Annotated in this window: 55 protein-coding genes, 1 tRNA gene and 1 pseudogene (2 of these 57 running past the window's edge); 27 read left to right on the top strand and 30 right to left on the bottom strand. The window is 64.6% G+C overall.

The annotated features are described in order from the left end of the window. From AC1DIO_RS13230 to flaF, 7 genes are all read left to right on the top strand, one after another. Window positions 1-317: the 3' portion of a rod-binding protein gene (locus tag AC1DIO_RS13230; protein ID WP_113513544.1), read on the top strand. 52 nt of this gene lie to the left of the window's left edge; only the last 317 of its 369 coding nucleotides appear in the window; its start codon lies off the left edge, out of view; it ends in the stop codon at window positions 315-317. Then, window positions 304-792, top strand: coding sequence for a hypothetical protein (locus AC1DIO_RS13235; RefSeq protein WP_441506242.1), 489 nt, complete (start codon window positions 304-306; stop codon window positions 790-792). The genes AC1DIO_RS13230 and AC1DIO_RS13235 overlap by 14 nt, the downstream gene beginning before the upstream one ends. Before the next feature lie 192 nt (window positions 793-984). Beyond that, complete coding sequence (locus AC1DIO_RS13240; RefSeq protein ID WP_441506243.1) at window positions 985-1446, top strand: hypothetical protein; 462 nt, start codon at window positions 985-987, stop codon at window positions 1444-1446. A 242-nt stretch (window positions 1447-1688) separates the two neighbouring features. Next, a complete protein-coding gene (locus AC1DIO_RS13245) occupies window positions 1689-3029 on the top strand; it encodes a flagellin N-terminal helical domain-containing protein (protein ID WP_441506244.1) in 1341 nt (446 codons plus the stop codon). Window positions 3030-3235: 206 nt separating this feature from the next. Beyond that, window positions 3236-4567, top strand: coding sequence for a flagellin N-terminal helical domain-containing protein (locus AC1DIO_RS13250; protein ID WP_441506245.1), 1332 nt, complete (start codon window positions 3236-3238; stop codon window positions 4565-4567). 52 nt (window positions 4568-4619) lie between these two features. After that, complete coding sequence (flbT, locus tag AC1DIO_RS13255) at window positions 4620-5012, top strand: flagellar biosynthesis repressor FlbT (RefSeq protein ID WP_441506246.1); 393 nt, start codon at window positions 4620-4622, stop codon at window positions 5010-5012. Further along, complete coding sequence (flaF, locus tag AC1DIO_RS13260) at window positions 4996-5367, top strand: flagellar biosynthesis regulator FlaF (protein ID WP_441506247.1); 372 nt, start codon at window positions 4996-4998, stop codon at window positions 5365-5367. Before flbT ends, flaF begins: the two co-directional genes overlap by 17 nt. Window positions 5368-5462: 95 nt before the next feature. Here the strand turns inward: flaF and AC1DIO_RS13265 are convergent, their stop codons facing one another. From AC1DIO_RS13265 to AC1DIO_RS13300, 8 genes are all read right to left on the bottom strand, one after another. Next, window positions 5463-6980: a flagellar biosynthesis protein FlgL gene (locus AC1DIO_RS13265; protein ID WP_441506248.1), complete on the bottom strand. Its 1518-nt coding sequence runs from the start codon at window positions 6978-6980 to the stop codon at window positions 5463-5465. A gap of 11 nt (window positions 6981-6991) precedes the next feature. Next, on the bottom strand, window positions 6992-8866 hold the full coding sequence (flgK, locus tag AC1DIO_RS13270) for a flagellar hook-associated protein FlgK (protein WP_441506249.1): 1875 nt from the start codon (window positions 8864-8866) through the stop codon (window positions 6992-6994). Between the two features lie 71 nt (window positions 8867-8937). Continuing rightward, entirely contained in the window at window positions 8938-10353 is a 1416-nt protein-coding gene (locus AC1DIO_RS13275; RefSeq protein WP_441506250.1) for a flagellar hook protein FlgE, read from the bottom strand. Between the two features lie 201 nt (window positions 10354-10554). Beyond that, entirely contained in the window at window positions 10555-11556 is a 1002-nt protein-coding gene (locus AC1DIO_RS13280; RefSeq protein WP_441506251.1) for a YcjF family protein, read from the bottom strand. Between the two features lie 17 nt (window positions 11557-11573). Next, the gene (locus AC1DIO_RS13285) at window positions 11574-13022 is read right to left on the bottom strand and encodes a YcjX family GTP-binding protein (protein WP_441506252.1); all 1449 of its coding nucleotides are present in this window, start codon (window positions 13020-13022) and stop codon (window positions 11574-11576) included. A 25-nt stretch (window positions 13023-13047) separates the two neighbouring features. Continuing rightward, window positions 13048-13575 carry a SixA phosphatase family protein gene (locus AC1DIO_RS13290; protein WP_441491519.1) on the bottom strand — a complete coding sequence of 176 codons (528 nt, stop codon included), beginning with the start codon at window positions 13573-13575 and terminating at the stop codon, window positions 13048-13050. Window positions 13576-13627: 52 nt separating this feature from the next. Continuing rightward, the gene (locus AC1DIO_RS13295; RefSeq protein WP_069879946.1) at window positions 13628-13864 is read right to left on the bottom strand and encodes a helix-turn-helix domain-containing protein; all 237 of its coding nucleotides are present in this window, start codon (window positions 13862-13864) and stop codon (window positions 13628-13630) included. A gap of 9 nt (window positions 13865-13873) precedes the next feature. After that, entirely contained in the window at window positions 13874-14440 is a 567-nt protein-coding gene (locus tag AC1DIO_RS13300) for a DUF2975 domain-containing protein (protein WP_441506253.1), read from the bottom strand. A gap of 91 nt (window positions 14441-14531) precedes the next feature. Between AC1DIO_RS13300 and AC1DIO_RS13305 the strand changes: the two genes are divergently transcribed. Next, window positions 14532-15125, top strand: coding sequence for a hypothetical protein (locus tag AC1DIO_RS13305; protein ID WP_441506254.1), 594 nt, complete (start codon window positions 14532-14534; stop codon window positions 15123-15125). A 12-nt stretch (window positions 15126-15137) separates the two neighbouring features. Here the strand turns inward: AC1DIO_RS13305 and AC1DIO_RS13310 are convergent, their stop codons facing one another. Beyond that, window positions 15138-15983 carry an AAA family ATPase gene (locus AC1DIO_RS13310; protein WP_441506255.1) on the bottom strand — a complete coding sequence of 282 codons (846 nt, stop codon included), beginning with the start codon at window positions 15981-15983 and terminating at the stop codon, window positions 15138-15140. A 147-nt stretch (window positions 15984-16130) separates the two neighbouring features. Here AC1DIO_RS13310 and AC1DIO_RS13315 point away from each other — a divergent pair, with 147 nt between their 5' ends. After that, a complete protein-coding gene (locus AC1DIO_RS13315) occupies window positions 16131-17918 on the top strand; it encodes a cation:proton antiporter domain-containing protein (RefSeq protein ID WP_476853494.1) in 1788 nt (595 codons plus the stop codon). Here AC1DIO_RS13315 and AC1DIO_RS13320 read toward each other — a convergent pair. Together AC1DIO_RS13320 and AC1DIO_RS13325 are read right to left on the bottom strand one after the other, a co-directional pair. Next, on the bottom strand, window positions 17857-18936 hold the full coding sequence (locus AC1DIO_RS13320) for a glycosyltransferase family 4 protein (protein WP_441506257.1): 1080 nt from the start codon (window positions 18934-18936) through the stop codon (window positions 17857-17859). The two genes, AC1DIO_RS13315 and AC1DIO_RS13320, sit on opposite strands and share 62 nt — an antisense overlap. Next, window positions 18936-19748, bottom strand: coding sequence for a UDP-2,3-diacylglucosamine diphosphatase (locus AC1DIO_RS13325; protein ID WP_441506258.1), 813 nt, complete (start codon window positions 19746-19748; stop codon window positions 18936-18938). The genes AC1DIO_RS13320 and AC1DIO_RS13325 overlap by 1 nt, the downstream gene beginning before the upstream one ends. Before the next feature lie 124 nt (window positions 19749-19872). Between AC1DIO_RS13325 and AC1DIO_RS13330 the strand changes: the two genes are divergently transcribed. The 3 genes from AC1DIO_RS13330 to AC1DIO_RS13340 all read left to right on the top strand — a co-directional run bounded on the left by AC1DIO_RS13330 (window position 19873) and on the right by AC1DIO_RS13340 (window position 22586). Next, window positions 19873-20652: an SDR family oxidoreductase gene (locus tag AC1DIO_RS13330; protein ID WP_441491527.1), complete on the top strand. Its 780-nt coding sequence runs from the start codon at window positions 19873-19875 to the stop codon at window positions 20650-20652. A 227-nt stretch (window positions 20653-20879) separates the two neighbouring features. Further along, window positions 20880-21803, top strand: coding sequence for a DMT family transporter (locus AC1DIO_RS13335; RefSeq protein WP_476853495.1), 924 nt, complete (start codon window positions 20880-20882; stop codon window positions 21801-21803). A gap of 162 nt (window positions 21804-21965) precedes the next feature. Next, entirely contained in the window at window positions 21966-22586 is a 621-nt protein-coding gene (locus AC1DIO_RS13340; protein WP_043237595.1) for a helix-turn-helix domain-containing protein, read from the top strand. 137 nt (window positions 22587-22723) lie between these two features. On the opposite strand, the gene AC1DIO_RS13345 is transcribed toward AC1DIO_RS13340, so the two are convergent. The 9 genes from AC1DIO_RS13345 to lysM all read right to left on the bottom strand — a co-directional run bounded on the left by AC1DIO_RS13345 (window position 22724) and on the right by lysM (window position 31385). Next, window positions 22724-23653, bottom strand: a complete 930-nt coding sequence (locus AC1DIO_RS13345) for a c-type cytochrome (protein WP_441491529.1) — start codon at window positions 23651-23653, stop codon at window positions 22724-22726. A gap of 149 nt (window positions 23654-23802) precedes the next feature. Continuing rightward, window positions 23803-24237 (bottom strand): c-type cytochrome, encoded by a 435-nt coding sequence (locus AC1DIO_RS13350; RefSeq protein WP_476853496.1) that lies wholly within the window; start codon window positions 24235-24237, stop codon window positions 23803-23805. Between the two features lie 283 nt (window positions 24238-24520). After that, the gene (locus tag AC1DIO_RS13355) at window positions 24521-24958 is read right to left on the bottom strand and encodes a c-type cytochrome (RefSeq protein WP_441491531.1); all 438 of its coding nucleotides are present in this window, start codon (window positions 24956-24958) and stop codon (window positions 24521-24523) included. A 130-nt stretch (window positions 24959-25088) separates the two neighbouring features. After that, complete coding sequence (locus AC1DIO_RS13360) at window positions 25089-27398, bottom strand: xanthine dehydrogenase family protein molybdopterin-binding subunit (protein ID WP_441506261.1); 2310 nt, start codon at window positions 27396-27398, stop codon at window positions 25089-25091. Window positions 27399-27524: 126 nt separating this feature from the next. Beyond that, window positions 27525-27845: a rhodanese-like domain-containing protein gene (locus tag AC1DIO_RS13365; RefSeq protein WP_476853497.1), complete on the bottom strand. Its 321-nt coding sequence runs from the start codon at window positions 27843-27845 to the stop codon at window positions 27525-27527. Window positions 27846-27855: 10 nt separating this feature from the next. Continuing rightward, window positions 27856-29175 carry a TRAP transporter large permease gene (locus AC1DIO_RS13370; protein WP_441506263.1) on the bottom strand — a complete coding sequence of 440 codons (1320 nt, stop codon included), beginning with the start codon at window positions 29173-29175 and terminating at the stop codon, window positions 27856-27858. Further along, window positions 29172-29648: a TRAP transporter small permease gene (locus tag AC1DIO_RS13375; RefSeq protein ID WP_441506264.1), complete on the bottom strand. Its 477-nt coding sequence runs from the start codon at window positions 29646-29648 to the stop codon at window positions 29172-29174. Before AC1DIO_RS13375 ends, AC1DIO_RS13370 begins: the two co-directional genes overlap by 4 nt. Window positions 29649-29684: 36 nt before the next feature. Continuing rightward, window positions 29685-30737, bottom strand: coding sequence for a TRAP transporter substrate-binding protein (locus tag AC1DIO_RS13380; RefSeq protein ID WP_476853498.1), 1053 nt, complete (start codon window positions 30735-30737; stop codon window positions 29685-29687). A gap of 207 nt (window positions 30738-30944) precedes the next feature. Beyond that, complete coding sequence (gene lysM / locus AC1DIO_RS13385) at window positions 30945-31385, bottom strand: peptidoglycan-binding protein LysM (protein ID WP_043237577.1); 441 nt, start codon at window positions 31383-31385, stop codon at window positions 30945-30947. Between the two features lie 195 nt (window positions 31386-31580). On the opposite strand from lysM, the gene AC1DIO_RS13390 reads away from it, so the two are divergent. Further along, entirely contained in the window at window positions 31581-32009 is a 429-nt protein-coding gene (locus AC1DIO_RS13390; protein WP_441506266.1) for a GlcG/HbpS family heme-binding protein, read from the top strand. 126 nt (window positions 32010-32135) lie between these two features. After that, entirely contained in the window at window positions 32136-33206 is a 1071-nt protein-coding gene (locus tag AC1DIO_RS13395; RefSeq protein ID WP_441506267.1) for an NAD(P)/FAD-dependent oxidoreductase, read from the top strand. A gap of 195 nt (window positions 33207-33401) precedes the next feature. Here the strand turns inward: AC1DIO_RS13395 and AC1DIO_RS13400 are convergent, their stop codons facing one another. Both AC1DIO_RS13400 and AC1DIO_RS13405 read right to left on the bottom strand, forming a co-directional pair. Next, window positions 33402-35858, bottom strand: coding sequence for a hypothetical protein (locus AC1DIO_RS13400; protein ID WP_476853499.1), 2457 nt, complete (start codon window positions 35856-35858; stop codon window positions 33402-33404). A gap of 168 nt (window positions 35859-36026) precedes the next feature. Further along, complete coding sequence (locus tag AC1DIO_RS13405) at window positions 36027-37262, bottom strand: urate hydroxylase PuuD (RefSeq protein WP_476769351.1); 1236 nt, start codon at window positions 37260-37262, stop codon at window positions 36027-36029. Window positions 37263-37433: 171 nt separating this feature from the next. On the opposite strand from AC1DIO_RS13405, the gene uraH reads away from it, so the two are divergent. Together uraH and puuE are read left to right on the top strand one after the other, a co-directional pair. Next, complete coding sequence (uraH, locus tag AC1DIO_RS13410; RefSeq protein ID WP_441491541.1) at window positions 37434-37790, top strand: hydroxyisourate hydrolase; 357 nt, start codon at window positions 37434-37436, stop codon at window positions 37788-37790. 128 nt (window positions 37791-37918) lie between these two features. Continuing rightward, entirely contained in the window at window positions 37919-39343 is a 1425-nt protein-coding gene (gene puuE, locus AC1DIO_RS13415; RefSeq protein ID WP_441506270.1) for an allantoinase PuuE, read from the top strand. 6 nt (window positions 39344-39349) lie between these two features. Here the strand turns inward: puuE and AC1DIO_RS13420 are convergent, their stop codons facing one another. Continuing rightward, window positions 39350-40111, bottom strand: coding sequence for an SDR family NAD(P)-dependent oxidoreductase (locus AC1DIO_RS13420; RefSeq protein WP_441506271.1), 762 nt, complete (start codon window positions 40109-40111; stop codon window positions 39350-39352). A gap of 162 nt (window positions 40112-40273) precedes the next feature. Here AC1DIO_RS13420 and AC1DIO_RS13425 point away from each other — a divergent pair, with 162 nt between their 5' ends. Further along, window positions 40274-40411, top strand: coding sequence for a hypothetical protein (locus AC1DIO_RS13425; protein WP_162768072.1), 138 nt, complete (start codon window positions 40274-40276; stop codon window positions 40409-40411). A gap of 18 nt (window positions 40412-40429) precedes the next feature. Here AC1DIO_RS13425 and AC1DIO_RS13430 read toward each other — a convergent pair whose 3' ends face one another. Together AC1DIO_RS13430 and AC1DIO_RS13435 are read right to left on the bottom strand one after the other, a co-directional pair. Continuing rightward, window positions 40430-41869, bottom strand: coding sequence for an SNF2-related protein (locus tag AC1DIO_RS13430; protein ID WP_441506272.1), 1440 nt, complete (start codon window positions 41867-41869; stop codon window positions 40430-40432). Beyond that, window positions 41866-42837, bottom strand: coding sequence for a LysR family transcriptional regulator (locus tag AC1DIO_RS13435; protein WP_441506273.1), 972 nt, complete (start codon window positions 42835-42837; stop codon window positions 41866-41868). The genes AC1DIO_RS13430 and AC1DIO_RS13435 overlap by 4 nt, the downstream gene beginning before the upstream one ends. Before the next feature lie 169 nt (window positions 42838-43006). Here AC1DIO_RS13435 and AC1DIO_RS13440 point away from each other — a divergent pair, with 169 nt between their 5' ends. The 6 genes from AC1DIO_RS13440 (at window position 43007) to AC1DIO_RS13465 (ending at window position 49934) form a co-directional block, all read left to right on the top strand. Further along, complete coding sequence (locus AC1DIO_RS13440; RefSeq protein WP_441506274.1) at window positions 43007-44536, top strand: ABC transporter substrate-binding protein; 1530 nt, start codon at window positions 43007-43009, stop codon at window positions 44534-44536. A 179-nt stretch (window positions 44537-44715) separates the two neighbouring features. Further along, window positions 44716-45633: an ABC transporter permease gene (locus tag AC1DIO_RS13445; RefSeq protein WP_441506275.1), complete on the top strand. Its 918-nt coding sequence runs from the start codon at window positions 44716-44718 to the stop codon at window positions 45631-45633. A 2-nt stretch (window positions 45634-45635) separates the two neighbouring features. Continuing rightward, on the top strand, window positions 45636-46532 hold the full coding sequence (locus AC1DIO_RS13450; protein WP_441506276.1) for an ABC transporter permease: 897 nt from the start codon (window positions 45636-45638) through the stop codon (window positions 46530-46532). Continuing rightward, a complete protein-coding gene (locus AC1DIO_RS13455) occupies window positions 46532-47518 on the top strand; it encodes an ABC transporter ATP-binding protein (RefSeq protein WP_441506277.1) in 987 nt (328 codons plus the stop codon). The genes AC1DIO_RS13450 and AC1DIO_RS13455 overlap by 1 nt, the downstream gene beginning before the upstream one ends. Next, a complete protein-coding gene (locus tag AC1DIO_RS13460; RefSeq protein ID WP_476853500.1) occupies window positions 47515-48528 on the top strand; it encodes an ABC transporter ATP-binding protein in 1014 nt (337 codons plus the stop codon). Before AC1DIO_RS13455 ends, AC1DIO_RS13460 begins: the two co-directional genes overlap by 4 nt. A gap of 17 nt (window positions 48529-48545) precedes the next feature. Beyond that, window positions 48546-49934, top strand: a complete 1389-nt coding sequence (locus AC1DIO_RS13465) for a M20 family metallopeptidase (protein WP_441506279.1) — start codon at window positions 48546-48548, stop codon at window positions 49932-49934. A 3-nt stretch (window positions 49935-49937) separates the two neighbouring features. On the opposite strand, the gene AC1DIO_RS13470 is transcribed toward AC1DIO_RS13465, so the two are convergent. Next, window positions 49938-50192, bottom strand: a complete 255-nt coding sequence (locus AC1DIO_RS13470; protein WP_441491552.1) for a hypothetical protein — start codon at window positions 50190-50192, stop codon at window positions 49938-49940. 147 nt (window positions 50193-50339) lie between these two features. After that, window positions 50340-50852 (bottom strand): MgtC/SapB family protein, encoded by a 513-nt coding sequence (locus AC1DIO_RS13475; protein ID WP_441506280.1) that lies wholly within the window; start codon window positions 50850-50852, stop codon window positions 50340-50342. Between the two features lie 237 nt (window positions 50853-51089). Between AC1DIO_RS13475 and AC1DIO_RS13480 the strand changes: the two genes are divergently transcribed. Continuing rightward, window positions 51090-51767: an HPP family protein gene (locus AC1DIO_RS13480; RefSeq protein WP_441506281.1), complete on the top strand. Its 678-nt coding sequence runs from the start codon at window positions 51090-51092 to the stop codon at window positions 51765-51767. A 180-nt stretch (window positions 51768-51947) separates the two neighbouring features. Further along, a pseudogene (locus tag AC1DIO_RS13485) lies at window positions 51948-52855 on the top strand (1-aminocyclopropane-1-carboxylate deaminase/D-cysteine desulfhydrase). A 218-nt stretch (window positions 52856-53073) separates the two neighbouring features. On the opposite strand, the gene AC1DIO_RS13490 reads toward AC1DIO_RS13485, so the two are convergent. The 3 genes from AC1DIO_RS13490 to phhA form a co-directional block, all read right to left on the bottom strand. Continuing rightward, window positions 53074-53149 (bottom strand) — tRNA-Lys (locus AC1DIO_RS13490). A 143-nt stretch (window positions 53150-53292) separates the two neighbouring features. Further along, window positions 53293-54567, bottom strand: coding sequence for a solute carrier family 23 protein (locus AC1DIO_RS13495; protein ID WP_476853501.1), 1275 nt, complete (start codon window positions 54565-54567; stop codon window positions 53293-53295). Between the two features lie 135 nt (window positions 54568-54702). Further along, a complete protein-coding gene (gene phhA / locus AC1DIO_RS13500) occupies window positions 54703-55578 on the bottom strand; it encodes a phenylalanine 4-monooxygenase (RefSeq protein WP_441506283.1) in 876 nt (291 codons plus the stop codon). A 122-nt stretch (window positions 55579-55700) separates the two neighbouring features. Here phhA and AC1DIO_RS13505 point away from each other — a divergent pair, with 122 nt between their 5' ends. Both AC1DIO_RS13505 and AC1DIO_RS13510 read left to right on the top strand, forming a co-directional pair. Next, on the top strand, window positions 55701-56183 hold the full coding sequence (locus AC1DIO_RS13505; protein WP_441506284.1) for an Lrp/AsnC family transcriptional regulator: 483 nt from the start codon (window positions 55701-55703) through the stop codon (window positions 56181-56183). A 96-nt stretch (window positions 56184-56279) separates the two neighbouring features. Further along, window positions 56280-56631: the 5' end (the start) of a class I SAM-dependent methyltransferase gene (locus tag AC1DIO_RS13510; RefSeq protein WP_441506285.1), read on the top strand. 473 nt of this gene lie beyond the right edge of the window; the window shows 352 of its 825 coding nt (coding positions 1-352); it begins with the start codon at window positions 56280-56282; the stop codon falls past the right edge of the window.

Here is a 56631-nt window from a genome sequence, read left to right on the forward strand (position 1 = left end):
GAAGCCTCGTCAACGGCCTGGCAAACGCTCTCGATCCCGCCAAGGCGAAGGCCAAGAAGCAGGCCGACGAGTTCGAGACCGTCTTCCTCGAACAGGTCACGGACAAGCTGATGGCCTCCAGCGAGACCGAGGGGCCGCTCGGCGAGAACGGCACCGGCGGTGGCGTCTATCGCTCGATGCTGACCCAGGAATATGCCCGCAATCTGCAGCGCGCCGGTGGCATCGGCCTGTCCGATCCGATCATGCGCAGCCTGCTGCAGGTTCAGGAACAGGCCACCGCGGCGACAACGACCGGAGCTGCCCGTGTCGCTGGCTAGGCGTGTACTGGACGAGCGGCCGCGCATCGCAAGCGCTCTCGAGGCGCAGGCTCTGATCGAAGCCGTGCTGGAGACGCTCGGAGCCCTGTCCCATGTCGTCGGCGAGGAAACCGAACTGGTCCGCGCCGGCAAATTGTCGGACGCGATGGAACGCGAACCGCGCAAGACCGAGCTTGCCGGCATCTATATGCGCGGCGTTGAGCAGGTGAAGCTGAACGCTGTCGCACTGGCACGTTTCGTCCCCGATCAGGTCAAGCGCCTGAAGGCCGCCCATGTCGCATTCCAGGACCTGATCGAGATCAACCAGATCGTGCTTGCCACCGCGCGAGCCGTCTCGGAATCGATCGTCCGCGATCTCGCCTTCGAGGCAAACCGTCCGATGCGGGCCGCCGGCTACGGACCGACGGCAACTGTGGGAGCCGGCGCCTTTGTCCGCCCGAACTCCGGGCCGCTCGTGATCTCCCGCAGTCTCTGAGCCACGGGGAGCCAGCGTGCCAGGGGGGAGGCGGCGGCTGCCACGGCAATCGTCAAAATTTACCTAATCTCCTTACGGAAGATTCAATCTTCGCGGTCATTGTCGATATGATGCGAAGGGTGCGGCTTGGCCGCGCCTTTCGTACGACGGCCGCGAGGGGTGGCTGTTATCCGACTCCAGAAGGAGTGAGCGATGGATTTCGGGGCCTCGACGAGGGCGACAGCGGTCGGCGCCTATCACGTGACCGCCAGAAGCGATGCCGCCGCGACCAAGGGGAGCATCCCGGTCGAACTGCCGGCGGCGCAAACCGTCCAGTCGGCAACAGCGGGTGAAGCGGTCCAGCTCGATCTGCAGGCCCGCTCTGAACAAGCGCGGCGCGACGACGCCATGGCAAAGCAGAACGCCACCACGGACAGGCAGGCGGCGCGCCAGCGCGAACAGGATCTGCGCGATCTCATCGAGCGTCGCATCGTGATCGAGCCGCGCACCCGCGAAGTTGTCATCCAGAAGAAGAACAGGGTGACCGGCGAGACCGTTTCGCAACTGCCTGACGAGACGCTGCTCCGGCTGCGCATCTATTCACGTGAACTCGCCGAGAAAGCCCGGCTCGCCGACGAAACCAGCGCGCAGCATTATGTCGAGCGCACCGCCTGACAAGGGCTGCCTTCCCGAATTTGTATCCCAGCCGCCCGCTCCCGCGGGCGGTTTGCGTTTGGGCCGATGGAACCCAGCCACCGTCTTATCGCGCGCTTAACCATGCAGTGGCTTTGCCCAATCTGACGGCAATTCGACCGGTGAAATTTACCACTCGTTACGGGTTGGCGACCGAGTGTCCTCGGGTCGCGGCCAGAAGGCCATGACGCCAGAATGGCACCATACCAGAAGGTATAACGACTATGGCTATTACGCTCTCTTCGGCTGTCCGCAATTCGGTCGCCACTCTCCAGCAGACCGCTGCCGCCGCCCAGGCCACCCAGTATAAGCTGGCCACCGGCAAGAAGGTGAACACCGCGGTCGACAACCCGGTCAATTATTTCACCGCCCAGTCGTTGAACGAGCGCTCGGGACAGCTCAAAGGTCTGCTCGACGGCATCTCGAACGGCATCCAGACCATTCAGGCTGCCTCCAAGGGCATCGATGGCATCACCAAACTGGTCTCGTCGCTGCAGTCCACTGTGAAGCAGGCCCAGGCCGACGCCGCTCAGAACCGTCCGACCGTCGTCGGCACCGGCACCACGCTCGCCGGCGCAGCAGAAGCTGTTGCGACGAGCAAGAGCTTGAAGGATATCGCACTCGACAAGCGCATCGGCAGCGCCGGCGATACGGCGGTCTCTGCAGCCACTGCCGGCAGCGCCGGCGACCTGGGTGTTGACACCACGGCCGCTCCCTCGCTGACCATCCAGCTCACCACTGGCACGCCAGCCTCCCCAACTTCGACGACCAACGTTTCGATCGCCCTGACGGCCAACACCACTGTTCGCGATGTGGTCAACGCCATCAATGGTTCGGGTGTCGCTACTGCCTTCGTCGATGAAAAGGGCCTGCTGAACGTCAAGGGAACCGGTTCGGAGACACTGGGCGTTGGCATTGGCACCGGTGCCGATGCCACGGCCTCGACCACCGCAGCCTCGACCGGCGCTGGCAATGCTGCCTTCGGTCTAACAGCGGCTGATCGCACCACCGGCGGCGTCTCATCTGGCGTGACTTCGGCGGTTCGCTCGAACCTCATCCAGCAGTACAACGACCTGCGCACGCAGATCGATGAACTCGCCAAGGATTCAGGTTTCAACGGCGTCAACCTGCTGGCCGGTGACAAGGTCTCGATCCAGTTCAACGAGAAGACCGGCAAGAACCAGTCCAAGCTGGAGATTCAGGGCTCGACGCTGACCTCCGACAACCTTGGCATCGTCCAGGCCGGCAACACCCAACTCGCCGGCTTCACCAACTTCCAGAACGACGCCGATCTGGAAGGCGCAACCAAGGCCCTGACCGGCGCCTTGACCTCGCTGAAGTCGCTTGCTTCGGGCTTTGGTGCAAACCTCTCGGTGGCGCAGACCCGCCAGGACTTCACCAAGGACCTCGCCGGCGTGCTGGCGGCTGGTGCCGATAGCCTCGTCAATGCCGATGCCAACGAAGAGGCCGCCAACCTGCTCTCGCTGCAGACCCGTCAGCAGCTCTCGCAGACCGCCCTCTCCATGGCCTCGCAGGGCGACCAGGCGGTCCTGCGCCTGTTCTGATCCTTCGTCCGCAGAAGCGGGCTCGCCCACAGAATGTGGGCCGAAGACAAAAAGAGGCGGAGCGAAAGCTCCGCCTCTTTTGCATTTGACGGACGGCATGAGGAGCACGCCGCATCCCTCGTTTAACCATTTGTTATCCCTAACAAGGGATTATCGGCCCAGAAAATTTGGCTCAGCGCCGAATCGCGCGTTCCAGGGGACCGAAGATGGCGAATACGATTCTTTCCAGCGGCGTGCGCAACAACCTCCTGACGCTTCAGCAGACCACCGCGCAGCAGAGCGTCATCCAGAATCGCCTCGCCACCGGCAAGAAGGTCAACTCGGCCATCGACAACCCGGTGAACTACTTCACCTCGGCCTCGCTGAACGACCGCTCCAGCCAGCTCACCGGCCTGCTCGACGGCATCTCCAACGGCATCCAGACCATTCAGTCGGCATCCAAGGGTATCGACGGCGTCACCAAGCTGGTGCAGTCGCTGCAATCGACGGTGAAGCAGGCCCAGGCCGACGCGGCCCAAAACCGCCCGACCAAGGCCGGCACGGCTCTCGCCAACGCTACCGAAGCGGCTGTGACCAGCAAGAGCCTCAAGGATATCGCGCTCGACAAGCGTATTGGCAGCGCCGGCGATACGGCTGTTTCCACCGCGACCCCCGCCTCCGCCGGCGACCTCGGCATCGACACGACAGCAACGCCGTCGCTCGGCATTTCGATCACCGTCGGCACCACCACCTACACAGCCTCCTTTGCGTCCGCGAACACGACTGTCCGGGATGTCGTTAACGAGATCAACAAGTCCGGGCTTGCCACAGCCTTCGTCGACGAGAAGGGCCAGCTCAACGTCAAGGGCACCGGCTCCGAGACCGTCGCCTTTGGTTTCGGCTCAGGCGCTAACGGTGGTGCTGCAATCACCGATGCCCAGGCAGGCGGAGACAACGCCGCGATCGGCTTCAGCGCGCTGGATGCCGTCGTCGGCACCTCGACGATCACCTCGTCGAACGTCACCTCGGCCGTCCGCTCGAACCTGATCCAGCAGTTCAACGACCTGCGCGACCAGATCGACAAGCTCGCCAAGGATTCGAGCTATAACGGCATCAACCTGCTCGCAGGCGACCGCCTCTCGATCGTCTTCAACGAGAAGACCGGCACGAACCAGACCAAGCTGGAAATCCAGGGTTCGACCCTGAGCGCCGCCAATCTCGGCATCGACCAGGCCGTCAACACCCAGCTGGCTGGCTTCGTCAACTTCCAGAACGACCTCGACCTGGAGAAGGCGACCCAGTCCCTGACCGGCGCCCTGACCTCGCTGAAGTCGCTGGCCTCGACGCTCGGCTCGAACCTTTCGGTCGCCCAGACCCGTCAGGACTTCACCAAGGAGCTAGTCAATACGCTGAAGATCGGTGCCGACAATCTCGTCCTTGCCGATCCGAACGAGGAAGGCGCAAGCCTGCTGGCACTGAACACGCGCCAGCAGCTTTCGCAGACCGCGCTCTCGCTGGCCAACCAGGCCGACCAGGGCGTGCTCCGGCTCTTCGGCTGATCGCGCCGAAGCACCCGACCTCCCCTCCCAAAAGCCAGAAGGCAGGATCGTCATGGCTCTCAAAGTCGAGCTCAAGCCGAACGAGCGCATCATCATCGGCCAGGTGGTGATCCGCAACGACGAGCAGCGCACGCGCTTCTTCATCGAAGGCGAGGCGCCGATCCTGCGCGAGAAGGACATCCTCACAGCTACCACCGCCAACACGCCGGCGAAGAAGATCTATCTCGCCATCCAGCTGATGTATCTGGCGCAGGATCCGACGCATGAGCACGAGACCTATTTCGCGCTCGTCCGCGATTTCATGAAGGCTGCCCCGAGTTCCCTGCCGCATATGACCGAGATCAATAACCGCATCTTAAGCGGCGATCTGTACAAAGCCCTGAAGGCAGCAAAGCAGCTGATCGCCTACGAAGCGGAACTCATCGAGAATGCAACACGGGTTTAACGCGTACGCCTCTGCCGCCAGGACTGCCCAGTCTGCCGTCTCCCCTCGCGAACTCGAAGCATCCCTGCTCCTGAAAGCCGCCGTCCGGCTTCAGTCCGTTGCCGATGACTGGCTCGGTCGCCAGCGCGAGCTCGACGATGCCCTGAACTACAACCGCAAGCTCTGGACCCTGCTGGTTTCTGCGGTGATCGCCGAGGACAACCCGCTGCCGGTCGAGATCAAGCGCAACATCCTCGGCCTCGCCAACTTCATCTTCAACCAGACCTTCCGCATCTCCGCCAACCCGGTCCCGGAATCCCTGACCGTGCTGATCGGCATCAACCGCGACATCGCCGCCGGCCTGCGCGGGCGCTGATCCGACGGCCCTTGCGTCCGACACCGACCAAACCCTCAAACGAAAACGGCGCCAGTTTCTGGCGCCGTTTTCGTTTTCACCAAGTCTCGGCTGAGTCAGATGTAGTTCGTCAGCGTCAGCTTCGAGAGAATCGCGGTCGTCTGGTAGCTCGCCTGCAGGCGTGTCTGTAGTGCCAGGATCTGCGTTGCAACCTCCTCGGTCGTGACCTCCTCGACCCCGGCGAGCGTCGTCGTCAGATAATTCTGGGTGGCGGTGTGGCGCTCCTTGGCGCTCGCCATCGCCTTCTGGGCCGTCCCGAGTTCGACGATGATCTCGGCCGGCTTCTGCACGCCGGTGCCGTAGCCGATCGTATTGCTGACGCGTTCGGCCAGGGCCTCGTAACGCCCCTTCGAGTTGGGATCGCCGGCCGGGAAGGTCTCGGCCGCGAATACGGCAAACTGCGCCAGCCCGACCTTGAAGGCCTCCTCATTGGCGCGTGCGCCTATGGCGACGGTCTCGCTCTGATCGACCTGCACCGTCGTCGTCGCGCGCGCCGACCCCGGCGCATCGTCGCCCTGGTACCAGATCACCGTATTCGCCGGTGTTCCAGGCGCCGGCGCAGCCGTCGCGGTGGCGAAGGGCGGCCCCGGCACCCGCACCGGCGGATTGCTGGAACTGCCATCGAAGAAGTTCTTGGCCGCGACCTGGGCCGACGAGGCCGACAGCGTCGTCTGAGCCTCCTTGCCGAAGGCGGCCGAAACCGAAGCGCGCAGATTGGCAGCCGTGGCATTGACGTCGGCCCCGATCTCGAACGTGTCCGTCGCGCTGCCATTGCTCCCGGCCGCCCGCGCCGTCAGGACGATCTCTTTCTGGGTGCCATCGGGCAGATCGACCTTGAAGCGCAAGGTGTCACCGGGCTGCGGCTGAGCCGCGACATTCACGGAGACATCGGCCGGCGGACCCGCAGTATAGGTCGGGACCAATCCCGCCGATGTCGTGGTGGCGGATTTCAGCTTGAAGCCGTAATTGGGATTGCCCGCCTCTTCCGCGATTGTCGCCGTCGTGCCGGCGCCACCTGCCGTGAGGCGCCCGAGCCCGGTCAGGCCGAGATCGGCTTCCTTGCGCTCGGCGATCAGCTGCTTCAGCCCGGCGCGGCCGGCGCCGTCCCCATCCATGATCAGGGAATAGCTGACCACCGGCTCGGTATCCGAGGTCCGCCCCGAGAACAGATAGCGCCCGCCGACATTGGTGTTGAGCAGGTCGAGCGCCTGCTTGAACTTTTCCTCGGCCAGAACCTGCGGCGCCGAACGGCCGCTGGCGCTCTCGACATAGCTGCCCGGACGCGCGTCGTTCTTGGTTTCGGCCGTCAGCTTGGCAAACCCCTCGACCGCCTTGGTCGAGAGCTTGAGATTGACGTCGGCAAGCTGGATTCCGGAGAGCCAGGAATCGAGCGAGGCCTTCTTGGCGTTGAGGTCGAGGCTGGTGCGCCGCTCGATCCCGAGATCGCCGTAGCTGGTGACCTTCTTGCCCGTATCGAGCTGGCGCTGAAGATCATCGAATTTCGCCCGCGTCGAGACGAATTCGCTCGGCCTAGCCGCGCGATAGGCTCCGGTGCCATAGGAGGTAATCGTCATGATGGCGTCCCTCAGACTCTCATCAGCATGTCCATCATCTCCTTCACCGTGGAGATGATGCGGGCATTGGCGGCGTAGGCGTTCTGCAGCTCGATCAACGTCGCCATTTCCTGGTCGACATTGACCTGTGAGGTCTCGGCGAAGCGGCTCTGCACGGAGGCGAGCGCCACCTGCTGGCCTTCATCGAGGCGCTTGGCGTTTTCGACCGCCTGCCCCTGCGAGGCGACGACGCGCTGCACGAAGTTCGAGACGGTGATGTTGGAGGTCGCCGTCGAGCCGTCGAGCGAGACCGCGTTGGTGACGCTCCGCAGGCCCTTGGTCAGCCGGTCGAGCAGCATCTGCGGCCGGGTGGCGTCGCCCTGCGGCGTCGCCGGCGTGGTGTTGAAGACGACGAGCTTCGAGCGGTCCGCGATCAGTCCAGGATTGATCGTGATACGGCCGGCAAAGCCCAGAGCCTGGGACTTGCCCTCGAACGAGCCGGTATAGGCGCCGTTGCCGTTCCCTGCATCGACGAAGAAGGGCAGTTCGGGCGATCCGTTGGCCCCGGACAGGCTTGTAGTGGTCGGGCGTGCCGTCAGGCCGAGCACGTCGCGGGTATTGCCCGCGCCATCGTCGACGATGCGCAGCATCGAACCGGTATTCGAAACCGTGAACCCACCGCCGATCGCGGCCTGGATCTGGGCTGCGACAGACGCCGGGCCGCCCGAGAAATCGATGCCGACCACGGTGTTGTTGGCATCGCCGCTGGCCGATGCCGGCAGCGGCAGCGATGCACCGGATTCCACGCGCACGAAGGTGAAACGCCGCGTCGCGCCACCGGGAGTGACCTGGTAGTCGAGCGTCACGCTGTTGCCGGACTGAAGCCCGGCGAGGTCGACATCGAAGCCTGAGGCCGCGCCTGCGGTGATGGCCGTTCCGGCGATCTCCCGATCGGACAAGGCGCTCGAGAGCTGCGCCGCCATCTCGTCGAGCTGGGCCTGCATCTGCACCAGCGTCTTGTCGCGAAGCTCGAGATTGGCTGCGATCTCGCCCGACCGGAACACCTTGTTGGCGATCGCGTCGATCTGGTTGCCGGAATTGTCGGTCATCGTAATGGTGCCGACACCACGCGTCGCCGCGTTGGGGCTCCATTGCGCTTCCGGGCCAAGCGCGGAGCGGCCGTCGAAGCTGAACTTCACCGCCGGTCGGCCGTCGAAGATCTGGGCACCCGATCCAGTGACGATGCTGAGCGAGCCGCGCGCATCCTCGCTGGTCTTGATGTCCATGTATTGCGAGAGTTCGGAGACGATACGGTCGCGCTGGTCTTTCAGGCCCGCTGTCGCCTGGTCGCTCTGCCCCTGCACGATCCGGGCATTGACGCTGGTCAGCGAGTCCAGCAGCTGGTTGATCTGGTTGACGGCACCGCCGATCTTCGTCTCGGCCTGGGTGCGCTCAGCCTGAACACCGGCGGACAGCCCGTTCAGGCGGTTTGCGAGCTGGCTGGCTGCATCGAGCACAGCCGTGCGGTTGGTATAGGATGACGGATCGTTCTTCAGCGCCTGGAGCGAGGTGGTGAAGGAGCTGTAGACAGAATCGAGCGCCGTCGCGCTTCCCGGCGCGCCGAACAGCTTGTCGAGATTCGAGAGCGCATCCGCCCGTGTCGACGTGTAAGCGGCGCCGGCACTTTCCTGCCAGAGCTGATGCTGGACGATCTTGTCGAGCAGGCGCTGAACAGCCGTGCTCGACGTACCGATCGTCGCGCCACTGAGCGTATCGGAGGTACTGACGACGCGCCGGACATAACCGGCAACGCCGGCATTGGCGACATTCTGCGAAACAACGCCGATACCGGTCTGCGTGACATGCAGCCCGGAAATCGCGGTGCCCAGGGAAGTACTCAGACCCATCGTCAACTCCTGCCGTCACCGGCGATCCTCCTGGATCGCCCGGAACCGCCTCCGCCGGCGGTCAAAGCCGCTCAGCGGATGATGCTGAACACATCGCGCAGCATTTCCTGCGCCGTGCTGATCACCTTGGTGTTGGCCGAGTAGGCCTGCTGGGTGACGATCATCTTCGAGAACTCGTCGGCGATGTCGGTGTTGGATTGCTCGACATTGCCGCCGATGAGCTGCGACGTACCCAGACCGATGATCGGAGGACCGGACTCGATCGTTTCCTCGAAGGCGCCACCGTCGAGGCGCTTCAGGGCGTTGCCGGCATTGAAGCGGGCCACCGAGAGTTGGGCCATCGCGACGACCTGGCCGTTGCTGAAAGTGCCGATCACCTGGCCTTCGGCCGAAACCGAGACGCGGTCGAGCGTGCCGGCCGTATAGCCGTCCTGACGGATGCTACGCGCGTCGATCTGGCCGCTGACATCGCCGTTCTGGGTCAGGCCGTTGCCGCCGGTCGTGAGATTGATGCCGGAGATCGCCGTGCCCGCGATCGTCATGTTCGGCAGCGTGATGTTGCCGCCGGCAGGGTTCACCATCTGGCCGGTGGAGCCGAAGGTGATGTCGACATTGGCATTACGATAGGCCACGGCGCCGCCCGTCGCGCCGGTGTTCTCGGCAACGAAGAGGTTCCAGGTGTCGACGGTCGCCGGAACGGCCGGCGGCCCCACCTGGGCCGGCGCCGCATTCGTGGTCTTGGCCCAGCGCAATTCGACGCTCGTCGCCTTGCCGAGCGCGTCATAGACGGTGACGGACCCGCCCGCGATGGAATCGCTCAGGAATCGGGTGACGTCGGCKCCGGTCACGAGGCCGGTTCCGCCGGCGGTCGTGGACAGCGGATTGGAGGCGTAGCCCGTAGCTTTCAACAGCTCGGATCCAGGCACGGTGGTCTTGGCGTTCGTCGTGCCGGGGAAGGCCGGGATATTGGCGCGATACTCGATCGAGGTCGTCGCCTTGGCCGGGAACTGTTCCTTGGTGATGCGCAGCACTTCTGGCTGGGTGCCGACCAACTGGCCCGTGACGGCGTCGATCTTCAGCCCTTTCAGATAGTAGCCCGCGCCATTCACCAGATAGCCATTGGCATCGAAATCGAAATCGCCGCGGCGGGTATAGAGATTGCTGTTGGTGAACTGGGTATTGGCGCCGAGGCCGCTCTGGCGCTGGTCGACGACGAAGAAGCCATCGCCGTTGATCGCGACATTGGTGTCGATGCGCGTGGCCTGGAGATCGCCCTGGATCGTGTTGGTCGCGCGGCTATAGGACGCGACAGAACCAGCGATCTGGCGATTGAGAGCCGAATCCGGGACCAGATCCGAGAACGTCGTATCGACACGCTTGAAGCCGGCCGTCCTCGAATTCGCGATGTTGCCTGAGATATTCTCGAGCGCATAGGACTGCGCCTGCATGCCCGAAACTGCCGTCGTCAGCGCGCTGAAGACACCCATGATACCCTCGCCTCAACCCTGGCACCCGGATGGGCGCCCAATACGTCGAGGCAGCCACTGCAGGGCCCGTGCCATGCAGGAGAATTCTATTTTTCAATCACTTGGATAGTTTCGAAACCGTATCGCGGCGAATTCCGCCCGGCAGTTTCCGTGCCGGCCGGCAAATTTTGCCGAGCCCCAAGATCTTGCCGAGCCCGAAGGTCAGCTGGAAGCCGTGCCGCGCCAGGACGGAAGGTCGCTTGCCACATCCGACAGGGTGGGTGGCTTGGCTTCGATGAATGGCAGAGGCCGGCAAACGGCAAGCGCAGCGAGCCCGACGCGCGCCGTCAGCAGGCCATTGAGCACGCCCTCCCCGAGCTTGGCCGAAAGCCGAGCGGCGAGCCCCTGCCCGACGACCTGCTGGACCAGCGCGTCACCGGCCGCGATGCCGCCTGTCACGACCAGGTGGCCGAGCACCTGCCGCGCCAGACGCAGCAGGCCCAGCGTCCCGGGGCGGCCGGCATAGATGCCGGCGATCGCCCGCAGCAATCTCGCGCAGGCCACAAGCACGAAGACGATATCGATCAGGGCCCGCGGGCTGACGGCCGTGACCAGCGAGACCCGGCGCGCGGCCAGCGCGATCTGCGCCTGCGCCGCGGCGTCGAGCGGCGTCATCAGGCTCCGCTCTGCGACGGTCAGAACGTCATGCGGCGCAAAGAGCTGGGGCAGGCTGTCCGCCAGCTCTGCCCGGCTCTTTGCAGTCTCCGGTCGCGTCGCATAGAGGCGCTGAAGTTCGCCGGTGATCGCCTTGGCTTCGTCGAGACTGCCACCGGCAAGCACCGCCGTGGCACGCAGCCGCAACGACTCGACGCGCCGCTCGCGCAGGATGTCGCGCAGAACCTTGCCCAGAATCACCAGAAGGGCGAGCACGGCGAGCGCCGCCGAGGCCAATGCCGCATAACCCAGCACTGGGCTCTCATTCATCAGCGAGGAGATGGTCCGCTCGGCCCAGACGCCGATCGAGAGTGTCAGGAAGGCGGACAGACCCGCAACGAACACGCTGCCCCAGCTGAAGCCCTTTCGGCTCGCCACCGGGACGACGGCCGGCTCGACCGGGTCGAGCGGTTCGCTTTCGGGCAGGACCGCGACGCCCTTCGTCATGCGTGGAGCGTCCTCGCCCGGCACGGTGGCATCGAGACGAACGGCGCGGGGAGCCTTGTTCATGTATCTGCCTCCCTCCGTCACGCCAGCTTGTCACCGATCAGGAATTCGAGCGCACGGTCGAGGCGAATCTGCGGCGGAGGCTGGCTCCGCCCTCCTGCATCCGGCAGCACCAGCGGCGGCCTGAAGCGTGGCGCCCTCACCTGCCAGGACTGCGCCTTCGGATCGAAGATCGCCTCGGGACGCTCGGGCAGTTCACCCGGGAAGATCGCCGCTTCGGCGATGCCGTCGAATACCTCGTCGCCGACCCTTTCGCCCGCCTCCGGAACGCCCGCAATCGCCGGCAGATCCTCGCCTCCCTGCTTGATCCTGACCTCCCTCGTCGCCCGCACCGCAGCCAGCGCCATCGCCTCGACCTTGGCGCCGGCGCCTTGCGCCCGTGCGGCCGCCCGCGCCACGAGATGAGACATCACTGCTGCCAGCCGGTCATGGCTGGTGTGGTGGATATGGTCGGCTTTCGTCGCAGCGAAGAGGACGCGCTCGATGCGTGGCGCGAACAGGCTCGTCAGCCAGGAGTTGCGACCGACGGAAAATGCCGTGAGGGCCTGGCCCAACGCCGTTTCAAGATCGGCGAGCGCCGGTGGACCGGCATCGAGCGCCGCCAATGTATCGACCAGCACGATCTGCCGGTCCAGGCGGGCGAAATGATCACGGAAGAACGGCGTCACCACGACGCGCTTATAGGCCTCGTAGCGATCCGCCATCAGCCCCGCCAGCGTGCCTGGCGCGACCTCGGTATCGGGAGCGACGTCGAGCGGCGCGAAGGTCAGCGCCGGTGAACCTTCGAGGTCACCGGGCATCAGGAATCGCCCGGGCGGGGTCACGGCGACAGCCTCCGGATCGGCGCGCAGCCTCGCAAGATAGGCCTTAAACAGATCGCTCGCGAGTTCCGCGGCCAGTTCATCAGGAGGCCCCGACGGATCGCGGACAGCGAGGCCATCGAGCCAGGGCTTGGCCGAACCGATCCGGTGAGGCTTGCGCGCATCCACGATCGCCTGCCGCGACCACGTCTTGTAGTCGACGCCGATCAGCGCGAGATCGAGCAGCCATTCGCCGGGATAGTCGACGATATCCAGTGTCAGCGTCGCCGGCCCCTTGAACCAGCCGGCCGCTCGCTCGTAGTCGATCTCGACCCGCAGCTCCGCAATGCGTCGGGTCGACTCGGGCCAGCGCCGGTCGGGACCTGACAGGGCGGCGCGGTGAGCCTCATAGGGAAAACGCGGTATATCGGGATCCGGCTGGGGCACCAGCCGTACGCGCGTGATCCGTCCATCTGCCGCCGCCTTGAGCACCGGCAGCCTGGCGCCCTCGATGAGATTCTGGATCAGCGCCGTGGTGAAGACAGTCTTGCCCGAGCGCGACAGCCCGGTGACACCCAGGCGCAGGCGCGGCCGGGCAAGTCCAAGCAGGCTGTCACCGAAGGCCAGCGCGGCATTGCGCGCCTCGTCGAGATAGGAGGGGGAGCTCATGTGGCGAGGAACGGAGCAGGTCCGCTCATTCGTCCGGCCCTTCGCCCAGCGAGGCGGGCGTCACGAAACGATCGAGCCGCCCGCCGCGCGGTGCGACATCGCGCCAGTCTTCGACGGCGAAATCAAGCACGGCAAGCCCGCAGGTCGGGTATTTCTGTGCCATTCGCGCCGCCGCATAACGGTCGCCATGGCCGGTCAACTTTGCGGCCAATTCCTCAAAGCCGGGATTATGCCCGATCATCAGGAGCGTGCGGACATTGGCTTCCGTGTCATGGACGACCTGCAGCAATCGCTCGGGCTTGGCCTCGTAGATGCGTGGTTCGAGATGGCTCCCGGGGCGCTCCGGCAGCATCGGCCCGACCAGCTCCCAGGTTTCGGTTGTCCGTCGTGCTGGCGAGACCAGCACGAGATCGGGCAGCAGCATCTCCTCTGCCAGATAGCGCCCCATGACAGGGGCTGCTTCGCGGCCCCTGACCGCTAGTGGTCGCTCCCGATCGGTGAGACCGGTGGACCAGCTCGACTTGGCGTGGCGGAGAAGCAGAAGGCGCAGCATAATCAGAACCTAACCATCTGCTTCGGGTTTTGCGAGAGGCCGCGCACGACTCTCAAGCCTCTGCGCCCCCACCCTCCTCCTCTTCGCCCGGCTCGTAGCGCAGCAGGTCGCCGGGCTGGCATTGGAGCGTGTCGCAGATGCGCGAAAGCGTATCGAAACGCATGCCACGGACCTTCCCGGACTTGAGCTGAGACACCTGCTGCTCGGTCAGGCCGATGCGCTGGGCAAGTTCCTTCGAGCGCATCTTTCGACGCGCCAGCATGACATCGAGTTCGACGATGATCGGCATCGCCCTGTCCTACACGAAACTCTGATTCTCGTCAGAGAGGCGCATCGCCTCGCGCAGCACCAGCCCGAAGGCGACAAGGACAGCACCTGCAGCCAGCGCGCCGAACATGCCGGGATCGAGCGTGATCGCAAGCTGCCTGCGGCCGGCCGGATTGTCATAGGTCAGCGCCACGCTCTGCAGGGCGCGCGCAATCGGGGTCGCCGCACCAAACAGAATGAGCAGCCAGCCGATCCGGCTGAGCTCGACGGCATTGACGACTTCAAGGACCCGTCCCTTTCCGAAGCGCCCAAACAGGTTTGCGAGACGCAGCATCGCGTAGATAAACAAGCCAGCCGGAACGGTGGCGACAGACAGGGCGAGCCAGTAGCTGCGCATCGCCGTCGTCAGCGGCGCGACAGTTACGCCAATGGTGCCACGCGCATGATTGGCGAGGCTTTCAGGGTCGCTCCACAACCAGACCACGCCAAATCCCATGAGCAATGCTGCGGCATAGCTGGCGAGCCGTGCTGCCATGCTGACGCGCTTCAGCCTGGCCAGCGGCGCATCGCTCGACCCCAGAGTGTTTTCCGCGCTCATTTCATTCTGCCCTCGATTGACAAAATTAAACTAATAGATGAATTTTTGAATGTCTAGGCTACATCCTCATTTGAAATTGACGAGCCTCACCATGCGTCCCTCCCTGTTCGCTTCCATGATCGTGGCCGCCCTTGCCGGCGCGTGCGGCCATGTCCCGCTGAGTTCCCTGCCGAAATTGTCGCGCATCGACATGCGCAGCACGACTTTGGCCGATCTGCGTGCCGCCATCAGCCTGCCGTCCGACATCCGCCCCCTGCCGGGCGGCGTCACCATGACGATCGTGGTCTCCCCCAAGGGCGGCGGGCGCCATGAGCGCAAAGTGGTGCTGGAAGAAGTGCGCGACGCCACCGAGCTCGCCGCATTGCCGGTCATGACTTCGCCGGGACGGCGTCTGGCCGTGTTCCGGCTTAGCCCCGCGGATGCAACCAAGCTCTCGGTGTTCCGCGAGGAACTGCTTGTCGGGGTCGGCAACAGCGGCAATCGCGGTTCCCTGGCGCTAAACGCGGACAAGGCCTGCCGTACGGGAGAGCTCGGCGACAAGCCAATCCTGATGACGAGCTATCTGAAGACGTCGGAAACGCAGGACTACGTCGTCGTGGCGCGCGATTTCGATCTGCGCGAAGCCGTGCGCGAGGTCGATGCCAAGATCGATCTCGCGGTGGCGATCCCGCCTTGCAATCCCTGAGCGGTCAGCCGCTCAGCGGCTCTCCCGCCTCACCATGAAGGCGAGCTTCTCGAACAGGCTGACATCCTGCTCGTTCTTGAGCAGCGCTCCGTGCAGGGGCGGGATCAGCTTGCGCGGGTCGCGCTCACGCAGGACCTCGGGGCCGATATCCTCGGCGACCAGCAGCTTCAGCCAGTCGAGCAGCTCCGAGGTCGAGGGCTTCTTCTTGATTCCCGGAACTTCGCGCACCTCGAAGAAAAGGCGCAGCGCCTCCTCCATCAGCCGCTTCTTGATGCCGGGGAAATGCACTTCGACGATCGCCTGCATCGTCTTCGTATCGGGGAAGCGGATGTAGTGGAAGAAGCAGCGGCGTAGGAAGGCGTCCGGCAGTTCCTTCTCGTTGTTGGAGGTGATGATCATCACCGGGCGCTGCGCGGCCCGAACCGTCTGGCCCGTCTCGTAGACATGGAACTCCATGCGATCGAGCTCGAGCAGCAGGTCGTTGGGGAACTCGATATCGGCCTTGTCGATCTCGTCGATCAGCAGCACGGGTCGTTCGCCCGAGGCGAAGGCTTCCCAGAGCTTGCCGCGCTTGATGTAGTTGGAGATATCGGACACCCGCGGGTCGCCGAGCTGGCTGTCGCGCAGACGGCTGACCGCGTCATACTCGTAGAGACCCTGCTGGGCCTTGGTCGTCGATTTGATGTGCCAGGTGATCAGCGGCGCCTTCAGGGCCGATGCGATCTCCTCCGCCAGCACGGTCTTGCCGGTGCCCGGCTCTCCCTTGACCAGCAGAGGCCGCTCCAGCCGGATCGCCGCGTTGACAGCGACGGTGAGATCCTCGGTCGCGACATAGGAATCGGTGCCGGCAAAACGCATGGAAACCCCTTCGAACAATGCGGGCGGAAGCTACGGGCCGTCTCCGCCAACGGCAAGTTTTTTGCTGGGGTCCGCACAAGCGCTTGTATCGCAAGCTCTTGGACCGCAAACATGATTCGCCCCCTGAATCGGCAACGCGAGGATAGCTTGGCAGCCACGATCGACCCCTCGGCCTATAAAGACGCCATCGTCGTCCTCGCCACGGCCGGCGTAATCGTGCCATTTGCCAAGCGCTTCCGCGTCAATTCGATTGTCGCCTTCATGGCCTGCGGCGCGCTGCTCGGCCCCTTCGGATTGGGCGGCCTCGTCTCTTCGGTGCCGCTGCTGCGCACGATCACCGTGTCCGACTCGAGCACATTGACCGGCCCCGCCGAAATCGGCGTTGCCTTCCTGCTCTTCGTCATCGGGCTCGAGCTCTCCTTCGAGCGCCTGATGACCATGCGCAGGCTGGTCTTCGGCCTCGGGCTCGGGCAGGTCGCGCTGTCTGCCGCAATCATCGGCGGCGGCGCCTTCCTGCTGAAGCAGCCCGCTGCGGCGGCCTTKATCATCGGCTTCGGCCTCGCCCTGTCCTCGACCGCCATGGTCGTCGAACTGCTCTCGGCCAAGCGCCGCATGATGACCTCGGCCGGGCGCACCAGCTTTGCGATCCTGCTTTGCCAGGATATCGCGGTCGTGCCCTTGCTCTTCCTCATCGCCGTCCTCGGTGCGCAGAATGGCGGCTCGCTGATCGCCGGCCTTGCGCAGGCGCTCGTGCACGCCTTCGCAGCGATTGCCGGCATTGTGGTGGTCGGGCGGCTGGCGCTTCGTCCGCTCTTTCGCCTTGTCGCCTCGACGGACAGCTCCGAGAGCTTCCTTGCCGCAACTCTGCTGGTGGCACTCGGCACGGGACTTGTGGCGGCAACAGCTGGCCTCTCCATGGGCCTCGGCGCCTTCATCGCCGGCCTGCTCCTGGCCGAAACCGAGTATCGGCGCGCCATCGAAGTCACGATCGAGCCGTTCAAATCCCTGCTGATCGGCGTCTTCTTCCTGATCGTGGGCATGAGTGTCGATCCCGCGCAGCTTGCAGCCCAGCCCGCAATCATCCTCGGCATCGCGGCCGGCCTTCTCCTGACCAAAGTGCTGGTTGTGCTGGGCCTGGCCCGGCTGCTGGCTCTCTCCGTCCCGACAGCGCTCGAGACCGCGATCATGGTCGCTCCGGGCGGCGAATTCGCCTTCGTGCTGCTCAATGCGGCTGTCGGCGCGAAGCTTGTTGACCAGCACGCGGCAAGCCTCGTGCTTGCCGCGGTGTCCCTCACCATGGTGGCGCTGCCATTATTGGCTCGTGTAGCACGCCATATGGCGGCGCGTTTCGCGCCGCCGGTGATACTGCCTGAGGAGGCTACGATCCTGCCGCCCGACGATCATGCGGGGCGTGCGATCGTCATCGGCTGCGGCCGGGTTGGCAGGCTCGTCGGTTCGATGCTGGAAGAGCACAAGAAGCCCTATATCGCGCTCGACTCCGACCCGATCCTGATCGCCGGCCAACGGCGCGCTGGCCGACCCGCCTTCTTCGGCGACGCGACCAAGCCCGACTTCCTGAAACTCTGCGGCGTGGTCGACGCAAGCGCCCTGATCGTCACGATCCACAACCACCGTGCGGTCGATGAGATCGTCAAGGCGGCAAGGGCTCTGCGCCCCGATCTCGTCATCGTGGCGCGCGCCCGCGACGCCGCCCATGCCCGGCATCTCTATGAACTCGGCGTCAACGACGCAGTGCCGGAGACCATCGAGGCCAGTCTGCAATTGTCGGAGGCAGCACTTGTCGGCCTTGGCGTGCCAATGGGCCTCGTCATCGCCTCCGTGCACGAAAGAAGGGATGTGTTTCGGCGCGAACTCAAGCCCGCTGCCGCTCCTGCGCCTGCGCTTCCCCGGCACGGGCGTTCGCGAAGGTTGTAATGCTCTGGACCGGAGCGCGCCGGGAAATCCGCTGGATATGCCCGTAGAACTGCTCGGCACTGCTCTGCCAGCTATGGCCTGCGGCAAGTCCCAGGCAAGCTTCGCGCGGGATGCGCAAGGCCGCTAGCGCTGCGCGCCGCAGATCCTCGTCCAGCACGGCGGCACCACTGCCGGCAAAGACATCGCTCGGCCCCTGCACCGGAAAGGCGGCAACGGGCAGCCCGCTTGCCGCGGCTTCGAGCAGCACGATACCAAAGGTGTCGGTCAGACTCGGAAAGACGAAGACATCCGACGACGCATAGATCGCGGCCAGGTCGTCGCCCTCGCGCGTGCCCAGGAATGTCACATCCGGGAAGGCCCGCTGCAGATCCGCGCGCGCCGGGCCATCGCCGACGACGACCTTGCTGCCGGGCAGGCGCAGCGACAGGAAGGCATCCAGGTTCTTTTCGACCGCGACGCGCCCGACGCTGAGGAAGATGGGACGCGGCAGGTCGAGCACGCTTGCCTGGCGCGGATGGAACTGCTGGAGATCGACGCCTCGCCCCCAGCGCAGAATGCGCTCGAACCCGTTCTCCTTCAGTTCGGCCTCGACTGTCGCGGTCGAGACCATGACCCCGGCAGCCGCCCCATGGAACCGGCGCAGGAACTGGTAGCTCCAGCGTTCCGGGATGGGCCAGCGGGCCGCGACATATTGCGGGAACCTTGTGTGGTAGCTCGTCGTGAACGTCCGCTTCTGCGCGAGGCAGACGGCGCGGGTCAGCCAGCCGATCGGCCCTTCCGTCGCGATATGGATGTGGTCCGGCCCAAAATCGGTGATGCGCCGGGCGATGGCGCCCTGCGTTGCCAGCGCGATGCGGATATCGGGATAGGATGGCAAGCCGATCTGCCGAAATCCGTCGGGCGTCAGCATATGCGGCGTCACACCGAATGACGGTCCTGCCTCGACCATCCGCTCCAGCGACCGGACGACCCCATTGATCTGGGGGCGCCAGGCGTCCGTCGCGATGAGGACGCGCATCAGGCGGCCTCGCTGACCAGAGCCGGCAGCGGGATCGGCCGCACGGGCTCGCTCTTGAGCCGGTATTGCGGCCAACGAATGACCTCGAAGCGGCCGTCATGATGCTCGACCACAGCCGTGCAGCTTTCGACCCAGTCGCCCGTGTTGATGTAGGTGAGCCCGTCGATCTTGCGATGTGCGGCGTGATGGATATGGCCGCAGACGACGCCGTCTGCACCATGGCGGCGGGCCTCGGCGGCAAGGCAGGTCTCGAACTCGCCGATATAATTGACCGCATTCTTCACCTTCTGCTTGGCCCAGGCCGAGAGCGACCAGTGCGGCAGATGGAAGAGGCGACGGACCTTGTTGACGACCGTATTGGACGCAAGCGCAACCGTGTAGGCCCAGTCGCCCAGCAGGGCGAGCCATTTTGCGTTGCGCACGACCAGATCGAACAGATCGCCATGGATCACCAGCAGGCGCTTGCCGTCAGCGGTTTCATGCAGCGCATGGTCGGCGATGTGGATTCCGCCGAACTCGCTTCCAGTGAAGTCGCGGAGGAAATCGTCGTGGTTGCCGGTGATGTAGATCAGCCGCGAACCCTTGCGCACCTTGCGCAAGAGCTTCTGCACGACGTCGTTATGCGCCTGCGGGAAGTACCAGCCGCTCTTCAGCCGCCAGCCGTCGATGATGTCACCCACGAGATAAATCTGCGGAGCATCATAGGCCCGCAGGAATTCGAGCACGAGATCGGCCTGTGCTCCTCGCGTTCCCAGATGCAGGTCGGAGATGAAGATGCTGCGAACCTGCTTCGCCTCGTCCTCGTCGCTCATGCCGCCAGCCCATCTTGTTGCATTGCTTGCGGCGTGTGTCTGATTTGCATTGCGCTTTGATGACGCAGAACTCAATCCGTGGTTCTGCTCAGCTGAACATCAGCGAAAGCTCGGGAGAAACGCGATGGATTTGGGTATTGCCGGCCGTACGGCCATCATTTGCGCCTCGAGCAAGGGGCTTGGCCGCGGCTGCGCCGAGGCCCTCGCAGAGGCCGGATGCACCGTGGTCATCAACGGCCGCGACGCGACCACGCTGGAGGCCACGGCAAGCCAGATCCGGGCCAAGTATGGTGCAACCGTGATCGCGGTCGTTGCCGACGTCTCGACCCGCGCAGGTCAGGACGCGCTGCTCGCCGCCGCGCCGGAGCCGGACATCCTGGTCAACAACAATGGCGGCCCACCGCCGAAGCCGTTCCGCGAAGTCTCGCGCGAAGCGCTACTCGAAGGCGTCATCCAGAACATGGCGACGCCGGTCGAACTGATGCAGCGTGTCGTCGACGGCATGATCGCGCGCGGCTTCGGCCGCATCGTCAACATCACCTCGATGAGCGTGCTGACCCCCTTGACCGGGCTCGATGTCTCGTCGGGCGCACGCGCCGGTCTGACCGCCTTCTTCTCCGGCGTCGCCCGCGAGGTCGCATATGCCAACGTCACCATCAACAACATCCTGCCCGGCATGTTCGATACCGATCGGCTGAAGGGCTCGACCACCAAGATGGCGGCGATCAAGGGGATCACGCCCGAAGAAATGACGAAGGGCCGCATGGCCGAAATCCCGGCGAGGCGCTTCGGCAGCGCCGAGGAGTTCGGCAAGGCCTGCGCCTTCCTGGCAAGCGCCCATGCCGGCTACATCACCGGCCAGAACCTGCTGATCGACGGCGGCGTCTTCAAGGGAACGTTCTGAGACGCGGCAAGGCCAGCATCTGCCCCGGTGAGCCTTGCTGTCCGGGGCAGGAATTCTCTCCCAGTTCCTGCCGCGCAAGACCCGCATCCAGCACGCTTCCCCGGCACGCATGCGCCGCCGCGGGCATCAGGGTTGCAAGCATTGCGCTTGGACCGGACGCGCGAACGTGATCTAGAGGGACAAGTCTTTTATAAGACTCTCTCCCCCGACACGTACGCGCAGCACCGTTGTCTCCTCTCCTCGGCATCACGCTCAAGCTGATCTCGGCTTTGTCCTTCACCCTGATGTCGGCTGGCATCAAGGCGATCGCGGCCCGTTATCCGACAGGGGAACTCGTCTTCGTCCGGTCCTTCTTCGCGCTGATCCCGCTGCTGCTCTGGCTCGGCTGGCGCGGCGAAATTCCTGCTGCCCTGAAGACCAAGAATCTGCGCGGCCATTTCAAGCGGGGGGTGATCGGTTCGACCGGCATGTTCTGCGGCTTCGTAGCCTTGAGCTTTCTGCCGCTCCCGGACGCGGTCGCGCTCGGCTATGCCGCGCCGCTCGCAGTCGTCGTGCTTGCAGCTCTGGTGCTGAAGGAGCGTGTCCGCATCTATCGCTGGAGCGCGGTGACGATCGGCTTCATCGGCGTCCTGATCATGCTGTCCCCGCATCTGKGCAGTTTCCAGATCGCTGGCAGCAATGCACCGGCAATCGGCGCGGCCTTCGGCCTTGCCGGCGCCTGCTGCTCGGCTTTTGCCTCGATCGAGGTGCGGCAATTGACCATGACGGAGCGCACCGGCGCGATCGTCTTCTATTTCACGCTGATGACGACGACGCTCGGCCTCTTCACCATCCTGCTCGGCTGGCGCATGCCCGATCTTCAGGACGCCGCACTCATGGTCGCGATCGGCATTCTTGGCGGGCTCGGCCAGATTTTCCTGGTCCAGGCCTATCGCTACGGCGACGCTTCGCTGATCGCGCCGTTCGAATACTCGACGATGCTCTGGGCCGTTACGATCGGCTGGTTCGTCTTCGGCGACTGGCCGGCTTCAGCCGTGCTCATCGGCGCAGCCATCGTCATCGCATCCGGCATCTATGTGATCCTGCGCGAGAAGCAGCTCGGTCTGCTCAAGCGGGAGACGCGCGAGGTCGGCCCGACGCGGGCGACCTGAGAACACGGGCAGAATTGTGTGAAAGGCGCCCCGACGAAGCCGCCCTCGGCCGTCGCCCGCCCCTCTCCAGCTTGCTCCTTCCAACTGGAACAGGCATTGTCCGGTTAGACAAACGTTTGTTCGCTTCCGCAAACGATCAGCATTCGTGTGACAGGTATCAGGATGGGTATCGAGACCAAGGAACGTGGCGGGCGCGAGCTCGAATCCGGAGCCCAGGTCATCTCGGGCCAGCTCGGCAAGACGATCCAGCGCCTGCGCAAGGCCTATAATCTCTCGCTTTCCGAGCTCGCGGAGCAGTCGGGCGTTGCCAAGTCGATCATCAGCCAGATCGAGCGCAACGAAACCAACCCGACACTGGCGACGATCTGGCGGCTCTCGCAGGCCCTCGACATCTCGATCGAGCGCGTGCTGTCGAGCGGCGAAGAGGAAGCCTTCATCGACAAGACCACCCGCGCCGATACGCCGATTCTGGTCTCAGAAGACGGCAAGCTCAGGCTCGCCATCATCGGGTGGATCAAGACGGTCGAATGGCTGCAATGGTACGACGTACAGGCCGAGCCCGGCGGCGAGCTCGATTCCGAAGGTCATCAGCGCGGCTCGATCGAGTCGCTCTCCGTGACCTCCGGCGAGTTCGAGGTCGAGGTCGGGGACGTGATCCAGCGCGCCAAGGCGGGCGAGACGCTGCGCTACCGCTGCGACCGCCGCCATATCGTCCGCTGCGTCGGCGACCAGCCCGGTTCGGCGCTGATGGTCTGCATCCTCAAAGCGGCGGTGATGGAGTAGGCGCTAAAGCACCGGCCTGAAGAGTGGATTGCGGTCTCGCGAAGGCCGATCCAAACGCAGAAGGTTGGATCATCCCGGGCGGCCAAAGGCAGACCGGGATGACAGTGCGAGCGTAACCGCCAACGCGCCAATGCGGCTCACTCGGCCTTCTTGGGCCGCGGCGGGCCGGCGACCGCCGGCAGCGACTTGATGAACTCCGCCATCGCCATCCGATCGGCATCTGACAGCTGTGCGGTGTTGCGCACCACCGCCGCCATGCTGCCGCCGACGCTGTCGAAGCTCGGAGTAAAGCCGGTCTTGAGCATCTCGGCGATCTCCGACTTCGACCAGTTCGCCAGCCCGTCTGCATGCTGCGTGATGTTCGGCACGAAGCCCTTGCCCTCCGGGTCTGGGCCACCGGCGAAGCGTGTCGCCGGAATGATCGCGCCCAGCGCATTGCGATTGGAATGGCATTCGGCGCAATGGCCCGGCCCCTGCACCAGATAGGCGCCCCGGTTCCACTCCTCGCTCTTCGTCGGGTCCGGCCGGAACGGCGTACCGTCGAAGAACAGCAGCTTCCAGCCCCCGACCGCGCGGCGGATGTTGAAGGGGAAAGGCAGATCGTGCCCCGGCGCACGTCCTTCGACCGAGGGCAGCGTGCGCAGGTAGGCGAAGAGATCGGCCAGGGCCTTGGGTGGCATCAGCCGATAGGAGGTGTAGGGAAACGACGGATAGTAATGCTGTCCCGACGGCGAGACACCGGTCGCCATCGCATCGACGAAATCCTTCACGCCCCAATTGCCGATTCCGTCCCGCGTGTGCGGTGAGATATTGGGAGCGTGAAACGTGCCGAAGGGCGAGGGCAAGGCAAGCCCGCCGCCAAGCCGGAGCTTGTCATCCTGACCGGGCGTTGCATGGCATGAAGAGCAGCCTCCCGCCGCAAAGAGCAGTTTGCCATTCTCGACATCCGGCGGCGGCAGAGTGCCGATCTCGGGCGCGGGCGAAACGACGCGCGGATCGGTGAGAACATAGAAGCCGGCTAGTCCCAACAGGATGAAAATGCCGAGCGTGAGAAATAGGCGGCGCATCAAGCGTTTCCCGGTTTGCTGGTGCCTCAACGCTCCGAGGATTCCAAAAGTTCGAAGCGCAGGTCTGACGAGAATGGGCGGGCCCATGGTGGAGCCCGCCCATCAACCCATGTTCGACCGCACGACGCAACCGCGCGGCGCAGCCGAGCTTACTTCCTGATGCGGTAGACCTCGTGGCAGGAGCCACAATTCTTGGTCGCGGCGCCAAAGGCCGCGCGGAAACCGTCAAGGTCCTTGGCAGCGGCAGCACCGGCCACGGCCTCGGTCTCGAACTTGGCGAGAGCGATCTTGAAGCCAGCCTGATCCTCCCAGATCTTTGGCGCGGCAGTGGTCTCGCCGCCGGTCTTGGCCGTCTCCCGGAACAGGGCAGGCAGCTTCTTGGCCGCGTCTGCATAGACCTTGAAGATATTCTGGACCTTGGCGGAATCGAAAGCTGCCTCGCCCTTGGCGATGGCCGCGCCCTCGCGCGTTGCCGCGCCAACGGCCTTCATCGCATCGCGGCGCTGGGCGATAGGGTCAGACTGCGCGACGACGGCCGAAAGGCCGAGAATGAGGCCAGCAGCAACGACTACGGTACGGATCATGCGCGACTATCCTTTTCGGGGAGATGCGGCGCCTGACAGGCACCGCTTAGAACCCTTCCAGATCAGCTCATTCGCATGACAGCGCCAAGTCGCATTTTCGTGAACGCACCGGAATTTAAGCAAATCTACCTGTCGCTGCCGCGGACAGGCGGCCGCCACGAACGTTGCGGGAGTTTGGAACGGCCGTAGTGCAGGGCAAAGACAAAAGGGCGGGCTCCAATATGGACCCCGCCCCTCACCTCATGTTCGACAAGGCGGCACCACCGCAGTGGCCCAGAGAAACCTATTTCTTGATGCGATAGACCTCGTGGCAGGCGGCACAGTTCTTGGTCACCGTTCCAAAGGCGGTACGGAAGCTGTCGAGGTCCGTGGTGGAGCTCGCCGCCGCAACGGTGGCCTCCGTATCGAGCTTGGCAAACCCAGCCTTGAAGCCGGCTGGATCCTCCCAGATTTTGGGTCCGGCCGTGCTCTCGCCACCCGTCTTGGCCGTATCAGGGAAAAGGCCCGGCATCTTCTTGGCGGCGGCCGCGTAGACCTTGAAGATCGTCTCGCTCTTGGTCGCGTCAAAGGCAGCCTCGCCCTTGGCCATGGCCGCGCCATCGCGCGTGGCGGCGCCGACCCCCTTCATCGTATTGCGACGCTCGGCAATCGGATCCGATTGGGCAATCACGGTCGAGAGCGTCACAACTAGGCCGGCAGCGACGAGTACGGTGCGTATCATGCGTAAGCCTCCTCCCGGAAAGCGCGGCGTCGAGCGCGCCGCTTAGAAGCGTTCCAGATCAGCCGATCCGCATCACGACGCCAAGTCGCATTTCCGTGATCACGTCGGAACGAAGGGGCTTACGCCTGCGTCAGTGCTGATAGCCCGCAGCTCTCAATGCCCCGAAGACCTTCTTCGGCGTCGCGGGCATATCGATCGCCCGGATGCCGGCTGCACGGTCGAGCGCGTCCACCATCGCGTTCATCACCGCCGGGCAGGCCCCGATCGCCCCGGCCTCTCCGGCGCCCTTAACACCGAGCGCGTTGGTGACGCAGCGGACATTGCGGGTCTCGAAATGGAAGTTGGGAACGTCGACCGCGCGCGGCAGAGCGTAATCCATGAACGTCGCCGTCAGCATCTGGCCGGAGCTATCGAAGCGGATTTCCTCCATCAGAGCCTGGCCAATGCCTTGGGCGGCACCACCATGGACCTGGCCCTCGAGCATCAGCGGGTTCAGAGTCACGCCAAAATCGTCGACCACGACATAGTTGGCGATCTCGGTCGCGCCGGTACCGGGATCAACCTCCAGCTCGCAGATATGCGTGCCATTCGGATAGGTCGCTTCCGGTGGCGTCCAGCTCTGATGGACCCTGAGCTTGTCTGCCGTCGCTCCAGGCAGGGCGGCAATAGCCTTGAGGTCGAGCGCCTTGTCGGTGCCGACGATCCGCACCGCGCCATCGACGATCTCGAGATCACCGATACCGGCCTCGAGCTTTTCGGACGCGAGCTGCTTCAGGTTCTCGGTCAGGATCGAGGATGCCTTGTCGAGCGCAGCGCCCCCAACCGGAATGGAGCGCGAGCCGCCGGTGCCGGATCCGGTTTCGACCCGGTCGGTATCGCCCTGAACGACGCGGATGCGGTCCATCGGAATGTCGAGATGCTGCGCGACGAGCTGCGAGTAGGCCGTCTCGTGCCCCTGCCCGTTCGACTGGGTGCCGATCAGCACGGTCACCGTGCCGTCCTTCTCGAGGATGACGGTTGAACTCTCCGGGCCGCCGCCGCCGCAAGCCTCAATATAGCAGGCCATGCCGATGCCGCGGATCTTGCCGGCCTTGGTCGAGGCCTTGAGACGCGCCTTGAAGCCCTTCCAGTCGGCGACATCCATGGCGCGGCGCATATGCCCCTCGAACTCACCGGAATCATAGACTGGCCCGGTCTGGGTCGAATGCGGCATCTCCGCCGGCCTGACGAAGTTCTGCGCTCTGACAGCGTCCGGTGTCTTGCCGGTCTCGCGCGCGATGGCATCGACCAGCCGCTCGATCAGGTAGGCGGCCTCCGGACGCCCGGCTCCGCGATAGGCATCGACCGGCGTGGTGTTGGTGAAGACCCCACGGAAGCGCACATGCACGGCCGGGATATTGTAGCAGCCCGGCGTCATCGTCGTGCCGACCCAGGGGATGAAAGGCCCGTACTGCGAGAGATAGGCGCCCATTTCCGCAGCGAGATCGACCTTGAGGCCAATGAACCGGCCCTGCTTGTCGAGCGCCATCGTAGCCGTGGTCAGATTGGCGCGGCCATGCGTGTCGGCGAGGAAATGCTCGGTCCGGTCCGCGACCCAGCGCACCGGGCGTTTCAGCTTCTCGGCCGCCACCATGGTCAGGGGGTATTCGCGATACATGAAGATCTTGGTGCCGAAGCCGCCGCCGACATCGGGCGTGATGACGCGGATGCGCGAGGGGTCGACCTTCAGGATGTAGCCGGCGAGGATATCGCGCGTGCCATGGCTGCCCTGGCTGCCGAGCGTCAGCGTCCAGCGTTTCGAATCCTTGTCGTATTCGGCGATGCAGGCGCGCGTCTCCATGTAGTTGGAGGCGAGACGGTTGTTGACGATCGTGACGGAAACGATGCGATCGGCCTTGGCGAAAGCCTTCTCCGTCTTCTCCGCATTGCCCTGTTCGGCCTCGAACGCGACATTGCCCTCACGCCCCGGCCAGACCTGCGGTGCCTTTGGAGCGAGCGCTTCGGCGATACCGGTGATCGAGGGCAGGACCTCCCAGGCGATATCGATCGCCTCGGCTGCGTCGCGGGCCTGGCTCAGGGTCTCGGCAACGATGAAGGCGACCGCCTCGCCGACATGACGCACCGTGTCGGTCGGCAAGACCGGCACCGGATTCGGCTCCACCGGTTCGCCCGTAACCGTCGTGATCAAGCCTTTGCAGGGGATGTCGCCGAGATGCGCGACCTCCTCGCCGGTCAGGATCAGCTTCACGCCCTTCATCTTGCGGGCGGTGTCCTTGTCCCGGATCGTGAACTTCGCATGAGCATATTGCGAGCGGAGCACGAAGGCATGCAGCGCTCCCTCGACGGCGATATCGTCGGTATAGCGCCCCGTCCCGGTAGTCAGGCGGTGATCCTCGACCCGGCGAATGGGCTGGCCGACTCCGAACTTCATGGGGCGCATGGGCTTACATCCTTGAAAGTACGAAAATCTCGAAACCGCCGCTTAGGAAACTGGAGCAGGATCGGCGTCGCGTCAGCCCCCCGGAGGCAGAAAGCTGCGATGCATGACGCGCAAGGCCCGGTCCTATTACTCGACGGGCTGGCCGTGCATCGCCCAGTCCTTGAAGCCACCGCGATAATGGCTGTCGATATCGAGCCCGGCCGACTGCGCGAATTCCAGAGCCCGCAGCGAGCGCACGCCGGCCGCGCAGGAGAACACGACGCGCTTTCCAGGCGGATTGGGCAGGTCGGCGGGGTTGAATTGGGACAGCGGCCGCKAGACCGAGCCGGGAATATGCCCGGCGGCGAATTCATGCGGCTCGCGCACATCCACGATCAGAATGGAATCAGCCGCAAGCCCGGCCTTGATGTCGTCGATATCGAGATCGTTCACGGTCACGGCTGCCATCCAGTCCAGGCTAATCCAGTAGCTTCACCAGATAGAGCGTGAGGGCTGGAAATGCCACCACGATGCCAAGCCGGATGATATCGGAGAGCACGAAAGGCAGCACCCCGCGATAGATCCGCGTGACCGGGACATCACGCGCCAGAGAAGCGACGACGAAGACGTTGAGGCCGATCGGCGGGCAGGTCATCCCGATCCCGACCACGATCAGGACGAGGATGCCGAACCAGATCGCGATATCGTCGACAGGCATGCCGAAATCGAGCGCGGTCACGATCGGGAAGAACACCGGCAGCGTCAGCAGGATCATGGCAAGTTCGTCCATGACGCCGCCGAGCACGATGTAGAAGACGAGCAGACCGACCAGGACCGAATAAGGCTGCCAGCCCGACGCCGCAATCATTTCGGCCGCAGCGGTCGGCACCTGGGTCAGCGCCAGGAAGGCGTTGAAGATCTCGGCTCCGAGCAGGATCGCAAAGATCATCGCCGAGGTCTCGGCCGTCTGCAGGATCGCCTCGCCGATCTCCTTCAGGCCCAGCGTCCGCCGGAACACGCCGATCATCAACATGACAAAGGCCCCGACCGAGGCCCCCTCTGTCGGGGTAAAGATCCCGCCATAGATGCCGCCGACCACGATCAGCGCGACTAGCATCGCCGGGATGACACCGAGCAGCGGACCAAGCCTGTCGCGCCAGGCGATCCGCTCATGCGCCGGACCAAGCGTGGCGTCGAGCCGGGTCATGAGCGCGATGGTGATGCAGTACATCGCGGCCGCCATCAGCCCCGGGATCAGGGCCGCCTTGAACAGCTTGGCAATGTTCTGCTCGGTCGAAATCGCGTAGACGACCAGGATCACCGAGGGGGGGATCAGGATACCGAGCGTGCCGCCGACGGCGGTGACACCACAGGCGAAGCCGGGGTCGTAACGGTAGTGCCGCAGCTGCGGCAGCGCCGCGCGCGCGAAGGTCGCCGTCGTCGCAACCGAAGACCCGCAAATCGCGCCGAAGCCCGTGCAGGCCCCGATCATCGCCATCCCGAGCCCACCACGGCGATGGCCKACAAAGGCCGACGCGGCCTTGAACAGGTCGGATGCCAGGCCCGATCGCTCGGCGAAAGCCCCCATCAGCACAAAGAGGGGAATCACCGACAGCGTGTAATTGGCGAAGATCTGATAGGGCGTCGTCTTGATGTAGTTGAGGAACGGCTCCAGCCCGTTGAGCTGGATGTAGCCGAGGCCACCAACCAGCATCATCGCCAGCCCGATCGGCAACCTGACGACCATCAGCGCGAGAAGCGCGACGAAGCCCGTGATGGCGAGGGTAAAGCCGCTCACGCGCGCGCCCTCACCAGCCGGCTGGCGCTGACGAACGAGGTCAGCGAAACCAGCGCGGCCAGCACGGCGCAGAGCGCGATCGGGAGATAGCTCGGCAGCTGCAGGACCATCGTGTTCTCGCCGCTCGCGAAGGCCGCCAGCGCACCGGCCGCGAGTCGCCAGGCGATCAACGCCATKACCAGCGCATAGACGATGTCCCAGAGCGCATCGATTGCCCTTTGCCAGCGCAACGGCAGTTTCAGCGTGAAGGTGTCGACGAAGATGTTGCCGCGCCGAAGCTGGCAATAGGGCAGAAAGCAGAAGGCGGCGATCGCCGTCGCCATCTGCACCAGCTCGAAATCACCCGGGACGCCGGCCGCGCCGATCAGGTCGCTGCGCAAGGTCACGCTGACGACCACCATGGTCGCCAGCGCAATCAGCAGAACGCCACCCGCGATGGCGATCCCACGCACCAGAGCATCGAAGCCCGGCATCGTTGCCTCCCGGCCGCTGACCGCCATGATGCGCCGTCAAGCCGCCTTCTCGTGCTTGGCAAGCGCCGCCTTGGCGCTCTCCAGCAGCTTCGCGCCGTCGAGCCCCTTGTCCTTGGCGGCCTTGATCCAGCCGTCGATCACCGGCTCGGTCGTCTTGCGCCAGCGCGCCGCTTCGGCTTCGTCGAGCATGGTGATGGTATTGCCGCGCTTGCGAACCATTTCGGACACCACGACCGCCTGCTCGTCCCAGACCCTGCCGGCCATGGCAGCCGCAACAGCCCCCGAGTTCTTGTCGAGAACCGCCTTCAGCTCGGGCGCGAGCGAATCGTATTTCGCGCGGTTCATCGCCAGGATGAAGGTCGCGACATAGAAGGTCGGCGAGCCCGGGATCTCGGTGTGATACTTCACCAGCTCCTGGACCTTGATCGACGGCACGACCTCCCACGGCACGACGCAGCCATCGATGACACGCTGCGCCAGCGATTCCGGCACCTGCGGGATCGGCATCCCGATCGCATTGGCACCGAGCGCCCGCAGCGCTTCGCCGGCAAGCCGGGTCGGGAAGCGCAGTTTCAGACCCTTCAGGTCCTCCATCGTCTTCACCTGCTTGTTGGCATGGATCAGCCCGTGATCATGCGCCCAGAAGCAGATCGGTTTGACGTCCTTGAACTCGTCCTTGAGGTTCTGCCCGGCGTAGTCCGTCAGCGCCAGCGAATTGACCAAGGCGCGCTTGTTCGAGACGAAGGGCAGCTCGAAGGCCTCGATGCCGGTGAACCGCCCAGGCGTATTGCCGGGCAGCGTCCAGACGATATCGGCAACACCGTCACGAGCCTGGTCGAACAGCTGCGGCGGCGTTCCGCCAAGCTGCATCGACGGAAAGATGTCGATCTTGATGCGGCCATTCGATTCAGCCGCGACCTTGTCGGCCCAGGGCTTCAGGAACTTGGAATGGCCATTGGCGACGGGCGGCAGGAAGTGATGCATCTTCAGCGTCACCTCCTGGGCATTGGCGCGACTGACACGCATCACGGCCGGCGCGGCAACGGCCGAGCCGGCAAGCGTCAGGAATTTGCGGCGATCAAAACTCATTCATCCCCTCCCCAGAGGCCTGCTCAGGCACAGCATGACGGGCCATTCCCATAAGGAATGCCCTGTCCGCCTTATTGGTATGACAGATGAGCGCCAAAGCGCGGCTGACGCAAGAGCCGTCCGCTTGAAATTGACGCGGTCTCGACGAGCATCAGAGCGGCATGCGGGCCATCCCGCATGCCGTTGCTTCAGTAACCCGAAAGCGGATCAGGCCTTGGGCGGAATACGCAGCACCCAGCCGGGCATGATTAGGTCGGGATTCTTCACCGGCGGCGTATTGGCCTTGACGATCTCGGTGTATTTCGCGCCCTGCCCCTTGCCGTAATGCTCCTCGGCGATCTTCCAGAGCGTATCGCCCTTCTTGACCGTGTAGAACACGGCAGCGGGCGCTTCCTTCGTGACCGCCAGCTCGGACTCGACCTGCGCGACGCCCGTCGTGTTGCCGAGCGCAAGAATGATCTTCTCGGCCTCTTCGGTAGAAACCGCCTTGCCGGACACCTTCACCTTGTCGCCATCGATCTGGATATTGACGTCGGAGGGCAGCCCGTGCCCGGCCAATTCCTTCTGCAGAGCGTCGGGCGTCGCCGCCTGTGCCGAACCACCGAAGATCTTCGCACCGGCTTCCTTGATGAAACTGAACAGACCCATAGCTTATCCTCCAGTGTCGGGGCTGATATGAAGCCCGCTTGCCCCTGCAAGTTCAAGTTGAATTGCGTGATGCCGGCAAAGGGGGCGATATGCCGGCAGGTTTCACCATGACATGGCAGCTTGCGCGCTGCGGCAGCTTCCCTCCGTGCCCGCGGGCTGGCAAGAAGCTCGCGTCCTCAACGGAAGGCCCTTCCCATGCTTACCTTGGCCCAGGCCCAGACCATCCTCGCCAACACGCTCGCCCATGCCGAGAAATCCGGGTTTAAACCGCTCGCGATCGCCATCATCGATGCGCGGGGGGCCCAGAAGGCCTTTGCGGCGCAGGACGGCACCAGCCTGAAGCGCGGCGAGATCGCATTCGGCAAGGCGCATGGCTCCGTGGCGCTCGGCCTCGGGTCGCGCGCCCTGCACAAGATGGCGCTCGACCGCCCCTATTTCATTGAAGCAGCAACCCATGCGGTCGGCGGATCGCTCGTGCCGGTCCCGGGTGGTGTGCTCATGCGCGATGGGGCCGGCGTGCTGCTTGGCGCAATCGGAATCTCGGGAGACACCTCGGACAATGACGAGGCAGCGGCCATCGCCGGGATTATAAGCATAGGCCTTGTTGCTGACACGGGCGCCTGAAACAGGAAATTCTTCTCTTTTCCGGCTACCGCCTACGCTTGGGCGGGGGTTTTCATTGCATCGCAGCAGGATTTGCTGCATCGGCTCCCGCGCATGGCCGCAGGGAACACCCCGAGGGAATTCACGATGAGTGCCGAAATTGCCAACGAGAACGTCGCTGAGAGCGAGGTCATCGAAACCGACGTCGTGATCGTCGGCGCGGGTCCGTGCGGCCTGTTCGCGGTGTTCGAACTCGGTCTGCTCGATATCCGCGCCCATCTCGTCGACATCCTGCCGAAGGTCGGCGGCCAATGTGCCGAGCTTTATCCGGAAAAGCCGATCTATGACATTCCCGGTTTTCCGATGGTCACGGGACAGGGCCTGGTCGACAATCTGATCGAGCAGGTCAAACCCTTCGGCCCGACCTTCCATCTCAACCAGATGATCGAGTCGCTCGAGCCGACCGGCACGGCGGAGGCGCCGCGCTTCCGGGTGCGCACCGATGCCGGCACCGTCTTCAACACCAAGACGGTGCTCGTTGCCGCCGGGGGCGGATCATTCCTGCCGAAGAAGCCGCCGATCCCGGGGATCGAGGCCTATGAGGGCAACAGCGTCTTCTACGCCGTCCGGAAGATGGAAGCCTTCCGCGACCGCGAGATCCTGATCGTCGGCGGCGGCGATTCCGCGCTCGACTGGACCCTGAACCTGCAGCCCCTCGCCAAGCGAGTGACGCTGATGCACCGTCGCGACGATTTCCGCGCTGCGCCGCATTCGGTCGAGCAGATGCGGGCACTGGTCGCGGACGGTAGGATGGATCTGAGGATCGGTCAGGTCACCGGCCTGAAGGGCGACGGCACCGCACTGGAAGCCGCGATCTGTCGCGACAGTGCCAATGAGGCCTTCGAGGTCTCCTGCAATACCCTGCTGCCGTTCTTCGGGCTGACGATGAAGCTCGGACCGATCGCGAGCTGGGGGTTGAACCTGCACGAGAACCTGATCCCGGTCGACACCGAGAAATTCGAGACCAATGTGCCGGGCATCTTCGCCATCGGCGACATCAACACCTATCCCGGCAAGCTCAAGCTGATCCTCTCGGGCTTCCATGAGGCGGCACTCGCCGCCCAGAAGGTGCACCGTTATGTCTATCCGGAGAAGCGGTTGACCTTCCAGTACACCACCTCCTCGACCAGCCTGCAGAAGAAGCTCGGCGTCGCCTGAGGGCTAGGCGAGGCGAAACCCGCAAGGCTTCTCCTCGAGCAATTTGGGTCCGGCGATGCGTTCGTGTCGCCGGACCTTTCCTTTGGGGGGCGATCTGACGCATCGGCCCGAAAACTGGATTGCGACTTTCGGGAAAGCCGATCCAGTCGCGGAAAGGTAGACCATCGGACCGGATACGAAATCCGGTCCGATGATTTAGCGAACCAGGGTCGCAGTCTGCGGCGCTTGGCCGTGATCGCGGCTTTCGAACCAGCCGCCGTCTTCATAGAGACGTGGATTGGGCGTCGTGCCGGATCCCGCCGCCACGCGCGGCTCGGCAGCCGAAGGCGCCTCCTCGGGCACGATCGGTTCGACGCGATCGCGCAGCTCCGCGATGGCGCCCTCGACCGGCTTGAAACTGAAGCGCACCGTATGCGTCCCCGCCGGCACCTGCACGGCGCGAAACAGCACATTCGCCCTCAGGATATCGACGTCCGCGCCGTCGAGCTCCGCCCGCCACCATGGATGCCAGATGTCGTTGAGCAGGACGAAGCCAGGCCTGTCCGTCGTGACCGTGATCTCGACTTCGGTGTTCTGATAGCGCGTCAGCTTGACCTCGGCTTGCGCCGAAATCGGCCCTTCCGGCACCGCATCCGGCGGCACGCTATCGAGCAGCACAACCTGCTGCGGATCGATGTCTGGCCACTGGCCCGCAGATTTCATGCCGTCGAAATCGGCAAGCTGCCAGCCACCGACGAACATGGCGCGCGGCAAGGCCCGTGGGTTCTCGTAGATGTAGCCATCCCCCGTGAAGGCGACGAGCTTGAGATCATCGGATTTCAACGCGTGATCGACCTGGCCGATCGGAACCCGCGTCGCGATGTAGCGCAGGCCGAGGAGATCGGCGAGGCGGCAGCGATAGGAGGGAAAAAGCGGTGTAAACTTGCGCTGGTCCGGCGCAGCGATTGAGTCCCGCGTGCCGACCGCATCCGAGAAATCGGCCAGCCGCAACGGATTATAGCCGAGCGTATGGTCAAAGCCGTGAACCATCCCGACATTCGGCCATTCGAACCCCATGCCGAGCAACTCGACGCGGTCGCGGCGTGGCGAATCGGCCGGCTGGGCAACCAGTTGCTTGAGAATGTGGACGGTCTCGTTCTTCGTCTCCTGACGGAGCACGTCGTAGAGCTGCGGCGACAATGCAGTCGAGTCGTTGGGGCCGTTATTGACGCCAAGATCCGCGCCGACGACGCCGGCGACCAGGAGCACGCTGGCGAGCGGCGCCAGCGCGCCGCGCCAGCGCGTCAGCACGACCAGGACCAGCCCCGCACCCGCAAACCAGAAGGCCGCCGACAGGCTCGGCCACCAGGCGTCGGCAAGGTGCCCCTCGCGCTTCGAGATGAACAAGGCCGCGGCGACGAGCGCAGCGACGACCACTCCGGCAAAACCGAGATCGCGATACAGTGAACCGAGACGCTCCTCGCTCAGAATGCGATGCAGCACGTATCCTGCGAGCAGCGCACCAAGCGCGCCGATCAGGAAGGTCGCGTMGGCCGGGCGCCGGAAGACCTTCACGCCCGGCAAATACTCGTAAGCCGCCTGAAACAGCGGCGTGTAGCGCCCGAGCGCAAACAGAACCATGAAGACGAAGAGCAGCGTCAGCGGCCGGATGGCCTTGTCCCAGAGCCAGCCACGGCTCAGGCCCGGCGCGATCAGGAGCAACAGCGGCAGCGCCCCGACATAGACCTGCCCCATATTCTGCGACAGGAAGAGCTCCTTGGCATCCCAGGCCGGGCTGTAGGGGCCCCAGAAGTCCACGGCCGGATCGCGCGCGCCGAAAAGATCAGCCACGAAGGCGGTCAGCAGCGAGGCCGGATGCAGCGAGCCGCGCCCAGCTTCGATGAGATCGACCTCGGGACGAGTCGTCGCCTCGGCGAAAAGCCAGGTCCAGATCAGCGGCAGCAGAATCGTCGCTAGTCCCGCGATGCTCGCGACCGAAATCGGTGCGAGGCTCGCGCGGACGGCGGCCCAGCCGCCGGAGAACCAATGCGCGACGACCATTCCGATCAGCACATAGGCGCCCAGTAGGGCCACCTGGTCGGGCTCCAGCACCATCATGCCGGCGGCAAAGCCGGCGAGCGCGCCGGCGCGCAGCGACGAGCGCTGAAGCATGCGCGCCGTCAGCCAGAAGGCGATCGCAAAGAATGCGAGACTCGCGATCTGACCGACATGCTGCACACGCCAGGCCGCCGAAGCGCCAAAGGCGAAGGCGAGAGCGGCAAGCAGGCCGCCCGCCGGGTGCCAGCTGCGATCGCGGAAGAACATCAGGAAGGCGAGCCCGCCGGCGAGCAGGTGCGCCAGCACGTAGGCATCCACCATCCGGAAGCTCGGCGATGGCGTCAGCAGCGCGAGCAGGATGGCGGGCGAGAAGATAAGGGATTGCGGATCGGCAACCTGTGGCGAGCCGCCGAAGACATTATGCGTCCAGAATGGCGACTGGCCGCTATGCAGGGCCTGGGCGAGAAACTGAATCTGGGCCTGGAAATGCGCCTTGGCATCGAAGGGAATCGTGACCGCCCCCGAAAGCCAGGGCCAGCACAGGATGCTCCACGCACAAACAAATCCCAGGGCCGCCAGCCAATAGCCGGCGACCTGCCCTTCAAACCGCTTCACCCGGACCCCCAAGGTCCCCCGGCACGGACGGCCCCGTTGTGGGAACCTTCTTCCAGCCCAGTCAGTATTGCTGACCTTGCCAAGGCCCACGTGAACCGAAACTGAATGGGTTCACATTTTCGTGCGCCGGTCGAAAACAGGCTGAACGCTTTCGAAAGCCCGGAAGCCTCAGCGCTGCGCGGCGAGCCAGGCTCCGAGTGTGCGCCGCTCTGCATCCGTCATGCCGGTCAGGTTATTGGGCGGCATGGCATGGGTCATCACCGCCTGTGTCCGGATCGCGCGGGCCTGAACGGCGATCCGCTCCGGCTCATGCAGCCAGATTCCCTTGGGCGCAATCTGGATGCCGGGCCAGGATGGCTCCGGCGCGTGGCACATGGCACAGCGCCCGGTCACGATGTTGGCCACCTCGGCGGGCGGCAGGTTCATTCCCGCCAGAAGTGCCGGCCTGGCCGGTTCGATAGCCTTCAGGCCGAGCCGTTCGCGCCCGCCTGGTGACGATGCCATCGCCAACCAGAAGGCAAGCCAGAGCGCAACCAGTGCAACGGCCCAGGTCCACCATGGCGATTTCGCATGGTCGGCATGGCGGACATTGTAAAAATGCCGGATCAGCGCGCCGGCGATGATGATCAGCGCCACCAGGGCCGGAATGATCGCCGAATTCGCATAGGTGACGGGGTAATGGTTCGACAGCATCAGGAACAGCACCGGCAGGGTGATGTAATTGTTGTGCGTCGAGCGTTGCTTGGCCTGCTTGCCGAGTCTCGGATCGGGCTTCGCCCCGGCCGTCAATGCGGCGATGACCTTCCGCTGGTTCGGCATGATGATGAAGAAGACATTGGCGGTCATGATCGTCGCCATCAGCGCACCGGTATGGATCAGCGCGCCACGCCCGGAGAAGACCTGGCTGAAGGCGTAGGATGCGGCAATGACATAGCCGAAGCCGAGCAGGCCGAGCACGACCTCGTTCTTGCCCAGCGGGGACTTGCAGAGCCAGTCATAGAACAGCCAGCCCAGGGCCAGCGCGGCGATGCCGATCGCGCCCGCAGCGAAGGGCGATAGCGCCATGACCGCCGGGTCGATCAGATAGAGTTCCGACTGAGCGTAATAGACCCAGACCAGCAGGAAGAAGCCCGAGATCCAGGTCCAGTAGCTCTGCCATTTATGCCAGGTCAGCTCCTCCGGCATGCGCGGCGGGGCGACCAGATATTTGCGCATCTCGTAGAAACCGCCGCCATGCACCTGCCAGGCACGTCCTCCCTCACCTGCCGGGATATCGGCCTCGGGCCGCAGGGACGCGTCGAGATGGATGAAGAAGAAGGACGCGCCGATCCAGGCGATCGCCGTGATCACATGCAGCCAGCGCAGCAGCATGCCCCCCCATTCCAGCAGATAGGCGTCAAGCATGGGAAAGCCCCACTCCCCGAGGGCGCGCAATTGATTGACAGGGCCGAATCCGGGATGGAACCTTCATGATGCGTCCAGACTAGGGTTGGCCTTTTTCCGAACGCAAGCTTCGCCACGAGCAGCACACAGCATCAGCGGCTCGGCCGGCGCATTTTCAAGGGATTGGATGGGATGGGACGCCTCTCGACGCATGTGCTCGACACGGTCAATGGCAGGCCCGCAGCAGGTCTGACGCTCGCACTCGATCGCCTGACGCCCGATGGCAAGCGCGAGCGCATCATCGAGACCACGACCAATGCCGATGGACGCACCGACCAGCCTTTGCTCACCGGAGAGGCCGTCCTGCCCGGCACCTATGAACTGACCTTTGCGCTCGGTGCCTATTTTCGTTCACTCGGCACAACCATGCCGGAGCCGGCTTTCCTCGATGTCGTGCCGATCCGCTTTGGCATCGCTGACGCCGAAGGCCACTACCATGTCCCACTCCTGGCCTCGCCCTGGAGCTACTCGACCTACCGCGGCAGTTAAGGCATCGGCCCGAAAACCGGATTGCGGCTTTCGGTAAAGCCGATGCAACACAGAAGGCCAGACATCGCCGCCCGGCCTCAATCCTGGCGCCTCCCGCCAAATCAAGATCACCCTCGCGAGCATCAGCCATGAGCGACCAGACCTACCCCCGCGACCTCGTCGGCTATGGCCGCAATGCCCCGCATCCGCATTGGCCGGGCAATGCCCGCATCGCCGTGCAGTTCGTGATCAATTACGAGGAAGGCGGCGAGAACTGCATTCTGCATGGCGATGCGGCCTCGGAGGCCTTTCTCTCCGAGATCGTCGGAGCCGCGCCCTGGCCCGGCCAGCGCCACATGAACATGGAGTCGATCTACGAATACGGCTCGCGTGCCGGCTACTGGCGGCTTTGGCGCATGTTCACCGAACGCCACCTGCCGGTGACGGTGTTCGCCGTTGCGAGTGCGCTCGCGCGCTATCCCGAGATCGTCACATCGATGAAGGAGGCCGGCTGGGAAATCGCCACCCATGGGCTGAAATGGATCGACTATCGCAGCCTCCCCGCCGAGCAGGAGCGCGCCGATATCGATGAGGCGATTCGTGTCCAGCGCGCACTCACCGGCGAAAGACCGCTCGGCTTCTACCAGGGGCGTTCATCCGAGAACACGACGCCGCTGATGATGGAGGAAGGCGGCTTTCTCTACACCGCCGACGCCTACGCTGACGAACTGCCCTACTGGATCACCGGACCGAAGGGCCCGCAGCTCACGGTCCCCTATACGCTCGACGCCAACGACATGCGCTTCGCCACGCCGCAGGGCTTCAACACCGGCGAGCAATTCTTCACCTATCTCAAGGATTCCTTCGACACCCTCTACGCGGAGGGCGACGAGGCGCCGAAGATGATGTCGATCGGGCTGCATTGCCGGCTGGTCGGCCGTCCGGGCCGCGCCGCGGCGCTGGCCCGTTTCCTCGATTATGTCCGCAGCCATGACCGCGTCTGGGTCGCGACCCGGCTCGATATCGCCCGCCACTGGATCAGGCAGCATCCGCCGGCCGGGGGTTACCAGCCATCAAAGCTCCCGAAAGCCCTTTTCGCCGAGGTGTTCGGCCGGGTCTGGGAGCACTCGCCCTGGGTAGCCGAAACCAGCTATGACGCCGGTCTCTCGGCCCGCGAGGACAGCGCGGAAGGCCTGCACAGGGCAATGGCGAAGGCGATGCGCTCCGGTTCGCGCGACCAGCAGCGCGCGCTTCTCCTCGCCCATCCCGATCTTGCCGGGAAGCTCGCCGCCGCCAAGGAACTGACTCCGGAGTCGACGATCGAACAGGCCTCGGCCGGCCTCGACCGGCTGACCAGCGACGAGCGCGCACGCTTCACTGCGTTGAACGAAGCCTACAAGACCCGCTTCGGCATCCCCTTCATCATCGCAGTCAAGGGGCTCACCAAGAATGAGATCGTCGCTGCCTTCGAGGAGCGCCTGAAGAGCACCCCGGAGCAGGAATTCCTGACCGCGCTCGTCCAGGTGGAGAAGATCGCGCTGCTCAGGCTGCGGGATCTGTTGCCGGCGGGCTGAACTGCTCTACAGCCCGCTGACCAGATGGCCGCCATCGACGGCAACGACCGAGCCGGTCATGAAGCGGGCGGCGTCTGAGCATAGCAGCAGGAATGGGCCGTCGAGATCGGTGAGATCGGCGGCGCGGCGCATCGGGATGCGCTTGATCAGCGCCTTGCCCTCGTCGGTCTCGAAGAAGGCGCGATTGAGATCGGTGACGACATAGCCCGGCGCCAGCGCGTTCACCCTGATCTTGTGGCGCGCCCATTCCAGCGCCAGCGCCTTGGTCATCTGCACCAGTCCCGCCTTCGAAATCGCATAGGGCGCAACGCTGAGCGCCACGCGCTCGCCGAGGATCGAGGCGATATTGACGATGGCGCCGCCGCTTTCCTGCTGGGCCATCAAACGCGCGGCCGCCTGTGCGGCGAAGAAACAGCCCTTCAGATTGATGTCGAGATGCGCATCCCATTGCGCCTCGCTCAGGCTCAGCGCGCGCTCGGGATCGGCAACGCCGGCATTGTTGACCAGCAGATCGAGGCCGCCCATTGCAGCCTGCGCCTCCGGGATGCCGGTCTCGATCGCCGCGACCGATCCGATGTCGAGCGCGAGCGGCATCACCTTGCCCGGCAATCCGGCGCAGGAACGAGCCAGCTCGGACAACCGGTCGAGGCGGCGCGCAGCAGCAACGACATGCGCACCCCGCGCCGCGAGAAGCCGGGTGAAATACTCACCGAGCCCTGAAGACGCACCGGTCACCAGCACGCGCTTGCCCTGCAGATCCTCGAACATGCCGCTTCCTCACCGCTCCTCGATGCAACGCGAAGGGACACCGCCACAGTGCAGGGGTCAACCTGCCGATAGATGGCCCCTGGCGGCGGCGAACCGTGCTGCGCTGCGGAACAGGCCGGTCTCGCCTGCGTTCTGAACAAGGGTTCGGCCAGGAGGGATCACATGTTCCGGATTCTATTGATCATCGCCGTGATCGCCATCGGCTTTGACGCTGTCGTTCATCAGGGCGCCTATACCCGCGAGATATGGCTGGGCCTTGTCGGCCTGACCAACTCCCTGCTGGGCAGCATCAAACAGTGACACCTGGTTGCCGTGCATTCAGGCCGCGGCTCGCTCCTCGACGAGGGACGCGATCGCATCCAGCATCTGCGTGTCGTCCCCGGCCATTCCGTCCATCGCCGCCATGCGGATGATGACGGTGGCCGCAACCGTCTCCTCCACCGTATCCTCGGCATAGGCATAAAAGATCGTGGCGTGCTGACCGTCGCGATGGCAGCGGCCCTCGATCTGCTGCAGCTGGATCGCGCCGTGTCGCATGTCGTGGACKACCAGCGACCGCTCGCGCTCGCCGCCGGCCATCTCGCCTCGATGCAGGGAGATCGACTCCGTCACCGTAAAGACGACGACGTCGAGCGCCCCGGTCTGGAAGGCAAGCCGCGTCTCTTCATTGGCCTGCCCGGAATGCTCGCCATTGATCTCGCCGACCTTCCAGCCGCGCCCGCGCAGCATCTCCGTCAGCATCGCGCTGGTCTCGAGAAAGGCGACGGAGATCGCGACCTGTTCGTCATTGCCGAGCAGGTCTTCGACGAAATCGGCGGTGCCAGGAATACGCAGCAGGCTCGCCTTCTGGCGGAACCTGAGATCGGCCGCCCAGCCGGCCGGCTTGCGTGTCGAACCACCGGCCAGGCCGAGCTCCCGCCGGAACTCGCGCCATGTCGCGTCGTAGAGCCGCCGTGCCGACGCATCCAACGCGATCGGCGCCAGCTCACGCTGCACCTCAGGCCAGCCGGCGATCTCTTCCGGCCGCCGGCGCAATCCGATTGCGTTCTCGCCCCGGTACAGCAGATCCGACATGAGCTTCCGGTCCGCCTCGTTCGACTCCCAGCTCCAGTTCTTCCAGCGCCCCTTGGCCCGGCCAATCTTCAGGCGCTTCATCAGGGCGCGAAAACCGTCGAGATCGGCGCTCGGAGCACCGGCGGCCTGGGCCAGCAGCGATCCGAGATAGGAGAGTTCGTGCGGGGATTGGCCCGCCGTCGCGCTCATATAAATCGCGAAGCGGGCCGCCGCGGCCATCTGGCGACAGACCAGTCCCTGCTGCGAGTTCGGATTGCGGATGCGATGCGCCTCGTCGATCACCACGATCGGCCAGACCCGCTTCGGCGTCCCGAGCTTCGCGAGCTCGTTGTTCTTTGCCCGCGTCGAGCGCTTCTTGCTGTCGGTGGGGGCTGCGAGCAATGACTTCGTCCGCTCGAAATTCATCAGCGTGATCTTCTTCGGCGGCAGGCCGGAATGCGCGATGGTGCGCCGCCATTGTGGGATCGCGCCCTTGGGGCAGATCACCAGCACCTCGTCCTCCTGCATCGCGGCAACGGCGAGCCAGGCCGAAAGCGTCTTGCCGAGTCCCGTCAGATCGCCGAGCAGGAAGCCCGGCTTTCCAGCCGCCCGCGCGGCAAGGATCGCATCGCGCGCGACAAGCTGGTGCGGGTGCGGGATCATGATCTCCAACGGCGCCACGCCTCTTCCGGTCGGCTTCGTCATGCTCCCTCGGCTCCTCTCGCTTTGGCAGGCATGGCCGCCTGCCCGGTGCGCGGCGTCGCCGCCGCAGCCACGGCGTCGGCGGCCTGCAGTTCCGCGATCAACATGGTGATGAAATTTGTCACCAGCCGCGGCAGCACGCGGCCCGACATGGTCTGCACTTGCAGACTGCGCGGCGGCAACTCGCCATCCCTGAGCGGCAGCGCGACCACCGAGCCATCGCGGACCGAGGCGCCGAAGGAGATGCTGCTGGCGAACATCACGGCACCGCCGAGCTTACAGAGATGTCTGAGGCTCGCGACATTGGTCGTGACCAGAACCGGGTCGACGGTCAGGCCCCGCGCCGAGAAGTAGATATCGACGATCCTGCGCACCGTCGCCTCGCCATCGAGCACCCCGATCGGATGGGCGAAAATGTCCTCGATATGGATCGGCGTCTTGGTMGCCAGCGGATGGTGCGGCGCAACGAAGGCATAGGTCTGGGCCGCACATTGCCAGTTGATCGTGACCCCGCGCTCCGGCTGCAGCACGAAGGTCAGGCCGATATCGATCGAACCGGTGCGAATATGCTCGGTCACGACCTGCGGCGAGATGACCTTGAGATCGAAAGCAACATTGGGGTGGCGCCTCCGGAAGTTGTAAATGACTTCGGGGATGAAGCTGACGGCAAAGCCCTCGGTGACACCGAGGCGGATCAGGCCCTTGCTCGCGCTGCGCAACTCTCGGATTTCGTTGACGATCTGCTCGCTCTCGAGCTCCAGGCGCTGGGCATAGGCGGCAAGCGTCTGGCCGGCCTGGGTCAGGATCATGCCGTGTGAGCGCCGCTCGAACAGGCCGGCGCCGAGTTCCTTTTCCAGATTGGCGATCTGTCGGCTGACGGCCGAGCCGGCAACGCGCAGCCGCTGCGCCGCAGCGCTGACGGACCCTGTTCGCGCCACTGCCAGGAAATATCGCAACGCCGGAGTTTGCATGATCGGGCTTTAGCGATGCTTTGCCGGTTCGGCAACGATCCCTTCTATTCATTCTTATGGCGGCAAGCGCTTTCCTTAGGCAGATTTCAAACTGCATGCAGAGCGACGGATGACCGTTGCCGCACGTGGCTACACCAAGACGAGCGATAACGCTGCGAGGGGAAGAAGTATGAGATTTGTCACGAAGGCCATCGCGTTGGCCCTGGCTTCGACGGCTCTGGCCGCAGCGGGAGCGGCCACGCCGGCATTCGCCCAAAAGGCCGCCAATACCGTCCGCTTCGCCTATGATCAGGCACCTGAGAACGTCGACCCCTTCTTCAACAACGTCCGCATCGGCGTGATCATCGGCGCCAATGTCTGGGATACGCTGGTCTATCGCGACCCGGTCACCAACGAGTACAAGGGCCAACTCGCCAAGAGCTGGAAGCAGATCGACGACAAGACCATCGAGTTCGAGCTCCGCGAAGGCGTGAAGTTCCACAACGGCGAGGAATTCGACGCCGATGACGTGGTCTACACCCTGAATTTCGTCGCCAAGCCCGAAAGCAAGGTCGTCACCCAGGGCAACGTCAACTGGATCGAGAAGGCCGAGAAGCTCGACAAGTACAAGGTCCGCCTGACCACCAAGGAGATCTTCCCGGCTGCGATCGAGTATCTTGCCGGTCCAGTCGTGATCCATCCGAACGAGTATTACGAGAAGGTCGGCCCCAAGGGGCAGAACGAGAAGCCGGTCGGCTCGGGCCCCTACAAGGTCACGAACTACGTCCCCGGCAAGTCGATCACCCTTGAGACCAACAAGGACTACTTCAAGGATTCGCCCAAGGCGCAGGCCAAGGTCGGCAAGATCGAAATCCGCTTCATCCCCGACCGCCAGACCCAGATGGCCGAGATGCTGTCGGGCGGTGGCGACCTGATCATGCACGTGCCCAAGGATCAGGCCGACCAGCTCAAGACCGTGCCGATGCTGCAGGTCGTCTCCGGCGAGACGATGCGCATCGTCTTCATGCAGATGAACATCCTCGAGAACACGCCCTCCCCGGCGCTCAAGGATGAGCGCGTCCGCAAGGCGATCATCCACGCCATCGATCGCGAGGCGATGGTCAAGAACATCGTTGGCGACGGCTCGCGCGTCATCAATACGATCTGCTTCCCCTCGCAGTTCGGCTGCACGGACGAGGGCGCCGCGCGCTACCCCTACGACCCTGCCAAGGCCAAGGCGCTGCTCGCCGAGGCTGGCGTCAAGGACCTCACGCTCGACATCGTCGCCTATCGCGAACGCAATCAGACCGAGGCGCTGATCGGCTATCTCCAGGCCGTCGGCATCAAGACCAACCTGCGCTTCCTGCAATACGCCGCCATGCGCGAGCTGATCGCCACCAACAAGGCGATGCTGACGCACCAGACCTGGGGCTCGTTCTCGGTCAACGACGTCTCGGCCAACACACCGAACTATTTCGCCTTCCGCAGCGAGGACATCACCCGTGATCCGCAGGTCCGCGACCTGCTGAACAAGGGCAACAACTCGGTCGCGCCGGAGGTCCGCAGGGAGGCCTATAAGGAGGCGCTGAAGATCATCGCCGACAAGGCCTATGCCGCGCCGCTCTATTCGCTGCCGGTCTATTACGTCGCGAACAAGGACCTGATCTTCAAGGCCTATCCGGACGAGCTCGTCCGCTTCTGGGAAATGAGCTGGAAGTAGCACGCTCTCCGCTCAGATCGAGCCAAGCGTCTTCCCGGATCGGTGCTGACCGCGCCGATCCGGAATCCATGCCTGAGCGTCTCGGAACAGGGATTCAGATGTGGATCCCCGCTTTCCGGCGCGCTCAGGCCGGGATGACCAGGGATTCCGTTCCCCATGAACATCATTGGAAGCACCACGTGTTAGGCTTCATTCTCAAACGGCTGGGTCTGGCGCTGCTTGTCGCGCTCGCCGTCTCGGCCATCGCCTTCTTCCTGTTGCGCCTGTCGGGCGATGTCGCGGTCGCGATCGCCGGCGAAGGTGCGCAGCAGGCCGATATCGACCTGATCCGTGAGACCTACGGCCTGAACCGGCCGATCCTCGTGCAGTATCTCGACTGGCTCTGGCGGACACTCTCCGGCGATCTCGGCACGTCGATCTATTTCAAGACGGACGTCGCCTCGCTGGTGATGGCCAAGCTCCCGGTAACGCTGATCCTAGGCCTGACATCGCTCGCCTTCGCGCTGCTGATCTCGATTCCGCTCGGCGTGCTCGCGGCGATCTACGCCAATAGCTGGATCGATCGCGTTGCGCTGGCGATCGCCGTCGTCGGCCAGGCGATGCCGAACTTCTTCTTCGCGCTGATCCTGGTGATGCTGTTCTCGATCACCCTGCGCTGGCTGCCGGTTTCCGGCTCCGATAGCTGGCTGCACTACGTCATGCCGACCGTGGCGCTCGGCTATTACGCCGCGCCTGCCTTCATGCGGTTGATCCGCGCCGGCATGATCGAAGTACTCTCCGCCGACTACATCCGCACCGCCCGTGCCAAAGGGCTGCCACCCGGCAAGGTCGTGTTCAAGCACGCGCTGCGCAACGCGGTCGTCCCCGTGGTGGCGCTCGCCGCCGTCCAGCTCGGCTTCCTGCTCGGCGGCTCGGTGGTGATCGAAACGATCTTCGCGCTCGATGGGCTCGGCTACCTCGCCTATCAGAGCATTACCTACAAGGATTTCCCGGTCATGCAGGTCGTCGTCCTGCTGCTCTCGGTCGTCTACGTCCTGCTTACGCTCGCGGCCGATATCGCCAATGCCTGGCTCGACCCGCGCATCAGGGTGGCTTGATCATGAGCGAAACCGCACTCTCCGCTCCCGACGCTCCCGAGCTTTCCGAAGCCCGCAAGCTGCTGCGCCGCATGCTCGGCCAGAAGGCCTTCGTCTTCGGCGTCGGCCTGCTGCTGCTCTTCATCACAATCGCGCTGCTCGCGCCGGTTCTGGCGCCACATGATCCCTATCTGCAGAACCTGACGGCCCGCAATGTGCCGCCGTTCTGGTACGAGAAGGGCAATTGGGCCCACCCGCTCGGAACCGATCCGCTCGGGCGCGACTATCTCTCACGCCTGCTCTACGGCGCCCGGATCTCGCTGCTGATCGGCATAAGCGTCGTCGTCATCTCGGGCCTGATCGGCACGACGATGGGMCTGCTCGCCGGTTATTTCGGTGGCCGCATCGACATGCTGATGACGTTCCTGGTGACGACGCGCCTGTCGATGCCGGTGATCCTGGTCGCGCTTGCGGTCGTCGCCATCGTCGGCTCCTCGCTCTGGATCGTCATCCTGGTGCTCGGCCTGCTGAAATGGGACCGGTTCGCGGTCGTCATGCGCAGCGCAACCCAGCAGGTCCGCTCGCTCGACTATGTCGCCGCCGCCCAGGCCGCCGGCGCCTCGACCACGCGCATCATCCTCGGCGAGGTGCTGCCCAACATCGCTCCGCATCTCATCGTCGTCGCCACGCTGGAAGCGGCGAGCGCCATCCTGCTCGAGGCGGCGCTCTCCTTCCTCGGGCTCGGCGTGCAGCCGCCCCTGCCCTCATGGGGGCTGATGATCTCCGAAGCCAAGGCCTACATGTTCTTCTCGTTCTGGCTCATCGCCCTGCCCGGCACGGCGCTCGCCGTGCTCATCTTCGCGATCAACCTCGCCGGTGACGGCCTGCGCGACGTGATCTCGCCGGAGGGTCGCACCTGATGCAGGCCGCCGACAACACCGTGATTCTGGATGTCGACGGTCTCACCGTCGACATCGCCACCCCGCGCGGCCCGCTCCATGCGGTCCGCGACCTCTCCTTCAAGGTCGAGCGTGGCAAGACACTCTGCCTCGTCGGCGAGTCCGGCTGCGGCAAGTCGATGACCTCGCTTGCGATCATGGACCTGCTGCCGAAGGCTGCGAAACGCAGCGCCCGCAAGCTCGGCTTTGCCGGCGAAGACCTCGCCAGGGCTGGTGCCAAGCGCATCAACAGCCTGCGTGGCAACCGCATGGCGATGATCTTCCAGGAACCGATGACGGCCCTCAATCCGGCCTACACCATCGGCGACCAGATGACCGAGGCCTATCGCCTGCACAAGAAGGCGAGCGAGACGGAGGCACGCGAGCGCGCGACCCATCTGCTCGACAAGGTCGGCATCGCCAATGCCGCCCAGCGTCTCGGCCAGTATCCGCACCAGCTCTCGGGCGGCCTGCGCCAGCGCGTGATGATCGCCATGGCGCTGATGTGCGGCCCCGAACTGCTGATCGCCGACGAACCGACCACGGCGCTCGACGTCACCATCCAGGCGCAGATCCTGAGACTGCTTGCCGACCTCCAGCAGGAGCTCGGGATCGCCATGGTGCTGATCACGCACGACCTCGGCATCGTCGCGCGCATCGCCGACTGGGTCGGCGTGATGTATGCCGGGCAGATCGTCGAGGAAGGCCCGACGGAAGCGATCTTCCGCCAGCCGCGCCACCCCTACACCCAGGGACTGATCGACTGCATTCCTGTCCCCGGACGCACGGAGCCGGGCGGCAAGCTCGGCGTCATTCCCGGTGTCGTTCCCTCGCTCATCGGCGAGATCAAGGGCTGCAGCTTCCGCGATCGCTGTCAGCACGCTGAAGCGGCATGTGCGCAAACCCCACCCTTGCGCCACCGGCCTGACGGCCAGAGTTGGCGCTGCATCCTGGAGGACGCGGCATGAGCGGCGCTCTCTCGCCTCCCAACCTCGCGCAACCCGAGATCCTGCTCGAGGCCCGCGAGCTGACCMGTTCCTTCTCGGTCAGCCAGGGCCTGTTCAAGGGCAAGCGCACGCTGCACGCGGTCAACGGCGTATCGCTGGCGATCGCCAAGGGTGAGGTGCTCGGCATCGTCGGCGAGTCCGGCTGCGGCAAGTCCACGCTGGCGCGCATGCTGCTCGGCCTGTTGCCGCCTTCGAGCGGCGAGATCGCGCTCTCCGGCGAGAATGTCGGCAAGCTCGGGCGGCTCGGCATGGCCAGGCGGGTGCAGCCGGTTTTCCAGGACCCCTATTCCTCGCTCAACCCGCGCCGGACGATTGCCTCGATCGTCGCGCTGCCGCTCGCGGTGCAGGGCCTTGGCACAGCGGCCGAGCGGCGCAAGCGCGCCATCGACATCCTCGAGAAGGTCGGCCTTCCCAGGCGCTTCGCGGACCGGTATCCGCGCGAGCTCTCGGGCGGCCAGCGCCAGCGCGTCGCCATCGCACGTGCGCTGATCCTAAACCCCGAGATGGTGGTCTGCGACGAGCCGACTTCGGCGCTCGACGTCTCCGTGCAGTCGCAGATCCTCAACCTGCTCAACGACCTGCGTAGCGAGCTTGGCCTGACCTATGTCTTCATCAGCCATAATCTCGTTGTGGTGGAGCATATCGCGACCCGTGTCGCCGTGATGTATCTCGGCCGGGTCGTCGAGCTGACCGATACCGCGACCCTCTTCAAGGCGCCGCGCCATCCCTACACCAAGGCGCTGCTCGCCTCGGTGCTGACGCCGGAGCCGGGCAAGGGCATCCCGGAAACCGGCCTCGGCCTCGCCTTTCCCGACCCGCTCAACCCGCCGCCCGGCTGCCCCTTCCATCCGCGCTGCCCGGCGAAGATGGCGCAATGCGCGACGGTGACGCCAAAGCTGCGCCAGGACGAGAGCGGGCTGGTCGCCTGCCATCTCTACGAATCCGCCGCCTCAGGCGCGACTGCATCCTGACATCCAAGGAGACGACCATGACCCGCGCCAAGGCGATTGCGCATGCATATGACTATTTCGACAGCGGCAAGTTCAAGAGCGACCTTACGCGCCTCGTAGCGATGCCGACCGAGAGCCAGAACCCCGAGCGTGCTCCGGTTCTGAGCGAGTATCTCGAGAGGGAAATGCAGCCGCTGCTGGAATCGCTCGGCTTCACCTGCAGGACGCTGAACCATCCGCGCGCCAAGGGCCCGTTCCTTTTCGCCGAGCGTATCGAGGACCCGAGCCTKCCGACGATCTTCGGCTATGGCCATGGCGACGTGATCCGCGGCCTCGACAAGCAGTGGAGCGAGGGCCTCTCTCCCTGGACACTGACCGAGCGCGGCGACCGTTGGTATGGCCGTGGCGTCGTCGACAACAAGGGTCAGCACGTCATCAACATCAACGCCCTGCGTGCCGTCCTCGAAACGCGCGGCAAGCTCGGCTTCAACGCCAAATATCTGATCGAGATGGGCGAGGAATGCGGTTCGCCCGGCCTGCGCGAGCTCTGCACCGAGCAGAAGGAGCTGTTCAAATCCGATGTGCTGATCGGCTCGGACGGGCCGCGCCTCAATGCCGAGCGCCCGACGGTCTTCCTCGGCTCGCGCGGCGGGGTCACCTTCGATCTCACCATCACTGCCCGCGAAGGCGGCCACCATTCCGGCAACTGGGGTGGCATCCTCTCCGATCCCGCCATCCAGCTGGCCCATGTCATCGCTTCGATCGCCTCCCCGACCGGCCAGATCCGCATCCATGAGTGGGTGCCGAAAGAGTTGCCCGAGCCGGTGCGCAAGGCACTCGCCGATTGCGAGGTCGATGGCGGCCCGGACGGCCCGACGATCGATCCGGAATGGGGCGAGCCCGGCCTGTCGCCCGCCGAGCAGGTGTTCGGCTGGTGCTCCTTCGACGTGCTGGCGATGAAGTCCGGCGTGCCGGAAACCCCCGTGAACGCCGTGCCCCCGAGCGCCTGGGCCCGCTGCCAGCTCCGCTTCGTGGTCGGCATCGACCCGCAGGAGGTGCTGCCGGCGCTGCGTCGTCACCTCAAGCGCCACGGCTTCGGCATGGTCGAGGTCACGCTCGCTCGTGACGAGATCTTCAACGCGACCCGCCTCGATCCCGAGGATGCATGGGTGCATTGGGCGCTCGCTTCGATCGCCAGGACCACAGAGAAGAAGCCCGCGCTGCTGCCCAATCTCGGCGGCTCGCTGCCGAACGACATCTTCTCGGAGATCCTGGGCCTGCGCACCATCTGGGTGCCGCATTCCTATCCCGGCTGCTCCCAGCATGCTCCCGACGAGCACCTGCCCGTCGCCATCGCGCGCGAGGGACTCGGCATGATGGCGGGCCTCTACTGGGATCTCGGCGAGGGCAACACGCCGGCACTCTGAGGCCTATTCGACAGGCTTACGCGGCCCCCTGTCGGGCGGCAGATCGAACGGTGTCGCCGGAGGCCTCTCCGGCGGCACATTCGGTGGCAGCTCCGGCGGCGGATCGCGCGGGACGCCGACCGGCTCTTCCTCTGGCGGCGATTCGACCGGCGGCGCCGGCGGGACTTCTGCCGGCGTCAGAGGCGGGGCCTCGGGCGGCGGAAATGGCGGCTGCGGCACGCCCGGTGAGTTGAGCCGATCGGTGGTCGTCGCGGACATCACGAACTCMTTGTTCGGTCATCAACGCGTCGAAGCCGCGAAGGTTCGCGGCCAGCCCACCAAACGCCCCGGCATTCCGAAAGCGCCGCTCGATGGCGGCGGCATCAGTGTCATCGTACGGAGGAGCGCGGAGGAACGGCCCGCCGGTCAGGGCCCCGAAGAATCTCCGGACTCGGTCCCTGCCTTGGATCGAGAGCCATCTCCCTCCGAGAATTGATCGTCGTTCGGCGGTCGTCCCTGCGCCCAACGCTCGATCGAATGGTCGATGGCGAGCAGGGCGAGCGCGATGGCCGTGCCGGTAAGCGCCACACGCCAGTGACCAAGCCCGGCCGCAGAACCGAGCGCCGCTGTCACCCAGACGGCCGCTGCTGTCGTCAGCCCATGCGGCATGCGGTCATTCTCGCGCCGAATGATGACGCCCGCCCCCAGGAAGCCGATGCCGGTCAGGACGCCTTGCACGACGCGGCTCGCGGCGTCGGGATGGGGCGCCCCGTAGAGCTCACCGCTGAAGATGGCCGCTGCGGCCGCCGCGCCAACACCGACAAGGCCGAAGGTGCGAATTCCTGCGCTCTTGTGCCTCAGCGTCCGCTGCCAACCCACAGCGATGCCGGCAAGCGCACCGCAGAGCAGTTTCAGGACAATGTCGAGTTCGGTCAGCATGCGAAGCGAATCCCGACGCCACGGCGAAGCCTCATTTCTCTACCCGGCAGCGGAACTGATCAACAGTGCAGGAAGAACCGGGCAAGACTTCTGGCGCCTGGGTCTCGCCCCGCTGCATCCAGCTCCCCGCCGCCAAATTAACGTACAATAACGTGAATTATAGCAATTTCCGTTGATCTGTGCGCAATGCTCATATTACAAGCAGCGCTCCCGACCGATCGGACCAGTGCGGGCAGCGTGAAACTCTTCAGTCCCATTCTCGCCGGCGCCACGATCTCGGAACGTCTGATCGCCTGTGCGGGCGCGTTCGTCGCCATTGCGTTGACCGCCGCAGCCGGCCTGCTCTTCCCGGCCCCTTCTCCCTTGGTTGTTGCGCCGATTGGGGCTTCCGCGGTCCTGATCTTCGCCGTTCCGACAAGCCCTCTTGCCCAGCCCTGGCCCGTCATTGGTGGCAACGTCATCTCCGCCTGCGTCGGCCTTTGCGTTGCCTGGGCGGTTCCTGACGTCACCCTCGCCGCGGCGCTCGCGGTGGCGCTTGCGATCGCCGTCATGTCGGTCACGCGGTCGCTTCATCCTCCCGGCGGCGCGGTTGCCCTGACTGCCGCACTTGGTGGCTCGGCTGTCGCCAAATGGGGCTCTCTGTTCCCGCTGATCCCCGTCGGGTTGAACTCGCTGGCCTTGGTTGCGCTCGGGGTGGCATTCCATGCCCTCTCGCGCCGCTCCTATCCCCATCGTGCAGCACGAACCGAGCTGAACAAACTCCCGACGGGCTCAGCTCCGCCCTTCATCGCGGCGGATATCGACGAAGCTCTGGCGCAAATGGGCGAGACCTTTGACATCGCGCGCGATGATCTGGACCGGTTGCTGCAATATGCGGAGGCAAATGCGGCACGCCGACAAGCCCGGACGTCCTGAACGTCAGCATCGAGCGCTGGATTGCACCGCCGCCGGGCTTGTCTATTGCTATAGGGCGCTTCGCTTGTCTCGCCATGCTCGGCGTCGCGGCGGCGCCCCTGCATTCTGGATCTGGACCACGTCATGCTGAGCGCGTTTCCGCGGATCGATCTCGTCGGCGGCCCAACGGCGCTTGAGCCGATGCGCCGCATCGGCCGTGTGACCGGGCATCCGCAGCTTTGGATCAAGCGCGACGATTGCATGCCGCTGGCCTTCGGCGGCAACAAGGTGCGCAGCCTCGAATTCTGGATCGGAGAAGCGCTCGCACGGAAGAGCGACATGTTGGTGGTGGCCGGCGGCCTGCCCTCCAACCAATGCCGGCTGGCCGCGGCGGCGGCGGCAAAAATCGGCATCGACATGCTCGTCCTCTATGCCGGCGACCCATCGGCTCCTCTGCGCGGCAACGCCCTGCTGACGAAGCGACTGGGGCCGACATCCAGATGCTCGGCCCCGTTGGCGAGGAGGAGCGTGGGCGGCTGGCGTGGCAGACAATCGCCGAACTCGTGGCAGCGGGACGACGGCCCTATCTGATTGGCGATCCGGTTCTGGGGGCGTTGGGCTATGTCCGGGCGGCGCAGGAGTTATCCGAACAGGCCCAGGCGCTGAGTCTCGATCTCCGGCACATCGTACTTCCCGGCTCGATGGGCGTGACGGAAGCGGGAATGATCTTCGGAGCGGCCGTCCTCGGACTGCCGTGGACCTTCCATCTGGTCAGCGTCGAATACGACGCTTGTACCCTTCGGCGCCGTCTCGACGCTATCCTGCGCGACCTTGCTGGGCTTGTTGGCCGAGCCCTGCCATCAGGGTGTCTCGACCGCGTCCGCATCGACCTCGGACAACTCGGCGAGGGATATGGCACCCCCACGCCGGCATCGGTTCAGGCGGCAGCTCTCTTTGCCCGGCATGAGGCGCTGATCCTTGAACAGACCTACGTGGCCAAAACCTTCGCCGGGCTTCTGAAGCTGGCGGAAGACCGCATCATTTCGCCCGATGACGCGGCCTGCATCCTGCACACCGGCGGCACGCCGGCGATTTTCGAACAGGGCTGATCCGCGCACACGCCTTCGTTCAAACGGGGCGCTCGTCCGGCTGTGCGGAGCGCTGGAATCTGGCCGAAGTTGCCGCTGCTACGCTGGGTCGAAGATTTGGCCGGCTCGGCACGAATGCATACCGGAACATGCAGCACGAGCCGCAAAACAACCATGCCGGTCCCGGGCAAGGCCGGTCCCCAGGCGGGGCTAAATATCTGAACTTCAAGGAAGGTTCGTGGTGGGTGATGTAGGGCTCGAACCTACGACCCGCTGATTAAGAGTCAGCTGCTCTACCAACTGAGCTAATCACCCATACGCCACGAAGACGTTGCCTTTCTGCCGGCCGGAACCGCGTCAGGCAGGGGGCGTGTAACAAACGCCCCCTGCCCTGTCCACCCCGTTTGAGCAGAAAAATGCACTCCGGCTAAATGCCTGTGTGCAACTGCGAGAAATCCTCACGCAGTGCGGCGATTGAGCAGGTGGTAAAGTGCGATCGCACCGAAGGTAGCGGTGCCGATTCCGCCGAGTTCGAAGCCGAAAATCGGCAGTTTGAGATCGCCGGCGCCGAGGATCAGCGCGGTCGCAACCGTGATGAGGTTCTTCGGCGCAGAAAAATCGACCTTGTTCTCKACCCAGATCCGGCCCGCAGTCGCAGCGATCAGGCCGAAGACGACGACAGCGAGACCGCCCAGCACTGCGACCGGGATCGTGCCGATCACCGCGCCGAATTTGGGCGAGAAGCCGAGCACCAGTGCGATCACGCCCGCAGCGACGAAGACCAGGGTCGAATAGACCCGCGTCACCGCCATCACGCCCATGTTTTCGGCATAGGTCGTGACGCCCGTGCCGCCGCCCGACCCGGCGATGATGGTCCCCAACCCGTCGGCCATGAAGCCGCGCCCGATCAGCGGATCGAGGTTACGGCCGGTCATCACGGCAATGCCCTTGATATGCCCGAGATTCTCCGCGACCAGGATGATCGCGACCGGAGCGATCAGCGCCATCGCCTTGAAATCGAAGACCGGTGCGACGAAATTCGGCAAGCCGAACCAGGATGCTGCGGCGATCTTCCCGAAATCGATTGTCGGAGCGCCGAAAGATGAGGCCGTCGCAGCATAGACCACATAGGCCGTGAGGCCGCCGATCAACACCGGCAGCCGCTGCGCCAGCCCGCGCCCGTAAACCGCCACCAGCGCGACCGCGACGACGGTGAACAACGCGATCCATTTCGTATAGGGGCTCGCCKAGATCATGTTCATCGCGACCGCGGTCAGGTTGAGACCGATCGCGGCGACAACCGCGCCGGTGACCACGGGCGGCAGCAGTTTCTCGATCCAGTTGGTGCCGACGGCCTGCACGATCAGGCCGATGGCGAAATAGACCGCGCCGCAGGCGATGATGCCGCCAAGCGCCACCCCGATATTCGCGTTGGGGCCAGCCCCGGCATAGCCCGTCGCAGCGATCACCACGCCGATGAAGGCAAAGGAGGAACCGAGATAGCTCGGCAGCTGCCCCCTGGTGATCACGAAGAAGAGCAGCGTCGCGATGCCCGAGAAGAAGATCGCGACATTGGGGTCAAACCCCATCAGCAGCGGTGCCAGCACTGTCGAGCCAAACATGGCAACGACGTGCTGCAACCCCGCGACGATCGTCTGCCCGGTCGGCAGCCGCTCATCCGGCATCACCGCGCCGGTTGTTTTCAATGTCCATTTCGGAAAATAGCCAGCCATGCCTCACGCTCCCCAGCCAAGCCGCGACCATGCTCGCGTCACGAACGGACATAGAAGGCAAGCGCGCTGCCGCCGCCAAGACGGCGGCAGCGAAATCGCTGTGATTTCAGGGGAAAACCGGTTCTCCCCGGCAGCTCAGGAGGCGATCTGCGTTTGCCGATGGTGGCTCTGATCACCACGCTGGAAAAGACGATCCGCCGGCAGCGCCATTTCCGGATCGATATCGGCCCCGGCCCGCGCCTGGGACAAGGTCATCGCCAGCGATGTTTCATCAAGCGCCGGCATGGCGTCGAAGCCGGGCATCACGAAATAGCTCTGCTGGTAATCGTCGATGCGGTAGAGCGTACGCATCACGCGGACCGCATCGAAGGCGATGCGGTTGGGTGATGTGCTCTCGAGCGCGAAGATCGTCTCCCCCGGCGAGGAGGCGATGCCGGCACCGAAAATGCGCAGGCCGGACTTGGTCTCGATCAGCCCGAACTCGACGCTGTACCAGTAGAGCCGCGCCAGCCGCGCAAGATCGGCGGCATCATGCAGTCGCAATCCCGCCTCGCCATAGGCCGCGACGAAATCGGCATAGGCCCGGTTCATCAGCAGCGGCACATGGCCGAAGATGTCATGGAAGATGTCCGGCTCCTCGATGTAGTCGAACTCCTCTGGCCGCCTGATCCAGAAGCCCGCTGGGAAGCGGCGTGCCGCCAGATGCGTGAAGAAGACCCGGTCCGGCACCAGCCCCGGCACGGCCACCACCGTCCAGCCGGTCGCCGCTTCGAGCACGCGGTTCAGGTCGCGAAAATCGGGAATGCCATCGGCAGCGATGCCAAGCGCAGTGAGCCCCTCGAAATATTCGTCGCAGACGCAACCGCGGAGCAACTCGGCCTGGCGTCGATGCAGCCGCGACCAGGTTTCATGATCAGCCCGCGAATAGGCGTCGAAACGTTGATCGACGACGAAATCCTCTGGTATTTCATGCGGCTTCAAGCCGGAGCGGGAGAACGGATCGGTCGACATGGCGCACCTCCCTTGCATGCACTGAGCATGCGCGGAGCCGACGGTCATGTCCTGACCATTTCTTGTTCTTCGACACGTCTGTTGGCAGGATATGACCCGAGGAAATGGATTGAGGTCCGATGATGCCCCACCATCCTGCAAACCCGTCTCGGCTCGACGAGACCGATCGGCGGATCCTGCGCGCCCTGCAGCGTAATGGCCGGATCACCAACGCAGCGCTGTCCGAAGAGATCGGCATGGCGGCCTCGCCCTGCCTGCGCAGGCTCAAGGCGCTGGAGGAGGACGGCATCATTACTGGCTACCGCGCGGAACTGGACCGGCGCGCACTCGGCCACGGCGTCGAAGCCTATGCCTTCGTCAAGCTCTCGCAATCCGACCCGGACTGGCGGACAAGGCTGGTCGAGAAGCTCAAATCCTTCGAGGAAGTGATCTCCTGTCAGGCCATGACCGGCGAATGCGACCTGCTCGTTCATATCGTCGCGGACGATATCGAGGCCTATGGCGAATTCGCGATGCAGCGCCTGCTGACGCTGCCCGGCGTCGCGGACATGCGCTCCTCCTTCGTGCTGGCGACGATCAAAGCGGACGAGGGCTGGCCGGTGTGAGGGCGAGCGGACGTTTCGCTCCGATCGTGCTATTCTCAGGTACGATGCGCGCCGCGCGACCGCGGCCAAGCGGAGTGTAATGGGGAGGCCCGTTTGATGGCCGCATCCAGTGCCTTCGGGAATCTCGAGCAGACGGGCTGGGGCTCGGCGACGGTCGCGCTCGCCTATCATCGCAATCTGGGCGAAGTGACATCGGGTTGCATCCCCGAGTTGATCCGCGCCGCCGACCTGAATGCGGGCGATAGGGTTCTCGATGTCGCCTGCGGTGTCGGCTATGTGGCGGCCGCCGCGCGTGATCATGGCGCAGATGCCATCGGCCTGGACTTTTCCGCAGTCCAGATTCGGCTGGCACAGCAGACCTATCCAGATATCCGCTTTGTGGAGGGGGATGCCGAGGCCCTCCCTTTTGCCGATGGTGAGTTCGATGCCGTCCTCAACGCCTTCGGAT

It is taken from the genome of Allobosea sp. 05T439, assembly GCF_056396005.1.

What these genes read in the sequence shown, in the direction of transcription:
- AC1DIO_RS13425 (WP_162768072.1), top strand. Translation starts at nt 40,274, where the DNA reads ATGTTCCGGATTCTATTGATCATCGCCGTGATCGCCATCGGCTTTGAC.
- AC1DIO_RS13280 (WP_441506251.1), bottom strand. Translation starts at nt 11,556, where the DNA reads ATGAACAAGGCTCCCCGCGCCGTTCGTCTCGATGCCACCGTGCCGGGC.
- AC1DIO_RS13285 (WP_441506252.1), bottom strand. Translation starts at nt 13,022, where the DNA reads ATGAGCTCCCCCTCCTATCTCGACGAGGCGCGCAATGCCGCGCTGGCC.
- flbT (WP_441506246.1), top strand. Translation starts at nt 4,620, where the DNA reads ATGGCTCTCAAAGTCGAGCTCAAGCCGAACGAGCGCATCATCATCGGC.
- AC1DIO_RS13350 (WP_476853496.1), bottom strand. Translation starts at nt 24,237, where the DNA reads ATGATCCGTACCGTAGTCGTTGCTGCTGGCCTCATTCTCGGCCTTTCG.
- AC1DIO_RS13405 (WP_476769351.1), bottom strand. Translation starts at nt 37,262, where the DNA reads ATGCTTGACGCCTATCTGCTGGAATGGGGGGGCATGCTGCTGCGCTGG.
- AC1DIO_RS13390 (WP_441506266.1), top strand. Translation starts at nt 31,581, where the DNA reads ATGCTTACCTTGGCCCAGGCCCAGACCATCCTCGCCAACACGCTCGCC.
- flaF (WP_441506247.1), top strand. Translation starts at nt 4,996, where the DNA reads ATGCAACACGGGTTTAACGCGTACGCCTCTGCCGCCAGGACTGCCCAG.
- uraH (WP_441491541.1), top strand. Translation starts at nt 37,434, where the DNA reads ATGGGACGCCTCTCGACGCATGTGCTCGACACGGTCAATGGCAGGCCC.
- AC1DIO_RS13470 (WP_441491552.1), bottom strand. Translation starts at nt 50,192, where the DNA reads ATGTCCGCGACGACCACCGATCGGCTCAACTCACCGGGCGTGCCGCAG.
- AC1DIO_RS13380 (WP_476853498.1), bottom strand. Translation starts at nt 30,737, where the DNA reads ATGAGTTTTGATCGCCGCAAATTCCTGACGCTTGCCGGCTCGGCCGTT.
- AC1DIO_RS13320 (WP_441506257.1), bottom strand. Translation starts at nt 18,936, where the DNA reads ATGCGCGTCCTCATCGCGACGGACGCCTGGCGCCCCCAGATCAATGGG.
- AC1DIO_RS13395 (WP_441506267.1), top strand. Translation starts at nt 32,136, where the DNA reads ATGAGTGCCGAAATTGCCAACGAGAACGTCGCTGAGAGCGAGGTCATC.
- AC1DIO_RS13265 (WP_441506248.1), bottom strand. Translation starts at nt 6,980, where the DNA reads ATGACGATTACCTCCTATGGCACCGGAGCCTATCGCGCGGCTAGGCCG.
- AC1DIO_RS13355 (WP_441491531.1), bottom strand. Translation starts at nt 24,958, where the DNA reads ATGATACGCACCGTACTCGTCGCTGCCGGCCTAGTTGTGACGCTCTCG.
- AC1DIO_RS13420 (WP_441506271.1), bottom strand. Translation starts at nt 40,111, where the DNA reads ATGTTCGAGGATCTGCAGGGCAAGCGCGTGCTGGTGACCGGTGCGTCT.
- AC1DIO_RS13505 (WP_441506284.1), top strand. Translation starts at nt 55,701, where the DNA reads ATGCCCCACCATCCTGCAAACCCGTCTCGGCTCGACGAGACCGATCGG.
- AC1DIO_RS13310 (WP_441506255.1), bottom strand. Translation starts at nt 15,983, where the DNA reads ATGCGTTTTGCCGGCACCGATTCCTATGTCGCGACCGAGGATCTCACC.
- AC1DIO_RS13305 (WP_441506254.1), top strand. Translation starts at nt 14,532, where the DNA reads ATGCGTCCCTCCCTGTTCGCTTCCATGATCGTGGCCGCCCTTGCCGGC.
- AC1DIO_RS13245 (WP_441506244.1), top strand. Translation starts at nt 1,689, where the DNA reads ATGGCTATTACGCTCTCTTCGGCTGTCCGCAATTCGGTCGCCACTCTC.
- lysM (WP_043237577.1), bottom strand. Translation starts at nt 31,385, where the DNA reads ATGGGTCTGTTCAGTTTCATCAAGGAAGCCGGTGCGAAGATCTTCGGT.
- AC1DIO_RS13290 (WP_441491519.1), bottom strand. Translation starts at nt 13,575, where the DNA reads ATGCTGCGCCTTCTGCTTCTCCGCCACGCCAAGTCGAGCTGGTCCACC.
- AC1DIO_RS13475 (WP_441506280.1), bottom strand. Translation starts at nt 50,852, where the DNA reads ATGCTGACCGAACTCGACATTGTCCTGAAACTGCTCTGCGGTGCGCTT.
- AC1DIO_RS13250 (WP_441506245.1), top strand. Translation starts at nt 3,236, where the DNA reads ATGGCGAATACGATTCTTTCCAGCGGCGTGCGCAACAACCTCCTGACG.
- AC1DIO_RS13340 (WP_043237595.1), top strand. Translation starts at nt 21,966, where the DNA reads ATGGGTATCGAGACCAAGGAACGTGGCGGGCGCGAGCTCGAATCCGGA.
- AC1DIO_RS13325 (WP_441506258.1), bottom strand. Translation starts at nt 19,748, where the DNA reads ATGAGCGACGAGGACGAGGCGAAGCAGGTTCGCAGCATCTTCATCTCC.
- phhA (WP_441506283.1), bottom strand. Translation starts at nt 55,578, where the DNA reads ATGTCGACCGATCCGTTCTCCCGCTCCGGCTTGAAGCCGCATGAAATA.
- AC1DIO_RS13330 (WP_441491527.1), top strand. Translation starts at nt 19,873, where the DNA reads ATGGATTTGGGTATTGCCGGCCGTACGGCCATCATTTGCGCCTCGAGC.
- flgK (WP_441506249.1), bottom strand. Translation starts at nt 8,866, where the DNA reads ATGGGTCTGAGTACTTCCCTGGGCACCGCGATTTCCGGGCTGCATGTC.
- AC1DIO_RS13345 (WP_441491529.1), bottom strand. Translation starts at nt 23,653, where the DNA reads ATGCGCCGCCTATTTCTCACGCTCGGCATTTTCATCCTGTTGGGACTA.
- AC1DIO_RS13440 (WP_441506274.1), top strand. Translation starts at nt 43,007, where the DNA reads ATGAGATTTGTCACGAAGGCCATCGCGTTGGCCCTGGCTTCGACGGCT.
- AC1DIO_RS13455 (WP_441506277.1), top strand. Translation starts at nt 46,532, where the DNA reads ATGCAGGCCGCCGACAACACCGTGATTCTGGATGTCGACGGTCTCACC.
- AC1DIO_RS13360 (WP_441506261.1), bottom strand. Translation starts at nt 27,398, where the DNA reads ATGCGCCCCATGAAGTTCGGAGTCGGCCAGCCCATTCGCCGGGTCGAG.
- AC1DIO_RS13300 (WP_441506253.1), bottom strand. Translation starts at nt 14,440, where the DNA reads ATGAGCGCGGAAAACACTCTGGGGTCGAGCGATGCGCCGCTGGCCAGG.
- puuE (WP_441506270.1), top strand. Translation starts at nt 37,919, where the DNA reads ATGAGCGACCAGACCTACCCCCGCGACCTCGTCGGCTATGGCCGCAAT.
- AC1DIO_RS13240 (WP_441506243.1), top strand. Translation starts at nt 985, where the DNA reads ATGGATTTCGGGGCCTCGACGAGGGCGACAGCGGTCGGCGCCTATCAC.
- AC1DIO_RS13295 (WP_069879946.1), bottom strand. Translation starts at nt 13,864, where the DNA reads ATGCCGATCATCGTCGAACTCGATGTCATGCTGGCGCGTCGAAAGATG.